The organism is Pseudoalteromonas sp. SR45-6, from assembly GCF_014163545.1.
Lineage (GTDB): Bacteria > Pseudomonadota > Gammaproteobacteria > Enterobacterales > Alteromonadaceae > Pseudoalteromonas > Pseudoalteromonas rhizosphaerae.
The window spans coordinates 1-56,765 of record NZ_JACJDM010000031.1 but is presented as its reverse complement, the minus strand read 5'-3'; the positions used below and the strand labels follow the sequence as shown (position 1 = coordinate 56,765).

Below are 56,765 nucleotides of genomic sequence, written 5' to 3'. Positions count from 1 at the left end.
ATTGTAAACTCGCACCGTGTTGCCTTAACCATTTTGTTGCTTGCTTATAATCAGGATAAAACTCACTGACGCGCTGCCAAAATGCGGCACTGTGATTTAAATATTTCAAGTGAGCTAGTTCATGCACAATTACATAATCAATAATACTCTGCGGCGCACTGGCTAATAACAAATTAAAGGTCAATTCTCGTCGTCGATTACAACTGCCCCAACGACGCTTATAAGTATGAATGCGAATACTGCTAGGTAAAGCCTCTGCCATTTTTAGGCAATAAGCATGTACACGCATTTCAATATAATTTTCTAATTGCTCATGTAAAAAACTTTCGAGCAAGGTTTGGTACATTGGCTGCTGATGCTTAACCCGTCCAGAAAGATTTAGCTGTAACACATTCCCCTGCTGATTTTTTACTAGCTGCCATGCGCTGCGCGAGCTGACACCATAAGTCAGTATCATAGGTTGTGAAAAAACCAGTACGCGATTATCTTGTAATGGGTATTGGCGAGTATCAAGCATTTGACTTTGCTTATTAATTTGCGCATTGATCCAGTCAGTTTTACTTAGCAGCCAGCTTTCAAGTTCCTTTTTAGCAACCCCAACAGGCGCATAAACTGTGACACTTTGTTGCTGGACTTTGATAGCGACAGTTTTGCGGCGGCGACTACGTTTTAATGTATATTCAAACAAACCTAACTCTTGTAATTGACCGACAGTCATTAAACTAATTAACAGGTCACTATAATACCTTGCAAAATAACTGCTAATCTATATCTAAGTAGAATTAAATAAAGCGATATCAAACATGCCTGATAAGCCTTGTTGTCGTTATACCTCTCCCGATGGCCATCATTGTCAAGAAACAGACATGGGCTCAGGTTTTTGTTTTTGGCATGATGCCAAATTTGATAAGTCAGGCTTAGATCTGACCCAAAAATTAGAGCGCTATGCAAAAAAGGGAGGATTATTACAGGGATTGCAATTAAAACGCGCTAACCTCAATGGGCTTAATTTGATAAAACAAGATGATGAGGATGGTTTTGATTTATCTTACAGTAATTTTTATCGTGCAACGCTCACCAACGCTCACCTGTTTAATAATAAAATAGCCCACAGTTCACTGATGAAAGCCAACTTGCACGAAGCAAGCCTGCATTACTGCAACCTACAAGATACAAATTTATTGGGTATAAAACTAAACAACACCCGTATTGATAACATTGAGCTAGGCGCTGAACTATTACAGGAAAAACAAGCTAAAGCAGCGCTTAAACATACAGATAAAAGCGCAGCCCTTGACTTATTTGAACAATCAGAAGAAATATTTCGCAATTTACGTAAAGCATCAGAACAACAAGGCTTATTTGAACTGGCGGGTAATTTCACGTACAAAGAACTGCGGATGCGTCACGCACAATATCCACGGGGTTCAAAAAAACGATTAGCCTCGAGCTGTATTGATATGTTGTGCGGGTATGGTGAAAAGCCTGAAAATGTGATCCGTTTTAGTTTGTCACTGATCATCTGCTGCGCCCTGTGTTATTTTATTTTTGGGGTGATGGATGCTGGTCGTATTATGCAGTTCAATCCGGCGGCAACATTAAGTGATAATTTATTAGCCCTACTTAATAGCTTTTATTTTAGCGTGGTTACTTTTACAACCTTAGGATATGGCGATATTACTCCGGTTGGTTTCTCCCGATTCGTTGCTGCAGTTGAAGCGTTTTGCGGGAGTTTCTCTCTGGCACTATTCGTAGTCGTATTTGTCAAACGTATGACCCGATAATTACCGATTACTTTATCTGCGAAAATAAATAGTTCAGCTAAATACCTGCTATAAAACTGGTTATAAATGATGCTATCATTACGCACAATGAAACTTAGCGAATTGATTTTAAAAAGTTTTTGATTTTGTTAAATTTTGCAGCTAAATATGTAAACAAATAACAGGCATTTGCGCAAAATTAATTAATTGTCTTAACATATATTTCAGGTGATATTAGTTATTACTGAAATAACAGTGTATTGAGTCGTTATGCTTACCGCTTTTTTTATTACCGATCACGATCCGAGCCTTCTTATTAATGGTGTTTATGACCCATTTTTAGTCGCTCTGTCTGTTTTAACGGCTATTTTCTCTGCATTTTTTGCAACTTACATGATCGATCTGGCCAAAGAAACACGCTTCAAAAGTTATCAAAAATTAGCCAACTCAACGGCTTCCTTGGTACTTTCTGGCGGTATTTGGAGTATGCATTTTATTGGTATGTTGGCATTTTCACTGTGTACAAATATCAGCTACGACCCAACACTCACCTTTTTATCTTTCATTCCAGCATTTTTAGCCTGCCTAACTGGCGTGTCATTATTAGTAAAAAATAACGCCACTATTTTCAGTTTAATACTGCCCTCGGTACTACTCGGCGCAGGTATCGGCACTATGCATTACAGTGGTATGGCAGCAATGGAATTGAGCCCGCTGCTACGCTACGATCCATTGATGTTTGGGTTGTCAATTATCGTTGCCGTTGTACTGGCGTTTATATCTTTATATGCTCGCTTTAATATTAAAAAGCACCTCCCAACACTAAATTCTTTGCAGACGCGGTTGATCAGCGCAATCATTTTGGGTTTTGCTGTTGCAGGTATGCATTACATGGGAATGGCGGCAACACGGTTTGTTGCAACCTCGCCATTAATTGGTAATGACAGCGCCAGCTCAGAACTTACATTTGTTGCTATTAGCGTAGTGTTCGCCACCATTATTCTAACCGCGATAGTTGCTATCATTAACGGTATGGTACGCTATCGCATGTTACTTGAAGAAAAAACAGGGAATGAATCTCGCTTAGAGGCTATTTTATCGACCGCTATAGATGGCATAGTAACAATTAACAATCGCGGTATTATCTTAAGCTTTAATAACGCTGCAGAGAATATTTTCGGCTGGCATAGCACTGATGTAAAGGGTAAAAACATAAAAATGCTGATGGCAGATGATATCGCAGCCGAGCATGATGAATATCTATTAAAGGCACATCACATCGATTTAGGTAAAGTTATTGGCGTCAATCGTGATGTTCTTGCTAAACATAAACAAGGTCACCTATTTCCTATTCGCTTAGGTATTGGTGAAGCAAACCAGCCAGGACAAGAGTCAATATTTGTTGGCTTTATTACTGACTTGACTGAGCAACGCAAACTACAACAAAACCTCATAGCGAAAGAACAACAATACCGCTCGCTGATGAATAATATGCCTGGCGTGGTATTTCGCTGCCAGTTGGATAAAAGCTGGAGCATGATTTTTATTAGCCCTAGCATTAATGAAGTAACTGGCTATGTCCCATCGGAATTTATCAATCAGCATATTCAGTTTAGTGATTTGATTTTTAAAGATGATAACAAACGCATCAATAAATCGGTCGAGCAAGCGATCGCTGCTAAATCGCAATACTCAATTGAATACCGACTACGTCATCGAAGTGGCAAGCTAATTTGGGTGCTTGAGAAAGGTAGCTTTGAGTTCAACAAGCAAGGTGAAGCGATTTGGATCGACGGCGTTATTATCGATATTAGTGAACGTCGTGAATACGAAGATAAATTAAAGTTGGCGAAAATAGCCGCCGAAGATGCAGCTCAAGCCAAACAGTCATTTATGGCGAATATGAGTCACGAAATTCGCACACCGATGAATTCGATTATTGGCTTTAGTGATTTATTGATGGATACCCCACTTGATCAAGACCAACAAAAGCACTTAATTATCGTAAATAATGCGGCTCGCTCGCTGTTACGGCTATTAAATGAAATATTGGATTCTGCAAAACTTGAAAAAGGTAAGCTGACCATTGAATTAGTGCATTTTAATCTTCAAGCGGTGCTTGATAGTATTATTTCTACATTTTGGTTAGAAGCAAAAAAGAAAGATCTAGAACTAACACTTACCATCAAAGAGTCTGTTCACCCTACTTATTACGGTGATCCAGACCGAATTCGCCAAGTTTTAACAAATTTAATTGGTAATGCAGTTAAGTTTACAGCTCAGGGCTCAGTGAATGTCACTGTCAGTACGACACAAAATAATTACTTATTTTTTGAAGTACAAGATACCGGTATTGGTATTGCTAAAGATCGTCTTAAAGCGGTATTTCAGCCTTTTGAACAAGCTGACGGGACTACTACACGTCGTTTTGGTGGCACTGGACTTGGTACTACTATCAGTAAGCAACTCGTTGAGCTGATGGGTGGCATAATTAACGTAGTCAGTGAAGAAGATAAAGGCAGCTGCTTTTATTTTTCATTGCCTTTAGAGGTCGGTGATGAAACCCAAGTCAATTACTTTGATAAGTTGCATACGCAATTACCTAAGCTGCGCATTTTAGTCGTTGATGACATAGCACAAAATGTTGAGCTACTACAGTTATTATTGTCGCGAGATCAGCATACGATTAGCTCTGCAAGCAACGGCTTAGAAGCGATCGCTATTTTTGAAAAACAAGATTTTGATGTCATTTTAATGGATATCCATATGCCTGAATGTGACGGTATTGCCGCGACCGAAAAAATTCGTGAAATTGAGCAACAACGACAGCTAAAAAAGACTCCGATCATTGCGCTCACCGCCAGTGTCTTACAGCAAGATAAATTAACGGCTAAAAAAGCGGGTATGAATGGCTTCGCCAATAAGCCTGTTGATATCAATCAATTGAATCAAGAGATTGCGCAAGTGCTTGGCTTTGGTTTAAATATAGAAACGCAAATTGCTCACATTGATCCCGCAGCACAGCATATTGATTTTAAAAAAGGACAGCAACTTTGGGGCAGTAAGTGTAAACAGCTGAGCGAAATACACCGTTTTTTTAAAGAGCAGCAGGCAACATGTGACATTATCTTTAATGATGGACTAAATGCCTTAAAAGATATTAATGGCACATTACATACCCTTAAAGGCTTATCTGGTAATTTAGGTTTACCGACTATGATGGCCCTACTTTCAACCTTAGAAAACAGCCAAGCCCCTGAGCAGCAGGCGCAAATAATTCAGCAATTGCAGATAGAGTTTAATGCGGTCAATGAGTTGTTAGCTAGAAAAACCAGCAGCTGTATAGCAGTGCAAAGCAGCGAAAAAAATACCCAAGTACTATCGCTCAGCGAATTTAAAATACTGTGTGAACAACTGCGTAAAGACGCAGAAAATGCAGAGCTCAATGATGAGTTGTTAGCAACATTAGCAGACAATGCCCCCGCTACTTATCAAAGTGATGTGGATGCATTAATCGAATATTTCGACCAGTTTGACTTTGACAATGCCCAGAGTACTCTTATTGCATTAATAGAGCTGCTCAATCAGGCAGCAAATTTGGAAACACACTGATGGACTTAATAACCGAACGCCCACGAATTCTTATTGTTGATGATGAACCCGCCAACCTTAAAGTCATGCGCGAAGTATTAGGGAATCAATATCGCCTCTCTTTTGCTAAATCGGGTGATGCCGCGCTCGCGTTAGTTGAAAAAGAGCCACCCAAACTCATTCTACTCGATATTATGATGCCAAATATGAGTGGTTTTGAAGTATGTCAGCTGCTTAAACAAAACCCTGCTACTGAGCATATTCCAGTCATTTTTGTGACTGCACTTGCGGATGAAAGTGATGAGTTTAAAGGTTTTGAAATTGGCGCGGTAGATTACATAACCAAGCCTATTAGTCCTGCAATCGTAAGAGCGCGTGTTAAAACTCATTTATCCCTAGTTCAGGCTGAGCAGCTAAAGTTGGCTCACGTTGATTTAGTCCATCGTTTAGGGTGCGCTGCCGAGTATAAAGACACCGATACTGGCGAGCATATTGTGCGCATGAGTAAATACAGTAAAATTTTAGCACTAGCCTATGGAATGACTGAACAACATGCTGAGCTTCTCAAACAAGCAGCACCGATGCATGACATTGGTAAAATCGGCATTCCCGATGCAATCTTGCTTAAACCAGGGAAATTAACAGCCGAAGAATTTGAACACATGAAACAGCATGCCAAAATCGGCGCTAAAATTTTAGCAAACTCGTCATCGCCGTTATTGCAGCTCGCCTATATACTTGCGATGGAGCATCATGAAAAATGGGATGGATCAGGTTATCCAAACGGTCTTAAAGGTGAGGAAATTTCGATTGAAGGACGTATTGTGGCAATCGCCGATGTATTCGATGCACTTACCTCTAAACGTCCCTATAAGCAAGCTTGGAGCGTTGATGAAGCCATAAGTCATATGCGCGAGCAAGCTGGTAAACACTTTGATCCTCAGCTTATCGCACTATTTGAAGGCCAGCTAGATGCTGTTTTAGCAGTGCACTCTGCCTACCAAGGCTAACCATATGCTAGATGTTGGCCGAGATATATGCATAGTCATGAGAGGTGATTTCATGACTATTACCACTTAAATCCTGAAAATAAACAGAGTATGTAACTTTGTGATCAGCAACCACGGTTTTAATATTTAAGTCAGCCAAATGCTTAAGCCAAGCGATAAACTGCTCTCCAGATGCGCCAAATGCAATCCCTTTACTACTGCCCTCTCGCTCAAATAACGCTAAGCGAATAGTTGCCGCAGGATCTTCTAGTGTTAAAGGCCCAGTACCCTCATCCCAAAAAGCAAGCTCTGGCACAATATTAAATCCAAGGACTGTTTTGTACCACGTGACGGCTTGCGCAAGGTTAGTCACATTTAAATGGCAATGATCGACACCAGATAAAGTAGGCATTGCCATTAGCCAATCTCCGACTTAAGTTGTTCAATAAATACCTGCATATATTCAGTACGACGCACCGCTTCTGCTTTTGCTGAAGGTGTATTCATACTCTGTGCAATATGTAATAGCTTGATGAAGAAGTGATCTAATGTATACAAGCTGTCATCCGGGCTGCGGTGGGCGCAAAATGGATCGTCAGGGTGATATAAATTGCGTCCGATTGAGCCCCCTACTTTCATACAGCGGCTGACACCAATTGCTCCTAAGGCATCCATACGATCAGCATCTTGAACGATTTGTGCTTCCACACTTTCAATTGCAATGTTAGCGCTAAAACTATGGGCTACAATAGCATGATGAATGGCATCAAAATATTGCGCGTCATACCCTATTGACGCTAAAAATGAAATTGCTTTATCTGCGGCCATTGTTGAAGCTTTAGCGCGATCCGGGTGGTTTTTAGCCACTGCAACACAGTCATGCAACCATGCTGCGGGTAACACCACGTCCATCGAAGCATCTTCAGCAAAGCAGAGCTGTTTTGCAACACGCACGACTCGTTCAATATGGGTAATATCGTGGGCGACATCAGCACTCACTAACGACAAAATAAAAGCACGGCAATGATTTTCTAGCTGTTGCAACGGCTCAGATAATACTAAAACGGGCAAACGTTGTTCCATAAATCCTGTAATTTCAAATTAATACATTGAATTACTGTTACTTTACCGCGGTTATAGGCTGTTGTGCAAAACATTCATTGTATGTTCGAGCCTGCTTCACTAAAATACGCTCTTAATTTATCCGTAATGAGAAGCCTAATGTCATCTGTCGTATACCTAGAAGCTGGTCGTGAAAAATCACTAAAAAGAAAACACCCATGGTTGTTTTCAAAAGCCATCAAAAAAATAAAAGGTAAGCCAGGTTTAGGTGACACAGTGACCATTCACGATAGTAATGGTAAATTTTTAGCTACAGCGGCTTACAGTCCGCACTCACAGATCCGCGCGCGTGTTTGGAGCTTTGATGAAACAGAAATCATCGACCAAGCTTTTTTTGAACGTCGCTTACGTCGTGCCTTTGCGGCACGCGAGCAAGTAATTACTGAAGGTGGCTTAACGGGATTTCGGTTATGTGCCGCCGAGTCTGATTTTTTACCAGGTGTAACCATTGATAAATTTGACAACTTTTTAGTGTGTCAGTTATTAAGTGCCGGTGCTGAGCGCCATAAAGGTGAAATAGTTGGCGCTTTAATCGCTATTTTCCCAGGCTGTAACGTGTATGAGCGCTCTGATGTCGATGTGCGCACCAAAGAAGGCTTAGAGCCGACTATGGGCGTGTTATGGGGTAATAAGCCTGAGCAGCCAGTATTAATTGAAGAAAATGGTTTTAAAATTGAAGTAGACATTCTCGAAGGCCATAAAACCGGTTTCTACCTTGATCAACGTGATAGCCGTGCTGCATTAGAGCGTTTTTCAAAAGATAAAAGAGTACTTAACTGTTTTAGCTACACAGGTACCTTTTCATTGTATGCACTGCGTGGCGGCTGCGAGCATGTTACTAACGTTGACGTATCGCAACCCGCGCTTGATACCGCAAAACGTAATGTCGAGCACAATAATCTTGATTTAGATAAAGTTGACTTCATAAAACAAGATGTATTTAAATTACTACGCCAATACCGTGAAGATGGGGTGTTATTCGATACTATCGTTATGGACCCACCTAAATTTGCTGATAACAAAGCACAACTAACGGGTGCGTGTCGTGGCTATAAAGATATCAATATGATTGCCATGCAAATTCTTAAACCAGGTGGTACGTTGCTTACGTTCTCATGTTCAGGTTTAATGGAGCAAAATTTATTTCAAAAAGTGGTTGCTGATGCAGCCCTTGATGCTGGTAAGGATTTGTTGATCATGGAGCGTTTAAACCAAGCTGCTGATCATCCAATCGCAGGCAGTTACCCTGAAGGTTTTTACCTAAAAGGCCTGATCTGTAAAGTTTACTAAACTGACTGCAACTAATTAACCTGAGTTCATCAGGTTAATTAAACTGCATTATTTCTAGCCCAGCGGTTACCGTGCCATCACTTTCTTTGCTGGCACGAACGACTTTTGCTGTTGCATCAAGTGGTGCAATGGCAGGGCTGGTCGAATCAATATTCACCTTCACAATGGTGCCCAGTTCAAGTAATTCATCCAACTGCAGTGACAACCCAGTTGCACTTAAATCGACACATACAGCATCAAAATGTTGATCAGCGACTGGCTCAAGTGTGGTTAATTTTGCCTGTGCATTTAATTGCATACGTCTAAAATTACGTTTATCTTCATTTAGCATAATAACTCCTAAACAACCGTATTGATTTTTTCTAATAACCCCACGACCGAAAAAGGCTTCACCACATAGGCATCGCAACCGGCATCAAAACCAGCTTGTTGTTCCTGTACGGATTCTAAGCCTGACACCATAACAACAGGAATATTACGAGTTTCAGGGGTGTTCTTCAACATTCGACACGTGTCGTAACCATCTAGGCCGGGCATACATACATCGAGTAAAATCGCATCCGGTGGATTTGCAATAGCCGACGATAAACAGCTCTTACCTGATTCAGCATAACTGAGCTCAAAATCCGCTGATAAAGCGACTTTGAGCATTTCAAAATTAAAGTACTCGTCATCTACAACTAGTAAACGCGGGTGTGTATTAGCGGATGAGCGCATGGTTAATATCAGTTCCTTCTCATCTAACAAATATTTCCTTCCAAGGTATTCGATGTTTACTAAATACCAAACTCAATCAATTTCTTTCAGAGCATTCAATACACGCTTAGCTGAAATCGGATACGGTGTCCCTAACGTTTGCGCAAACAAGGATACTCTAAGCTCTTGTTGCATCCAAAAAATATCCTGCAATTGTTGCGGAGCAGGCATTCCAGGCGGCACTTTTTTCAGCTGTTTTTGATACTCTTGAGCAACCTTTTCTAACTCAAGTACACATAATCTGTCACGATTTGGATCAACTGGCAACTTTTCTAAGCGTTTTTCTATTGCTTTTAAGTAACGAATTAAATCACTAAGTTTGTCTGCGCCATGATTTGAAACAAAGCCTTTGAATACCAAAGATCCCAGTTGGCTTTTTATATCTCCATGTGCAGTGATCATGGTTAAATCAACTCGCCCTTTCATTTTTTTATGTAACGCATGCGCAATACTCAACACTTGCTCAACTTGGGTTGCAATAGCAACAACCGCATCGCCGAGCTCACCGCGCACGTGCTCTTTTACTTGCTCAAACGCTTGTTCGGTGCGTACATCGCCTAATTTCACCAATAAACTGTCAACGCCTGCGGCAATACAGTCATCAATTAAATCAGCAACCTTACCAAACGGATTAAAATATAGACCTAATTTAGCCTTATTGGGTAAGTTTTGTTGCAAATATTTTATCGGCGAAGGTACATTCAGTAATACCAAACGGCGTAACCCCTGCTGATGGGCGGTTTGCGCTTTAACTTCGTTATCAAATAGCTCCACTGCCGCCGATGATTTTTTATCTACCAGCGCAGGATACGCTTTGATTTCATACTGGCCTTGTTTTTTCACATAGGATACCGGTAACTTGCCAAAATCCCATTGCAATAGGTCAGCTTTTTCAATGCCTTTATCTGCCACTTTAGACAGCGTTTGCGTCACTTTACCCTGCAATTGCGCTTTGAGTTTCGCTAAATCCATACCTCGGGCAAGTACATTATCTTTTTCATCACGAACTTCAAACTGCAGTCGTAAGTGAGTCGCAAGGGTGGTTAAATCCCAGGCCTCTGGATCAACTTTTACACCTGTCATACGTAATAAACGCGTACTGAGTGCCTCAATGAAGTTACCTTGCATAGGCTCGATTGCTGCAAGAACCGCATCTGCATAATTTGGCGCAGGCACAAAATTACGACGTAGTGATTTAGGTAAAGATTTAATTAAACCGGTGATCAACTCATGACGAAATGCAGGAATATGCCAGTCAAAGCCAGCTTCTTCTACTTGGTTTAGTAAGGCCACCGGAATTTGCACTGCAACCCCATCGACCGCTTGCCCTGGATCAAAATGATAGCTCAACGGCAACATTAAATTACCTTGTTGCCATACATCGGGGTAATCAAACTCAGTAACACTATCAGCACCGTGTTGCATTAAATCATCACGTGTCATTTGCAAGTAATGTTTATCCTGCTGCTTTTGCGTTTTATACCATTTATTAAATGCTGCACGACTGTTTATTTGAGCAGGAATTTTCTTATCGTAAAACTCATATAAGGTTTGCTCATCAACTAAAATATCACGACGGCGGCTTTTATTTTCTAGAGTTTGAATATCTTCAATCAGTTCGCGATTAAACTGCAAAAACCCTTCATTTTGACCTAAATCTTGCTCTACTAAGGCACTGCGAATAAACAACTGGCGGCTAACTTTCGGGTCAATGTTACTGTACACACAGCGACGCTTTGACACTATGATCAGCCCGTATAATACCTGCTGTTCGAAAGCGATCACTGCGCCGGGCTTTTTCTCCCAATGCGGCTCACTGTAACTGCGTTTTACTAAGTGTTGTGCTAATGGTTCAACCCAATCGATGTTAATTTTGGCATTAATACGTGCATATAATTTACTGGTTTCAACCAGCTCTGCCGACATCAACCATTTTGGGCTTTTCTTAAATAATCCAGAGCCTGGGAATACATGAAACTGACTGTTGCGAGCGCCTTTATATACTTGCTTTTCATCTTTAAAACCAATGTGACTGAGCATGCCACTCAATAGCGCTTGATGGATTTTATCGCCATCGGCAACATTGCTGGTCGCTTTCATGCCCATTTCATTGCACACAGTACTGAGCTGATAAACGATATCTTGCCACTCACGAATACGCATATAAGCGAGCATATCCTTTTGGCACAGCTTTCTGAATTGGCTGTTACTTAGCTCACTTTGCTGCTCTTCTAAGTAATTCCATAAATTTAAAAAGGCGATGAAATCTGAATCAGGATCGTCAAAACGGCCATGCTTTTCGTTTGCAGCAGCGCGTTTTTCTTGCGGGCGCTCGCGTGGATCTTGAATCGATAACGCCGCCACAATAATAATCACTTCACGCAGCGCACCCAGCTTTTGTGCTGTTAGTACCATTTTAGCTAAACGCGGGTCAACCGGTAAGCGGCTCAGTTCAATACCCGATTTAGTAAGCTGTGTATTGTTATTGTGACGACTAGGTTTTACCGCTTCAAGTTCCTCTAGTAACGTTAAGCCATCGTTGATATTACGGCTATCTGGTGCTTGTACAAATGGGAACTCGGCCATATCGCCCAACCCTAAGCCGAGCATTTTTAAAATAACTGAGGCTAAATTAGTACGTAGTATTTCTGGATCAGTAAACTCTGGGCGCGAATTAAAATCATCTTCAGCATATAAACGAATACAAATACCCGCTTCAACACGGCCACAGCGGCCTTTTCGCTGATTGGCACTGGCTTGTGATATTGGCTCAATCGGTAAACGCTGCACTTTAGTACGATAACTATAACGGCTAATGCGCGCGGTACCAGGATCAATAACGTATCGAATACCCGGCACAGTAAGTGAGGTTTCAGCAACGTTGGTCGATAAAATAATATGACGACGACTATGGGGAGCAAAAATACGGTTTTGTTCTGCGTTAGAAAGGCGCGAATACAAAGGTAAAACATCCGCTCCTTTTAAATTACGTTTACTAAGGGCATCAGCAGTATCGCGTATTTCCCGTTCACCATTTAAGAAGATTAAAATATCGCCTGGGCCTTCTTGGCACAGCTCATCAACGGCATCAAAAATACCTTGCAGCTGGTCGCCTTCAGCCTCCATATCATTTTTATCAATTTCAACCAAAGGACGATAACGCACATCCACCGGAAATGTTCGTCCTGACACTTCAATAATCGGTGCATCATTAAAATGCTTTGAGAATCGCTCTGGATCAATGGTCGCAGAGGTAATAATTATTTTTAAATCAGGACGCTTTGGTAATAGGTTTTTCAAATAACCTAAAATAAAATCAATGTTTAAACTACGTTCATGAGCTTCATCAATAATAATGGTGTCATACTGGTTTAAAAATCGGTCTTGTTGAATTTCCGCCAGTAAAATACCGTCAGTCATCAACTTTATATAGCTGTTATTTGATACTTGATCGCTAAAACGAATTTTAAAACCCACTTGCTGGCCAAGTTCACATTGCATTTCATGAGCAATCCGATCCGCGACACTGCGCGCAGCCAAACGTCTTGGTTGGGTGTGACCGATATAACCATCAACGCCACGGCCAAGTTCTAAACACATTTTAGGAATTTGCGTGGTTTTACCTGAGCCGGTTTCACCCGCGATAATAACCACTTGGTTATTGGCGATAGCCTCTTTAATGTCGTCTTTTTTCTGACTGACGGGGAGCTGCTCAGGGTAAGTTACTTTAGGTAACTGAGCTAAGCGCACCTCTCGCAATTGTTGGCTACGTGCTATATCTGCAGTGATTTTTTCAATCACGGCTGCTTGTTTTGTTTCATCGGTTATTTTTTTTATGCCGTGAAGGCGTTTTTTAAAGATGAATTGATCTTTTCTTAAACACGTTTTTAGTTCACCAAACAATTGACCTAGGTTAACCACCCGCGACTACCTTATAAAATTTGAGTAAAGACGAGCGATTGTAGCAAACTTCGCCGCAGGGGTTAACTTTGCTGCGATATAAAATGTAATAACCAAAGCTTAAAACAATAAAAAAGGCGCTAATTAAGCGCCTTTCATGTTCTTTGGGCAGAACAATTGCTGTGTTTTATTTATAGCGCAGCGAAAACTTCATCTGTTTTGGCAGCGCAAATAAAATCATTTTTGTGTAAGCCTTTAATTGAATGGCTCCACCACGTTACCGTTACTTTGCCCCACTCTGTTAGCAAGCCCGGGTGATGGCCTTCATCTTCAGCCATATCACCTACTTTATTAGTAAAAGCGATGGCTTGTTTAAAGTTTTTAAATTTATAAACACGCTCTAATTGCATAATACCGTCGCGTACTTCAGGCACCCAATCTGGGATCATTTTAATTAATTCAGCTAACTCGGTATCTGATACTTGTGGAGCGTCTACGTGACAGGCTTCACATTTTTGTGCGCTTAATGATGACATCTTAAATCCTTAACTTGCTAATTTTTCTTTAGGAGGAAATTTTGGGTCATGTAACCCTAATTCTTTTGCTTGCGCAACTAACGCCATAATATCCAGCTGTGAAATATCAAATAAATCATGGATAGAATTAATGGTGTAGTACAAAGGCTGCATAATATCAATTCGGTACGGCGTGCGTAATACATCCAATACATTCATCGGGTTGATCTCGGGCTTATCTGAATACACGTATTGTGTTTCACCTGGACTTGATAAAATACCGCCACCATAAATACGTAGACCATCATCTGTTTGCATTAGGCCAAACTCAACCGTAAACCAATACATACGGGCAAGGTAAACCCGATCTTTTTTCTCGGCAGCGTAACCTAACTGGCCATATTTATGCGTAAACTTGGCAAAATCAGGATTAGTAAGCATTGCACAATGACCAAATATTTCATGAAAAATATCAGGTTCTTGCAGGTAATCAAACTCTTCACGGCTGCGAATAAAGGTTGCGACTGGAAATTGCTTATTTGCTAATAAACGAAAGAATTCATCAAAGTCGATTAAAGCTGGCACAGGCGTAACTTGCCAGCCGGTAGTCGCTAGTAATACTTCATTAAGCTCACTTAACTGCGGAATACGGTCATGAGGCAGGTTTATTTTTTCAAGCCCTTCCATGTATTCATTGCAAGCTTTGCCTGCAATACATTTTAGTTGGCGTGCGACTAGTTCTGACCATATTTTATTTTCTGCTTCGCTCCAATGGATAACGCCATTTTCATCTGGTGTCTTGGAGGTGTATTTACTTGCTTTAGCCATAATAACCTTCTTAGTGTTAAACCGATATCGGTGTCAACCTGTTAAGGAGATACTAAGCAAATGTAAGGCAAAGTTTAATAGCTGAGACAACATCAGCTATTAGCACCAAACCGTCTTTTGTACACCAAACATTACACTTTAAGATCAAAAAGTTTACAGCGCTATTTTTAAAGGGCTAGAAGCAACACAAACCGTAAATATAAAATTACAGACTATGCAATAAAAGTAAAAGCGCGGTTAAGGTCGTTAATTATATCGTTAACATCTTCAAGGCCAACAGATAGTCTGATCAGACCATCGCTAATACCCGCAGCTGCTCTTTCTTCGGGTGAATACGGTGAATGAGTCATCGATGCCGGATGTTGAATGAGTGTTTCGGCGTCTCCTAAACTCACGGCGAGTGTGCACAATTGGGTATTATTAATAAACTGCTCGCCATCTTTTAGGCTGCCTTTTAATTCAAAGGCAATAACGCCACCAGAGGCTTTCATTTGCTTACCGATAAACTTAAACCCTGGGTGAGATGCAAGTCCGGGGTAATAAACGGTATTAACTTGGGGATGCTGCTCTAAAAATTCAGCAATAATTTGCGCACTTTCACAATGACGCTGCATTCGTATCGCTAAGGTTTTTAAACCACGATTAATAAGCCATGCATCGTGTGGACTAATTGTTGCACCAATATCTTTAAGTACGGTCATTTTAATTAATGTAATGTGCTCTTGACTGCCACACACCAAACCTGCCACAACATCACCGTGACCATTTAAATATTTAGTAGCACTGTGAACAATTAAATCAATGCCATAATCAATTGGCTTTTGCAGTAACGGCGTGAGAAAGGTGTTATCTATTACACTGATCAAATTGTGTTGTTTTGCCACTTGTCCTATTAACGCTAAATCAATTACCGCCATAGTTGGATTAACTGGGGTTTCGGCAAAAATCATTTTTGAATTCGGTTTAATTGCATCGCGTAATTGCTGCTCATCGGTCATATCTACAAACGTCACTTCAATCCCCCAACGCGGCAACATATGTGCGAAGAAAGCAAACGTACAGCCATACAAAGCGCTTGATGCGACTAAGTGATCGCCTTGCGATAAAAAACTTAATACCGATGCAGAAACCGCGCCCATTCCTGTGGCTGTTGCTGCAGCGGCTTCGCAACTTTCAAGTTGTGCGACTTTTTGTTCAAGCTCTGTCGTCGTCGGGTTACCTAAACGGGTATAAATATAGCCCGGTTCTTCACCAGCAAAACGTGCTGCACCTTGCGCGGCACTGCTAAAATGAAACGTTGAAGTTTGGTATAAAGGAGCAGTAAGTGCGCCATGCGGATCATTGGCTTTTTCTGGTCCATGGATACATTGGCTGTCGATGTGGAGTTTGTTCATTGTCTGATCTTTTTTGATTATTATTGATCCCATAATCAAAACGTATCGCAGGATAAAGCACAAGCATGCCAGATGCTCAGATGGCTATAAATTTGGATGTAGTTAGTACAGTGGCCGTTCACCACTGTACAGATTTATTGTCAGCTCGTTTCTTTCGTGCCTGCTCCTGACGGCGAAGCTTTGCGGCTCATAATTTTGCTGGCAATCAATTGCGCAGTACCTTTAAGCAAGCTGCGCTTATGCTCAAGTCGTGGTAAAGGACGGCTTAGTTCCATCGCTTTATAACCAATGCGTGCGGTAAATATACCCGCGCTTAAGCCTTGTGCTGCTCGTCCTGATAATTTACCTAGTAATTCAGCACTGAGCGCTGTAGCCGCTAAATCCGATACTAACTCAGCACTGCCAACAAACATCACTTGCTTGATCAACATACGATAGAGCTTGATCCGGCTAGCATAACCAAATCCGATACCGTAAATCTTACCTATTTGCTCAATCAGTTTTGTGCCCCGCCAAAGCACTGCCATCATATCCACCAGCGCTAATGGACTTAATGCCACTAACAAGCCTGATTCAGTGGCAAAACGGTTGATCAGCTTTTTAGCTTGAGTATCTTGTTTCACTAACAAACTATCGGCGTACAAGGTCATGATCTCTTTATCGCTATGATGGCTATCAATGCTTGCTTTAAACTCATCAAAGCCGGTTAACTGCTGATGTTTATTGAGTTTTTCAAGCCAAGGTAGTGCGCCACCAACCTGTTCGCTATTGAGCAATCGATCCGCTTCATGACGATGTAATTGATTGCGCTTTAAGCTGCGCAACATTCTATATTCGCGCCATAACAAGCGCCCCAATAACAACACGCCACTGAGCACTGCAATTAAATATACGCAGCCTAAGATGATGGATTGCTGAAATGTCACAACCATAGAAAATATAAATTCAGCTAACACTAAAGTTATAAAGCTAATCGCAAACACCCCTTTCAGAGTTTGCCATTTTGACTTTTTATAAACAGGGGTTAAATCAATCTCTTCATCTTGGGGCTCATCGATAACGTGCTCATATTCATACTCCCCTTGATCGATCACTTTAGCTGGGGTCAAGGTAAGTTCATTGTCTATTGGCTGTTCACTAGTATCAATACGTCTGCCGGCTTGAAAGCCTGAAGCGGTCTTGCTCATGTTAGTTTGTCTCCTAAAAGGTACTGCATGACATGATCTAAACGAATGTGTTTTAGTTGCTTGTCTGGACTTGGCATTGGTGCAAACGATAAAAACTCAAAACCATGGCTTGGCCACTCATCTTTATTGAGCATGCGCATTGGTGGCTGCGGTGGTAAGTAGGTCAACCATTGCGACTCTGATAACGGCTTACCATAAATACAATTGAGGGTTTTACCTTGCTCAACCACTTGTTTTGGCATGGTTGCCGTAATAGATGACATCGCCATAGTTTCTATTTTAACGCCATCAAATTTTAAGTGATTACTTTGCTCGTGCACTAATGAGTCCAACAACAGCGCTAAATCTTTATGGTGTGCACTACTAATATGATCTGACTTATTCGCAGCAAACAATAGTTTATCTATATTGGGTTTAAACAAGCGTTTTAAAAAGCCAGTTTCGCCATAGTTAAAATGCGCAAGTAATTGTTTGATCACATCTCCTTGCTCTTGCAACGTCTCAGGCCCTTCATTGAGCGCACTGAGCACATCAACAAGCACTATTTGCCGATCAAAGTTGCGAAAGTGTTGTGTATAAAATGGCTTAACCACTTCTTTCACATAAGCATTAAAGCGCTTTTGCAAGTGCGCCAAGTTAGACCCTGCAACCATCTCATCATTAGCCTGCGCAACTGGGAAAAACAGTAATAACGGTGCACCTTGTAATTCACCTGGCATCAGCATGCGTCCAGGTTGTAGCATCGCCAATTTAGTGTCTTTTTTAAGACTCACTAACAGTGTTTGATAGTGCGTAGCAATCGCGCTTAGCGCACTTTCATCTACTGGTGCTGTTAAATCAAGCTCGCTCAGTGCAGTTAAAAATGCCTGCGACTTTTCAACCCGAGGCGAGCGTTGTAGTAATGCATATTGCTGCTCACTCCACTGTTGATAGCTTTGCTCTAGCATGGGTAAATCAAGCAGCCACTCACCGGGGTAATCAATAATGTCTAAATACAAGGTTGATTGCGGTGCAAAGTGACCACGTAAGCCTGCGTCACTCCGGTATTTAATTGCTAGACGTAAAGTATTTATGCGCTCGGTTGATGCAGGCCAGTGTGGTTGCCCTTCAAGCGGCAATAAAGCACTCAGGGCTTTAGGGTAATCAAATGTAGGAATGGTCAGCGCTTGTTGTGGCACTATTTTTGTGGCGATATGGCGCTGTTGCTGCATAACATCAAAAAACGGTAAGTTTTTGTCTGTTGCTTGGCTGGTTAAATGCTTTACTAAAGCGGTAATAAAAGCGGTTTTACCACTGCCACTGAGGCCAGTTACCGCTAATTTTACGTGTTGATCTAAACTACGGTGAACAGCTTTTTCAGCCTTACCTTTGAGTTTATTAAAGGCGTTTTTTGCAGATGAAGTGTTTATCATAATGAGCTAGCACTTCAGCGCCATTATTAGTTAGGTGGCTAAAGTGCTATTAAGTCCTTTACAGCTTATTGATTTCACGGCTAACCGTAAACTCGGTTGAAGTAACATAACGTTCCATATCTTGTAAACGTATATCAACACGTCCCAAACGGTCTTTTAAATCTTGTAAAGCACGACGTGGTGGCTCACCTTTTTGCCATACTTTAAATTTTACTTCAAGAGGATCTTCGTGTTTTGCCGCATCAGTTTTGCTTTGTGCATTGGCAGGTTTTTTATCTAAAATAAACCACGCTGCGATGTAAGCCACAACAAACAACGGGCCACCAGCTAGTAACACTGCCGTTACTACGATAATACGTACTAACCACAATTCCATATTGAAATAATCACTGAGCCCTGCACATACACCGGCTATTTTACCACGTGCTGGATCTCTTAGCAGTTCACGTTTAGCACTCATACCTTACGCCTCCACTGTGGGGCCTCTTGATCAAGTAGTGCTTCTAAAGTTTCTACTCGGTCAGCCATTTTATCTGCTTTTTGAGCAAGCTCAAGTAACTGGCGGTGTTCGTGTTCGCTCAAGCCTTGGCTTACTTGCTTTTTACTTCGGTAATGTAAAATTAACCAAAGGGGTGCTACCACAACCATAAAAATGATAATTGGAGCAACAAACACTTCTGCATCAAACATAACCCTCTCCTACACATCCATTAATTTATCAAGCATAGGGGGATGACTCCCCCTTTATTTATTATCTTTATTTATCAGCAAGCTTCTTTTTAAGTGCTGCTAATTCATCATCGATTTTTTCGTTTTGCTGTAACTCAGCAATTTCATCAGCCAATGACTTTTTGCCTAAGTCGTACGATTCTACTTGTGATTCTAGTCCATCAATCTTAGTTTCGTAGCGCTCAAAGCGATTTAATGCATCTTCAACTTTAGAGCTGTCTAATGCTTTTTTCACCTCTAGGCGTGACTCAGCTGAGCGTTGACGTAAAATAATCGCTTTTTGACGTGCTTTTGCATCCGCTAACTTGTCTTGTAGCGTACTTACTTCCTGTTGCAGCTTATCAATGTGAGATTCTATGTGACTGAGTTCATCTTCAACAGCAGCAACCGCTTGTGCTGACTTTTGCTTTTCAAGCAATGCAGCACGGGCTAGATCATCACGGTCTTTGCTCAATGCCAGCTCGGCTTTATCTTGCCATTGAGCGACTTGCTCTTTTAATGTATCGACACGACGTACTAATTCTTTTTTCTCTGCTAATGTTTTCGCAGAGGTTGAACGTACTTCAACTAATGTGTCTTCCATCTCTTGGATGATCAGACGTACCATTTTTTCAGGATCTTCTGCTTTATCTAAAATGGCATTGATATTAGAATTAACAATATCTGCAAAACGCGAAAAAATTCCCATAACATTTACCTCTGTAGTGTTTAACTTAATTGGTCTGCTGTTACTGTTACAATATGCTTGCCAACTTTATAAAACATAAAATACAGTAATATTTTCATAATGTTAAACTAAAAATACAAATTCCTTTAGTTCTCCCTAATTATGAAATACACTAACTGTTAGTAAAAATGACTAAGAGTTAGGGAATATGAGCCAATTTCGCCAACAAGATAATTTACTCGGCCAATCAGACAGCTTTTTAGCGGTACTTGATCAAGTTTCACAGCTGGCAAGTTTAGATAAACCAGTACTGATTATTGGTGAACGTGGCACAGGTAAAGAACTGATCGCCGCCCGTTTACACTTTTTATCAAAGCGCTGGGAGCAAAGCTACATTAAGCTCAACTGTGCGGCACTTAACGAAAACTTGCTTGAAAGCGAATTGTTTGGCCATGAAAGTGGTGCCTTTACCGGCGCAAGTAAACGCCACGAAGGACGCTTTGAACGTGCCAATGCCGGTACGCTATTTTTAGACGAACTAGCAAATACCTCTGCCATGGTGCAAGAAAAACTATTACGGGTAATTGAATACGGTGAATTTGAGCGAGTCGGTGGCAAACAAACCGTCAAGGTCGATACTCGCTTAGTCTGCGCAACCAATGAAGACCTTCCTTATTTAGCCGAGCAAGGTGAATTTAGAAGCGATTTACTCGACAGGCTCGCATTTGATGTAATCACTTTACCGCCACTGCGCGAACGTCAGGAAGACATCATGTTACTCGCTGAGCAATTTGCGATGAATATGGCCCGTGATTTGGACTGGCAACTATTCAGTGGTTTCACCCGCAGTGCTGTGGAAATACTGCAAGGGCATGATTGGCCAGGTAATATACGTGAACTTAAAAATGTCGTGGAACGAAGCTTATATCGCCATGGCAGTGAACATATTCCCGTTCACCAGATTATTTTAGACCCATTTGAAAGCCGCTTTAGACCCAAGCAACGAATTAAAAAACTCCCCACTAAAGCCGTAGAAGCAGCTCCTGTTGCAGTTGTCGCCAATGAACCGATAGTTGCAACAAGTACCCCGCAATTTCAGTTTCCATGTAGCTTAAAAGACCTCTCAAATGAATTTGAAATTGATTTAATAAAAAAAGCGCTTGAATATAGTCAATTTAATCAAAAGAAAACTGCAGAAGTACTTGGTTTAACGTATCATCAACTACGAGGCTATTTGAAAAAATACAACTTGTTAGATCAACAATAATAGTCAGAGGCTAAACGAGTGTATAAATTATTACTTGGTATCTTAACGGTATGCCTAACGGGTTGCTTAGATACCAAAGAAAAAACACTAGAAGAAAAGAATCAGGGCTTAGTTTATTGCGCTGAGGCTAACCCTGTGTCGTTCAATCCCCAAGTGACGACCACAGGTTCGACGATCGATATTATTGCAAATCAATTGTATGACCGTTTGATCAGTATCGATCCCGTGACCGCTGAATTTAAAAGTGAACTGGCCACTGACTGGAAAATAAGTAAAGACGGCAAGTCAGTTACCTTTACCTTGCGCAAAGGAGTGAAGTTTCATACTACTGCATACTTTACCCCAAGCAGAGAGTTTAACGCTGATGATGTAATCTTTACCTTTAGCCGTTTATTCGATGTGTATAATCCTTATCACTTTGTTGGGGATGCCAATTACCCTTATTTTCAAAGTGTCGGCATTGACCAGCTAATTCGGCAAATTGTTCGCGTGTCCGACTACCAAGTGCGCTTTGAATTATTTAATGCCGAAAGCAGCTTTTTAGCCAATATGGCAACTGATTTTGCAGTGGTTTTGTCTCGCGAATATGCCATGCAATTAAAACAGCGCGACCAAGTTAATCTTTTTGATCAATACCCTGTTGGTACTGGCCCCTATGTTTATAAAGAGTATCGTCGCGATCACTTAGTACGCTATTATCGTAATCCTGACTATTGGAAACACCATGTAGTGCTGGAGCAGTTGGTTTACGACATCACCCCAAATGGCACCACCCGAATTGCAAAAATGCTCACTAAAGAGTGCGATGTAACCGCACACCCAAGTAGCGCACAGTTAAGTATTTTAGCCCAACGCGACGACATTAACGTACAAAAAGAAACCAATCTTAATGTAGGTTATTGGGCGTTTAATACCGAGCGCCCACCATTTGACGATTTAAGAGTACGTCAAGCACTGGCCCATGCCATTGACGTTGAAAAAATCATGCAAGCAGTTTATTACGGCAACGGTATTCGTGCGCAATCGTTATTACCGCCAACATCATGGGCATATCAACCACAAGCTAAACTACCCGGATTTAACCCTGAACTAGCTAAAAAACTGCTGATTGAGGCTGGCCTTCCTAATGGCTTTGATATGACCATTTGGGCTATGCCAGTGAGCCGAATTTATAATCCTAACGCACGTAAAATGGCCGAGCTAATGCAAAGCGATTTACGAAAAATTGGTGTAAACGTCAGTATCGTTGAGTATGAGTGGAACACCTTTATTCAACGCATAGGCGAACACCGCCATGACAGCGTGTTATTAGGTTGGGCTGCAGATACACCGGATCCAGATAACTTTTTTAGCCCGCTACTCAGTTGCACCGCGGCATTTAGTGGTAAAAACCCTGCGAATTGGTGTGATCCTGAGTTTGACTTACTCTTGACACAAGCGCTTGATACCACCGATTTAGCCAAACGAAAAGCCTATTATCAACAAGCACAAGCGATGATAGTGCGTGAACTACCTTTATTACCACTTGCCCACGGTATGCGTTTTCAAGCAAGTAGTGCCGATGTAGAAGGTATTCCACTTGGCCCATTTGGCGCAATTTCCTTAGCCAACGCGAGGAAAAAATAATGGTGTTAAATTATATTTTACGTCGTTTAGGCTTACTGTTATTTATGATGTTTACCTTGAGTGTATTTACATTTTCACTCAGTTATTTATTTCCCGGCGATCCGCTTAGTAATTTAAGTGGTATCAGTAATACCAGTTTTTCACAAACCAGTGAACTACAAGAAAAATATCACTTTAACGATAATTATTTAATGCAATATTTTGCTTTTATTGCGCGTATTGTGCAAGGCGACTGGGGCGTGTCGTTCGCTTCGGGCGACAGCGTATTTACTCATATTATCGAGCTATTCCCAGCCACGTTAGAGCTGAGTATTTATGCGTTAATTATTTCTGTTGTGGTTGGCGTTCCGGCAGGTATCTTGGCGGCGGCCTATCATCGGCGCTGGCCAGATAAACTGGTTAACTCCACGACATTAGTGGGCTACTCAATGCCGGTATTTTGGTTAGCTTTGCTGCTGATCATGGTGTTCTCATTACAACTAGGTTGGTTCCCGATGTCAGGGCGAATGGGCTTACTGTACGAGATCCCCTCCCAAACTGGCTTTATTTTGATTGATATTGTATTAGCAGACTTTCCTTATTCTGGTCTGGCAATGCTTGATGCTCTGCATCATTTAACCCTGCCGACCATTGTTCTGGCAATGTACCCTACCACTGTATTAGTGCGCTTTACACGAGAGTCAATGTTGCATGTGCTTGAGCAAAGTTTTATTAAAACTGCCCGAGCCAAAGGCTTAAACCGTGCCCAATTAATTATGCATCATGCCTTACGTAATGCCTTATTACCGGTTATAAAACAAATTGGTTTACAGTTTAGTACCTTGATCACTCTGGCAATGATCACCGAGGTGATTTTTTCATGGCCCGGTGTTGGCCGTTGGTTAATTGATAGTATTTATCAACGAGACTACCCTGCCATTCAAGGTGGCTTATTAGCGGTATCGATGTTTGTAATTCTGGCGACTATTATTGCAGAATTAACCTATACCTTGTTCGACCCGCTGTCACGGAATCAAGCGCATGGCAAAGTTTAATTTATTTTCAGAAGAGTCAAACAAATCGCCATTAGCGCGATTTTGGCGCAAATTTAAATCCAATCATCCTGCCTTAGTGGGGTTATGGATTTTTATCGCCTTTGCTATTTTAGCTGCGGCTGCACCACTGATTGCACCATATGGGGTAAACCAGCAACACAGTGATGCGTTACTTATTCCTCCATCGTGGCATGAAATGGGCGATGTACGTTTTATACTCGGTACTGACGACTTAGGTCGCGATGTACTCTCACGGCTTATGAATGGCGCAACTTATACCTTTGGCTTATCTGTCATTGCTGCGCTGATCACCACCATCATAGGTGTGTTAGTAGGCACATTTGCCGGCATTAGCCGAGGTATTCGCTCAAGCTTTTTAAATCATCTACTTGATATAACCTTATCAATACCGTCTTTATTATTAGCGATTATTATTATTGCGATATTAGGCCCAGGCCTGATGAATACCGTGTGGGCAATTATTTTAGCGCTATTACCGCAATTTATTCACTCGGTGCGCAACCTCATCGTCACTGAGCTTAATAAAGATTACATTACTGCATTTAAACTTGATGGCGCATCGAACTGGCATATTCTCTCCAGAGGGATTTTTCCAAATATTTATGAGCATATTGTGGTTATTTTTACTATGGCATTATCAACCGCTATTTTAGATATTTCCGCTTTGGGCTTTTTAAAACTAGGGGCACAACCACCAACCACAGAGTGGGGTGCAATTTTAGCTGAAAATCTGGGTTTAATTTATTTAGCACCTTGGACCGTTGGCTTGCCTGGGGTATTACTCTTTTTAGCGGTGCTGTCGACCAACTTAGTGGGCGACGGGCTACGCCAAGTGCTCAAAGCACGTAAGGCTGACTAAATGCAATTACTTGATATACGAAATCTGACCATAGAGCTGCGCACCTCTGATACCGTTATTCGCGCCGTAGATAGAGTGAACTTGAGCCTCAAAGAAGGTGAAGTACATGCATTAGTGGGCGAATCTGGCTCAGGTAAAAGCTTAATTGCTAAAGCCATTGTGGGTGTATTAAATAAACGCTGGCACATCACCGCCGACCGTATGCATTGGCGCGGCGTAGATTTAATGCGCTTATCAAGCGAACAACGGCGTAAAATTGTAGGCAGTGACATCGCAATGATTTATCAAGATCCTAGTCGTTGTCTTGATCCTACCGCAAAAATATTTGAGCAAATAGCCGAAACGCTCCCAGAAATAACAGGCTCCGGGTTTTTCTTAAAGCGAAACCGTGAACGTAAGGACCGAGTAAAAGCGCTGATCCACAAAGTGGGCATTAAAGATCACGAAAAAGTACTATCGAGCTATCCTCACGAGCTCTCAGAAGGCGTTTGTCAAAAGGTCATGATTGCTATGGCCATTGCTCGTACACCTAAGTTACTGATTGCCGATGAGCCAACTACAGCTCTTGAAAGTACCACACGAGCACAGGTATTCCGGTTATTAAAAAGTTTAAATCAACTTAAAAACATGTCAATTTTAATGATCTCCCATGAACTTGAAGAAATCATTAATTGGTCTCATTGCATGCATGTACTTTACTGCGGGCAAATGGTTGAAGCAGGTCCAACCCAGCGTATTTTTGCCCAGCCTCGCCACCCTTATACACAAGCATTATTAAAAAGCTTACCGGATTATGAGCAAGGGCTTGCCCATAAAGAACCTTTTTATGCACTAAAAGGGACAATCCCAACCTTACAGCATTTACCTATAGGCTGTCGCCTTGGTCCTCGCTGTCCGCAGGCACAAAAAGCTTGTGTGGTAACACCGCCTTTAACTAAACAACATGGTCATAGTTATGCGTGTCATTTCCCTCTCATTAAGGTGATGAAATAATGCAACCTCTGTTAAAAGTGCAAGCCTTGTCAAAAAGCTTTAACCTGCGTGCTGGGTTATTTTCACGTAAGCGTTTTGAGGTATTAAAAAACATCTCGTTTTGTTTAGAGCAAGGTGAAACACTGGCTATTATTGGCGAAACTGGCTCAGGTAAAAGTACCCTAGCAAAATTACTCGCTGGAGCAGACAGCGCAGATACTGGGCAAATCCTACTCGATGGCAACATCATCGAAAACAAAGGCGTTCGCGATCAGCAATGTCGCCATATTCGGATGATTTTCCAAGACTCTGAAGCCTCATTAAACCCAGGTCTCACCATTGGCGAAATGCTCAACGACTGCCTGCAATATAATACTTCTTTGGATAAAGTAACTCGCGCTGAAAAAATCACCGCAACACTGTCTAAAGTAGGTTTATTAAACGACCATCAGTATTACTACCCACATATGTTCAGTGGCGGTCAGCTGCAACGTGTCGCTCTAGCACGTGCATTAATACTCGACCCTAAGGTTGTAGTACTTGATGAAGCATTATCGTCTCTGGACCCTTCTGTACGTGCACAAACCGTCAACCTGCTACTCAAGCTTCAACAGGACACGGGTCTCAGTTATATCTTGATCACTCACCACTTAAGTTTAGTACGCCACATAAGCGATCAACTTGTAGTACTCGATCACGGTGAAATTGTTGAATACGGTAGAACAGAAGATGTATTCCAAAAGCCAAAATCAAAAGTCACTCAGAAGTTGTTGAGTTGCTAAAAAAAGGTTCTAGGTTCTAGGAAAAGCCAGAGCAGTTAAGGGATATATATCTATCGCTGTTTGTGGTTAAAAAACGAAAGCCAATAGTAAAGCGGATTTATCAACCGCTTTATGCGAAATGAGAACATCGTATTTGGGATAGTGCTTACGTTTAACTCAGAAATAGTAGGTTCTGGAAAAATAGAACCTTAATCAACTCCAAACAGTCTGAAAAATCATCTATTTGTTGGCTTGGTTGGAAACAGGTTCTTGGTGATTACTAAAATTACGCCGAACACTTCCGCTAATGTACTACCCATATATAAATTTAACGACCATTCATCAAAAGCCAGCCAACCAAATCCTACGCAAAAAAATACAATATTCATCACGATAAGTTGGCCTATAAGTATTTTAATAAACCAATTTGCATAGGATTTTTTTAATTCTCTGTCTGCTTTTGAATCTTCAACTTTCTCTGAAACTAAAGGATCTGTCGGGGTAGTTTTACTTTTATCTTGCAGGCTCGCTTTTATTAACGATGCTAAATTTCCCTTTTCTTGTACCGTCATTATAAAAGCCTCAATGCTTTTAATCTATGCTTAAGCGCCTCATGAGAAACCCCGAAATACATTGCTAAATTAAAATGATTTTTACCTGAACGCAATAATTTTTTTAAAATTGCTTCAGGCATTAATAAGTTAGCTGCGAACTGATTTGCAAATATTTCATCAGCATCAGTTCCGTTTGAAGCATTTGGGCCTCTTAAGTCAACATACTCATATTCAAGGCTTTCATCGTTAGACTCAATCCTGGAAACATAATGACCTAATTCATGTGCGCAGGTAAATCGTTTTCGGTTACTGTGATCAGCATAATGTAAAGCGATGATCGGATCAGCACCAGCCTCTTTAATCAAGGCGCCGGAAACACTAGGTGGGAGTTCTGTATCCAAAACTTGTAATCCCATTTTTTTAGCTATCGAGACAGGATCAACAGGAAAGTCCTGATTAAGCCAAAGTGTTTCAAGTACTTTGTTAGCTTCAGTTTGTGGATTCAAGTTCATATAATTTCCTCAACTAGAAATTTCTGTTGTGTTTATACAGATAAAAGCAAAAATACGTCAATTACACTGATAATATATACAGTAGTTAAGATTCAATTTTTTGCCAACATGCATTTTAACACTATCACATAATTCTTAGTGTGTTTTTCTGCCATTCTAATATCAATAATAATTGTCACAACTGCTATTTAAAACTTCACAGGTTCAAAGGCTTTCGTTGCACGCTACCCAATTTTGTAAACTAAACTCAAACCTAGCACCTTTAACCTAGCGCATGACCCCTTTAACTGCACCCACAAAAAAAGCGCCATTAGGCGCTTTTTTAGGTTTGCTTAATTAAACATTACTCTGTGGCGGCTTGCGCTTTAGGTAAGTTTAATTCTGCTTTTGCTTTTAAAGCTTCAATGAATACCATGTAGTTTTTGTTAACTTGGGCCATAGTAATATTTTGCTTAAGCTGAGCGTCAATCTCGCCTTCAACAGTAGCGTTAGTCACGGCTTTTAAGGCTACAATTGCGGCATCACCGTTATTTAATTCAACTTTTTCAACTACTGGCGTGTCAGTTGGGTGTGCCATTTTAAAGGCATGTTGAACGATTGCAGGCGAAACAGTGTAAGCTTGACGAGTTAGTGCCGCTTCTTGACGAAGTTCTAAGCTTTGCTCAGTTACTAGGTCATTTAAGCTCTTGCCAGCTTCAATTTCAGCATATAGTGTTGTTGCTTTTTCTTTCGCAAGCTCTGAAGCTTTTTCACTAACTAAACGTGCTTTAATTTGCTCTGATACATCAGCAAGTGCTTTTGTTGCAGCTGGTACATGCTCTTTAACACGCACTAACACAACATGCTCATCGCCCACTTCGATAACCTCAGAGTTCATTTTATCTTCAAGCACATCTGGTGAGAAGATTGCAGCTAATACCGCTGGTGTATTAAGCGGCGCAGGTAGAGAATTACGGTCAACTAATGCTGTTGTTTGTACTTCAACACCGGCAACTTCTGCAGCATCAACCAAGGTATCTGAAATTTCAAATGCAATAGCGCCCATTTCTGTTTGCTTTTCATAGAATGCATTTACTTTTTCAGTACGCTCAAGCTCAGCACGTAAATCAGCTTTAACAGTGTCATACGCTTTTACTTGTTGGCTCTGAATATCAGTTAACTGAATAATATGGTAACCAAACTCAGATTGTACAACGTCTGAAAAATCCCCTTTATTTGCTAATGCGAATGCCGCATCTTCAAAAGCAGGATCCATCATGTCACGTTCTATCCAATCTAAGTCACCACCCATTTCAGCACTAACGGTATCATCAGATGATGATTCTGCTAATGCCGCAAAGTCACCGCCTTGTTGTAATTGTGCTAACAAGTCTTCTGCTTTGGCTTTTGCTGCATCATCATCTTCACTGTTATCAATTAAGATATGCGATACACGGCGTTTTTCAGGTTCGACGTATTGTGCTTTGTTTTGATCATAATATGCTTTAACGTCTGCTTCGCTAACATGAGTTTCAAGTGTTAAGTTAGCTGCATTTAAATCAATGTAGTTTACTGATACTTGCTCTGGCGCTAAAAACTGCGACATATTTAGATCATAGTAATCGGCAATTTCTTGCTCTGTTACTGTCACGTTTTGCTGTAAAGACTCTTTGCTGATCACGACATAGTCAATATTGCGCGTTTGCTGTTGTAGCGCAACGGCATTAGTCAGTTCGCTATTTAGAGCAAAATCGGTACCTGCAACCGCTGAAATTAGCTGGCTACGAGTCATTTCTTCACGTAAATATTCACGAAATGCGTCAGGTTGAAAGTTCATTTGACGGATAACTTGTAAGTAACGATCGTTGTTAAATTGCCCACCAATTTGGAAGTATGGCAATTCTAAAATCGCTTTACGAACACTGTCGTCACTAACACGTAAGCCAAGTTCGGCCGCTAGTTGAGTTTGCAATTCTTGTTGTACTAGACGGTCAACGACGCCTTGACGAATTTGTGCCATGTAATTTGGATCAGCAGCAATTTGTGCAAAGTATTCGCCAAATTGTTGCTCTAAACGTGCACGTTCATTTTGGAACGCACGGCTAAACTCGGTTTGGCTAATTTTAACTCCATTTACTTCAGCTACGGGCTGCTCTGTGGTTTGACCTAAGTAACCACCGATCCCTGCTAAGGCAAAAGATAAAATCACCGCGCCTAAAATAATTTTAGCTACCGGTCCTTGTGAACCTTCTCTGATTTTCTCAAGCATTTATTTATCTCTATTCTATTCGAGGCAGAAATCGCCTTGCTTATGTAAAAAAAGCGTATCTTACCAGATACGCTTTTTTACTTGAAGCAGTTGGCGAGAAAGAACGTTAATTAAGCTGTAAAAGCGATTAACTTCTTACACTACCAAACTAACTCACTAAAGAGCAGTGATTAGCTGTTACATGCATCTTTAAGCGCTTTACCTGCTTTAAAAGCTGGGATAGTCGCTGCAGCGATTTGAATTGTTTCGCCAGTTTGTGGGTTACGGCCTGAACGTGCAGCACGTTCACGTACTGAGAAAGTACCGAAACCAACCAATGCTACTGAATCGCCATCTTTAAGAGCGCCAGAAACAGCCTCGATGAATGAATCAAGTGCACGACCCGCAGCCGCTTTAGAAATGTCAGCATCAGCTGCGATTTGATCGATTAATTGAGATTTATTCACAATATCATCCTCTTTCATTGTTATTATCAAGAGCGATTGTTTTTTAAACTAACATCACTATTTTGAAAATTTTAGAGCAAACTTTTTCATGCTCATACGATTGTAATTTTTCTTCAGCCTAGGCCACATAAGGCCTCGGCTTGAAAACCAGTGCTTAACTTATCATACCATCTAGATTTGAAAAGCCCTTTAAAGCACTTTTTTTCGCTTTTTTACTGGTTTTTTGATGTTTCGACTGAAAAACTCTCAACTGGGTGTACTAAAGCCAGTTTTAAAACCTCATCAATCCACGTAACTGGGTGAATATCAAGTCCTGCCAATACATTGTCAGGGATCTCTTTTAAGTCACGTTCGTTAATTTTTGGAATAATGACCGTTTTAATTCCACCACGATGAGCGGCTAATAGTTTCTCTTTTAAGCCACCAATTGGTAATACTTCACCACGTAAGGTGATTTCACCCGTCATCGCCACATCAGCACGTACCGGGTTACCTGTAAGACTTGATACCAAACCTGTTACCATCGCGGCGCCAGCACTTGGTCCATCTTTTGGAGTTGCCCCCTCAGGTACGTGAACGTGAATATCACGTTTTTCGTAAAAATCACTGTTAATACGAAATGCATCAGCGCGATTACGTACAACTGTCATAGCTGCTTGAATCGACTCTTGCATTACATCGCCTAGTGACCCGGTGTAGCTTAGTTTACCTTTGCCTGGTACTGCGGCACATTCGATGGTCAGCAAATCACCGCCCACTTCAGTCCACGCTAAACCTGTAACTTGGCCAATGCGATCGCCGTCTTCAGCTTTACCATAATCATAGCGCTGCACACCTAAGAAATCTTCAAGGTTGTCAGCGTTAATAGTGACTGTTTTAGTGCCTTTTTCAAGCAAGATATTCTTCACCGCTTTACGGCATAACTTAGATATTTCGCGTTCTAAGTTACGTACGCCCGCTTCACGGGTGTAATAACGAATAATGCCGATGATTGCACTGTCTTCGATGATTAATTCGCCATCTTTTAAGCCATTGCGTTTAACTTGTTTAACAATTAAATGCTCTTTGGCAATATTCAGCTTTTCATCTTCGGTATAACCCGATAACCGGATCACTTCCATCCGATCCAATAACGGACCAGGAATGTTAAAGCTGTTTGATGTAGCAACAAACATTACGTCAGATAAGTCATAATCGACTTCTAAGTAATGATCCGCAAAATGGCTATTTTGCTCAGGATCAAGTACTTCAAGCAGTGCCGATGCAGGATCGCCACGCATATCTGATGACATTTTGTCGATTTCATCTAACAAGAATAATGGATTTTTAACGCCCACTTTACTCATGTTTTGAATCAACTTACCTGGCATTGAACCTATGTAAGTACGACGGTGGCCACGAATTTCTGCTTCATCACGTACACCACCTAGTGCCATACGAATATACTTACGCCCTGTAGAGCGAGCAATCGATTGACCTAATGACGTTTTACCAACACCCGGTGGACCCACAAGGCACAAAATTGGCCCTTTGAGTTTATTGGTACGCTGTTGCACAGCGAGATATTCAATGATTCGTTCTTTGACTTTATCAAGACCGTGATGGTCGCTGTCTAAAATCTTTTGTGCGCCCGCTAAGTCTTTTTTCACTTTCGAACGTTTCTTCCATGGCACATTAATTAATGTGTCTATGTATGAACGCACAACCGTGGCTTCTGCCGACATCGGCGACATCATTTTAAGCTTAGCAAGTTCAGAGTTCGCTTTTTCTTGCGCGTCATTGCTCATACCTGATTCTTCAATGCGCTTTTTCAGTGCTTCGAATTCATCTGGTACGTCGTCAAGCTCGCCTAATTCTTTTTGAATGGCTTTCATTTGCTCATTAAGATAATACTCACGTTGCGACTTTTCCATCTGCTTTTTAACGCGGGTACGAATTTTTTTCTCAACTTGCAGTAAATCAATTTCACCTTCCATCAACGCCATTAAATATTCAAGACGTTCTGTAACATTGGTGATTTCGAGTACTTTTTGCTTTTCAGGCACTTTCAGCGGCATGTGCGCTGCCATAGTATCGGCAAGGCGCGGCGCTTCATCAATGCCACTGACCGAGGTTAACACCTCTGGTGGTATTTTTTTATTTAGCTTTACATAGCCTTCAAACTGACTGATGGCACTGCGAATAAATACATCTTGCTCTTGCTCATCGATTTCTTCTGAACCAATAAACTGCGCATTAGCAACAAAAAAGTCTTCATTATCAATAAAGCTTTCTAGTTTTGCTCGCTGTGTGCCTTCAACCAGTACTTTGACTGTGCCATCAGGAAGTTTAAGCAATTGTAATACCGTGGCTATGGTACCAACACGGTAAATATCATCTTGCTCAGGCTCATCTACGGTCGCGTCTTTTTGCGCAACAAGGAAAATTTGTTTGTCTTTATCCATTGCCGCTTCAAGGCATTTTATTGATTTTTCACGGCCTACAAAAAGCGGGATCACCATGTGCGGATATACCACGACATCGCGCAGTGCTAGCACCGGGATTTCGACTCGATCTGTTCTCTCAAGCGTCATTATTTTTCTCTTCGCTCTTCATTTATTTTAAAGATTACTCAAGTATATGGGGATAACCTAAGTAAAGTTCAACAATTTAACGCAACTGGATTAAATAAATTATAAAAAAAGGAGCACTAGGCTCCTTTTTATTATCAAAATGAGTAAATTTTACTCAGACGCTGCTTTATCTTGGCTAGCGCTTTGATAAATCAAAATAGGATCTGATTCACCTTTGATCACGGTTTCGTCAATCACGACTTTGCTGACGTTTTCCATTGAAGGAAGTTCGTACATAGTATCGAGTAACACCGCTTCAACGATTGAACGAAGACCACGGGCACCTGTTTTACGCTCCATCGCTTTATGAGCGATAGCACGCAGTGCGTCATCACGGAATTCAAGTTCAACGTCTTCCATACCAAATAATGCGCCGTACTGTTTCGTTAAGGCGTTTTTAGGCTCATTTAATATTTGCACTAAAGCCGACTCATCGAGTTCAGTTAAGGTTGCCACTACTGGTAGACGACCAATGAACTCAGGGATCAAACCATATTTCACTAAATCTTCTGGCTCAACATCTTTAAATGTATCACTTAAAGAACGACTCGCCGCAGATTCTTTTACGTTTACCCCAAAACCAATACCGGTATTTTTATGACTACGCTGCTCGATCACTTTATCAAGACCAGAGAATGCGCCACCACAGATGAATAAGATTTTAGAGGTGTCTACCTGTAAAAACTCTTGCTGTGGGTGTTTACGTCCGCCTTGTGGTGGCACAGATGCCACAGTACCTTCAATTAGTTTAAGCAGTGCTTGTTGCACGCCCTCACCAGATACATCACGAGTGATCGACGGGTTATCAGATTTACGTGAAATTTTGTCAATCTCATCAATGTAAACAATACCACGTTGCGCTTTTTCTACATCGTAATCACATTTTTGTAGCAACTTTTGAATGATGTTTTCAACATCTTCGCCCACATAACCAGCTTCAGTTAGTGTGGTTGCATCGGCCATTGTAAACGGCACATCTAATAAACGCGCTAACGTTTCAGCTAATAATGTTTTACCACTGCCGGTTGGGCCAATAAGTAAGATATTACTTTTACCTAACTCAATGTCGACCTTGGTGCTTTGATTACGTAATCGTTTGTAGTGGTTATAAACCGCTACTGACAATACTTTTTTAGCGTGATCTTGACCAATAACATAATCATCTAAATGATTACGAATTTCTTTTGGTGCAGGCAGTTTATCAGAGGTATTGTGCTTAGGCGCAATGTCTTTGATCTCTTCCCTGATAATGTCATTACACAGCTCAACACATTCATCACAAATGTATACTGAAGGCCCTGCAATGAGTTTACGAACTTCATGCTGGCTTTTGCCACAAAAAGAGCAGTATAACAATTTATTACTTTTGTCGCCGTCTGTAGGAGTGTCAGACATTCAGCTACCTCATCTTATACGTTGGCTGCCAAACTACTTAGCAGCTATTTTAATACGTTTTACTATACCAAAAATCTTTGGTTCTCACAGTGTAAACGACTTCAGCAAGTAGCGTTAACTACTCGCTGTTATATTTACTTACTTTCGCGATTAGTAAATACCGCATCAACTAAACCATAATCAACGGCTTGAGTTGCGCTCATAAAGTTATCACGGTCTGTATCTTTTGAAATCACATCTAATGGTTGGCCAGTATGCTCTGCCATTAAACGGTTTAATTTGTCTTTAATAGACAGGATTTCTTTAGCGTGTATTTCAAAGTCAGATGCTTGACCTTGGAAACCACCTAATGGTTGGTGAATCATCACGCGTGAATTAGGTAAACAATAACGTTTGCCTTTTGCACCAGCTGTTAATAAGAATGCACCCATGCTAGCCGCTTGACCAACACAAATTGTACTTACATCTGGTTTAATAAAATTCATGGTGTCGTAGATTGCCATACCCGCAGTCACTGAACCACCCGGTGAATTGATATATAAAAAGATATCTTTTTCTGGGTTTTCTGATTCTAAAAATAACATTTGCGCTAAAATTAGATTCGCCATGTTATCTTCAACCTGGCCCGTTAAAAATATGATTCGCTCTTTTAATAGTCTCGAATAAATATCATACGAGCGCTCGCCTTTTGCTGTCTGTTCAACAACCATTGGAACTAATGCATTTAGAGGATCTGTAATACCAGTGTTCATACTTATTTTATTCCTTATGCGCTTATACTTATCCTTATTATAAGAAAAGCATAGTTATCTTTTTGGCAAAATTGAAGGCCACAAACTAAAATGGCTCGGGCACGCTGCATAAAACAGAGTAACACGAGCCATTTAATCGTTAGCGAGGACTTAAGTCAATGACTTATTAAGCACCTTGCTGCGGATTCATGATGTCATCAAATGCTTTTTCAACGTCAGTTACATTTGCTTTAGCTAAAATAGCTTCAACAGCTTGCTCTTCCATTGCTACATTACGCATCTGTTGCATAAGTTGATCATTTGCTTTGTAGTATTCTACAACTTCAGTTGGATCTTCGTATGCTGAAGCCACTGTTGCAATTAACGCTTCAACTTTTGAATCATCAACTTTGATCTCGTTCGCTTTAATTACTTCACCTAATAATAGGCCAGTTTTAACGCGTGTTACAGCTTGCTCGTGGAACAATTCAGCTGGAAGCTCAGGCATGTTTTTAGCATCGCCACCAAAACGTTGTGCAGCTTGTTGACGTAGTGCATCAATTTCTTGATCTACTAGGGCTTTAGGCACGTCGATTTCGTTGTTAGCTAAAAGACCTTTAATTGCTTGGTCTTTCACGTTAGCTTTAACCGCTTGGTCAAGTTCACGTGTCATGTTCTTTTTAACTTCTTCTTTAAGAGCGTCAACACCGCCTTCAGTTACACCAAACTTAGTTGCGAATTCTTCGCTAAGTTCAGGTAGCTCTTGCGCTTCAACTTTCTTCACTGTGATAGTGAATTGAGCTGCTTTGCCTTTAAGATTTTCAGCATGGTAATCTTCAGGGAAAGTTACGTCAGAAACAACTTCTTCGCCTGCTTTTTTACCTACGATGTTATCTTCAAAACCTGGGATCATACGACCTTGACCAAGTTCTAATGGGAAGTCTTCAGCTTTTCCGCCTTCGAATACTTCACCGTCGATAGTACCTACGAAATCAACCGTTACACGGTCTTTTTCGCCAGCAGCTACATCAACTTCAGCCCATGATGCATGTTGCTTACGAAGTGTTTCTAGCATGTTTGCTAAATCTTCGTCAGTTACAGTTACAGCTGGTTTTTCTACAGTGATTTTATCTAAACCTTGAACTTCAACTTCAGGGTAAACTTCAAATGTTGCAGAAAATTCTAAATCTTTACCTGCTTCAAGTGCTTTAGGAGCAAATGTTGGTGCGCCAGCAGGGTTAATTTTTTCAGCTACGATAGCTTCATAAAAATTACGTTGCATTACTTCGCCAGCAACTTCCTGACGAACTGCGCCACCGTAACGTTTGTTGATTACAGACGTTGGTACTTTACCAGGACGGAAACCATCAATACGCTGGGTTTTAGACAGTTGTTGTAAGCGTTTTTTTACTTCGGTCTCAACGTTCTCTGCAGGAACGGTGATGGTCAGACGGCGCTCAAGGCCTTGAGTCGTCTCAACAGAAACTTGCATGATATACCTCAATCTTCAATTTTGGCGACTGTTCGCCTTCCTTACAAACACGGTAATCACTATGCGTTTTGGCACGTTTAAAGTCATTAAAGCGACTTATCAACCCCATCTTCACTATAAGATACCAATGCTGCTCTGCCCTTCGGGCACTATGTTAAACAATAGACGCGGCATTATAACCTAATATTTATGATAGTCGAGTCTAGGGGGCAATTATTTGGTCAGATAGCGGATTAAGCAAGCATAGCGGATAAAAAGTAGGCGTTTGAGTGGCAAGTTAGCAAGTTAGCAAGTTAGCAATATTTTAGCTTTAGAATTAAGCTGTGAAATATGAATTTTGAATTGTTTTTTATTAATTAAGAAAGTGGTCGGCGATGCAGGATTTGAACCTGCGACCCCTTGGACCCAAACCAAGTGCGCTACCAAACTGCGCTAATCGCCGATATTGAAGTATTAAACCTCGTTTTCATTGAACACTCAAACTGTGTATTTGAGACCACTTTTTGAGAAAGTGGTCGGCGATGCAGGATTTGAACCTGCGACCCCTTGGACCCAAACCAAGTGCGCTACCAAACTGCGCTAATCGCCGATATTCTTTTTTGTAAATGGGGTGACTGATGGGGCTCGAACCCACGACAACCGGAATCACAATCCGGGGCTCTACCAACTGAGCTACAACCACCGCTATATTTACGTGTTTTCAAATGGTGCACCCAGAAGGATTCGAACCTTCGACCGACGCCTTAGAAGGGCGTTGCTCTATCCAGCTGAGCTATGGGCGCATCGAAAACTTCATAGTTTACCAATAAGCCAATCTATTATAATAGAATAGTTACCTGCTTTTCAGCATTTAACCTGTGACTGCATGGGATATACCCAAACCAATCATTACCATTCTTTATAATTTAGAAAGTGGTCGGCGATGCAGGATTTGAACCTGCGACCCCTTGGACCCAAACCAAGTGCGCTACCAAACTGCGCTAATCGCCGATGCTTACTATTGTTAGCGAGTGACCTCGTTGACAACGGGGTGCATAATAGTGATTTGACGGTGTCAGGTCAAACCTTTTTTTAAGAAAATAAATCAATCGGTCATTTTTAGTTCATAATGGTTAAATATTGTGAGGATCAGCTAAAATTTCAACTGTTTTATATAATTAGCGGCTATATCAGAAAAGCAACTTGGCGCATTAGCGCTTTTCTGCGAAAATAGTAAGCATATTAAAAACGAGTAATAAAGAACGTGTTCTTTATTAGCATTATATTACCCCTATTTCTATATGCATTCGTTTTTTAAAGTATCGGTATTAAGTTAACTAACCCCAATTAAAGGTCACCCATGACGGCAAACATCATCGATGGTAAGGCAATAGCTAAACAAGTACGCAGTGCAGTAGCACAAAGAGTAAGTGAACGTGTTGCAAACGGTTTGCGCGCACCTGGACTTGCAGTTGTACTTGTAGGGCAAGATCCTGCAAGCCAAGTTTATGTAGGTTCAAAACGTAAAGCCTGTGAAGAAGTTGGCTTTATTTCTAAATCATTTGATTTACCAGCAGATACAAACGAGCAAGCATTATTAGATTTAATTGATGAACTCAATAACGATGCACAAGTTGATGGTATTTTAGTACAACTTCCTCTTCCTGCTGGTCTTGATGTTGAAAGAATCCTTGAGCATATCACTCCACTCAAAGATGTTGACGGCTTTCATCCTTATAACATTGGCCGTTTAGCACAGCGTATGCCTGCTCTTCGCCCATGTACGCCAAAAGGTATTATTACACTGCTTGATTCGACCGGTGTAAAATACAAAGGCATGCATGCAGTTGTTGTTGGCGCTTCAAATATTGTTGGTCGTCCTATGGCATTGGAACTATTACTTGCAGGTTGTACAACCACTGTGTGTCATAAATTTACGCAAGATTTAGAAACTCATGTACGCCGTGCTGATCTGTTAGTTGTGGCAGTTGGTAAACCTGAGTTTATTCCTGGGGATTGGGTTAAAGAAGGTGCAATTGTGATCGATGTAGGCATTAATCGTTTAGATAGCGGCAAATTAGTCGGTGACGTACAGTATGAGATCGCTGAACAAAAAGCACATTTCATCACGCCAGTACCTGGCGGCGTAGGCCCAATGACAGTAGCAAGCTTGATTGAAAATACCCTTGAAGCCTGTGAAAAATACCATAGCTAATTAGCCTATAACGTCGCATCAAGAATTAACAAGGGTTGCTGTTTAGCAACCCTTTGTTGTTATTTATGAGGCTATTTTAGCTGAGCGCTGGCGCCGTGTTAGCTTTAACAATTGCGGCAGCACAGAGAAGAAAATCATTAAAACCATAATCGTATATTGCCAAACTTGATAGTGCTCACTTAGTAATACCACGGCGCAAATAATACCTGCGATCGGATTAGCAATCGTACCGAAAGTAAACTCAACCACCGTCATCCGGCCAAGTAACCAAACATACAAGATATACGCAAGCGCTGTATTTGGCACAATTAACCAAAATAATGCAAGCCACTGTATTGAACTGACACCATTAGCAAGTACTTGATATTGTTGTGGATCAAAGTAAATAGCTTGAGTCATTGCGACTAATGATAACAATGATCCGCCAATGATCAGCTGCCATGTTAATACCGTCCACCAATGAGTGTGGCTAGACATTTTTTGCACTAAAGTACTACCAACAACAATTGTTAACAACGCACCAATTAAAGCGAATACTCCTAAGGCATTAATCGTGACATGCTGGGGATCAAATAATCGCCAAGCCAAAATCACTAATACAAGTGCGCACACCGATTGCAAAAACGCTGGACGCTGCTTTTTAAAAACCCACGCATAAATCAACGCAACCACAGGCACAGAGACCATACCAACACCGGCAATTGCCGCTGGTAAATTAACCGCCATAATAAAAATAAAACTAAAAAACAGGGCAATATTAACCACAGCTAATAATACTAAACCGCGCCACTGTTTTGCTTTAGGCCATGATGGTTTAAGCACAAATAACAGTAAACCCGCAGGTAATGCTCGCAACGCGCCAAGTAATATTGGCGGCCAATCTGGGGTGGCATATTTAGTGACCGCATAGGTGGTGCCCCATAAAAAAGCAGGGATCATGGCAAGAAAAATATTCATTTCATTCCTTTCAAAATAACTAAGAAACGCAAAGGTAAAACCTAAGGTTAAGTTGAGGTCAAGCTAGAAAAAATAAAAAGGCCGCCAAATTGGCAACCCTTTGTAATACTTACTAATACAATACTTACTAAAATATGTCTTATTCAGCAATGCCTATTTGACTGGCACTAGTAAGGTAATTAATTACGCTTTACGCCATGTAGTTTTACCTGCAGAGTCTTCCAGTATTACTCCAAGTGCATTTAAAGCATCACGCGCTTCATCGGCCGCAGCCCAATCTTTACCCGCGCGCGCTTCATTACGCTTAACTATTAACGCTTCTATTTGGGCAACTTCGTCATCTGCTTGGCCACCTTGTAAAAATGCCTCTGGTGCTTGTTGAGCAACCCCTAACACTTCCCCAAGACTACGCAGTACAAATGCTAACTTACCCGCTTGCTCAGCATCAACGTCTTTTACACGGTTTAGCTCTTTGGCTAATTCAAATAACACCGGTAATGCTTCTGGTGTATTAAAGTCGTCATCCATTGCTTTTCTAAATTTAGCCACATGTTCATTTGTTGCTAAATCACAACTGATAGGCTCAACACCACGAAGTGCCGTATAAATACGCTCAAGCGACGAACGTGCTTGATCTAAGTTCTCTTGCGAGTAATTTAACTGGCTGCGGTAATGACCAGAAATTAAAAAATAACGAACCGATTCAGCATCATATTCTTTAAGTACATCACGAACAGTAAAGAAGTTGTCTAATGATTTTGACATCTTCTCTTTATTTACTTGTACCATCCCCGTATGGATCCAGGTATTGACGTACTTGCCGTTATTTGCACAGCATGATTGCGCAATCTCATTTTCATGGTGTGGAAACTGTAAATCTGAACCACCGCCATGAATATCAAAATGCTCACCTAAATGCTTTGAGCTCATTGCCGAACATTCAATATGCCAACCTGGACGACCTTCGCCCCACGGTGATGTCCATGATGGTTCACCCGCTTTGGCTTTTTTCCATAACACAAAATCAAGTGGATCATCTTTATCTTGTGCTACTTCAACACGCGAACCGGCTTGTAGCATAGTTAAATCTTGCTGTGACAATGCACCGTATTGCTCAAACGTTGAGACGTCAAATAAAACATCGCCGTCGGCTGCAACATAGGCGTGGCCTTTAGTAACTAGTCGTTCAACCATTTCGATAATTTCGTCCATATGACCTGTGACTGTAGGTTCAATGTCTGGACGTAACATGTTTAGACTATCAAAATCTTCATGCATTGCTTTTGTCATACGCACAGTTAAGTCGTTAATCGCTTCGCCATTTTCATTCGCACGCTTAATGATTTTGTCATCAACATCGGTGATATTGCGCACATACTTTAAATCATAACCAATGTGACGAAGATAACGTACGATCACGTCAAAGCTAACAAATGTGCGGGCATGACCAATATGACAATAATCATAAATGGTGATACCACACACATACATGTCGATCTTGCCGTCGACCATAGGTTTAAATTGCTCTTTTTGACGCGTGAGTGTGTTGTATATATTTACCATTTATTTTAAGTCCTTGACTATTTACTTGAATCGCTATGTTAACACTTGAAAAGCCCCTGCTCTAGCGCTTTATCAATTGAATAAGCACTTTGTTAATCTTAGCTAACTAAGATAAAATAGCGGCAAATAAATCAGCTAATAGGAAACCACATGGTTGTTCTACACACAAATTTTGGTGATATCACCATTAACATGCACAAAGAAGATGCGCCAAACACAGTTAAAAACTTTTTACAGTATGCTAACGCAGGCTTTTACGACGGCACTATTTTTCACCGTGTGATTGATGGTTTCATGGTACAAGGCGGTGGTTTTGAACCAGGTATGACACAAAAAGAAGTGCATGATCCTATTCAAAATGAAGCAAACAATGGCCTTGCAAATAAAAAAGGCACTCTTGCCATGGCACGTACGCCGGATCCACATTCAGCAACAGCACAGTTTTTCATTAACGTGAATAACAATGACTTCTTAAACTTCAGCAGCGAAACATCTCAAGGCTGGGGTTACTGTGTATTTGCTGAAGTTGTTGAAGGCATGGACGTAGTAGAAAAAATTAAAGCCGTTGCTACAGGTAGCACAGGCTTTCATCAAGACGTACCTCTTGATGACGTTATCATCACAAGCGTAACTGTAAACTAATAGTACGCTTACCCACGTAACGTGGCGTTTTAGCGGGTATCTATGCTATACGTATATGCCCGCTTTATTTATTTTTAAAAGACTTACCTATGACTCGCCAAACCTACTTTATTGCCGACCTCCATTTAAGTGAAAATCGCCCAGATATCAGTGCAGCTTTTTATCAGTTTTTAGATACGCATATTATTAATAAGGATGTAGACGCGCTATATATACTCGGTGACTTTTTTGAAGTATGGGTTGGTGATGACTATGTAACCGCACTCTCAACTGAAGTTGCAAAGCATTTAAAAGTAGTGAGTGATAACGGCACCCCAGTATATTTTGTGCATGGCAATCGTGATTTCATTATGCGCGATAAATACGCCAAACAAGCAGGAATGACTTTATTACCCGAACAGCTGGTAATTGACTTATATGGCACTCCCACTGTCATTTTGCATGGCGATGAAATGTGCACACAAGATATTGAATATCAAAAGTTTCGTAAAAAAGGCCGCAGTTGGTGGTGGCCAAGATTAATGCTTGCTATGCCACTTTGGTATCGTCGTAAAGTTGCGCAAAATGCCAGAGAAAAATCAAAGCAAAATCAAACCGGTAAAGCGCTTGAAATATTAGATGTTACTGAACAAGCGGTACTAGCAACATTTGCAAAACACCAAGTAAAACATATGATCCATGGCCATACCCATCGCCCTAATGTGCATCATTATGAAGTAGATAAGCAAACACTCACTCGCACAGTGCTGGGTGATTGGTATACTCAAGGCTCTTATTTAGTTGTTACCGCACAGACACAAGAACTAGTAAGTGAACCATTCGCACAAATATAAAATATTGTCTACGCTTACTATATTGATCGTTTTTAGTACTGGTCGTAATGCTTAAATTATTTTTCATACTTATTTGTTTATTTTACGCAGGCCATACATACAGCCAAGATAAATGGCTTTTTGTTACCGAGCCTTTTCCCCCGTATTTTTCAGAGCAACTGCCGCAACAAGGTTGGTTAGCTGATATTATTATTACTGCATTAGCAAGCCAAGATATTGAAGCTAGCATTGAGTTTACAACTTGGGCTCGTGCACTAAGATTACTTGAAAAAAATAAGCGAACAGCTCTTTTAGGGGCTTATTATAGCGCCGAGCGAGAAAAAACATTCCACTATTCACGACCATTAGCAAAGTCATTTACTGGATTATTTAAACGAAAAAGTAGCAAAATAAATTACGATGGCAGTTTAACGTCATTACAGCCATACAGCATAAGTAAAGGTAGTAATTATATAGTTAGCGAGGGTTTTAGTAGTGAACATAATTTAGCCATTACAGCGACTAATGACTTGATCAGCAGCTTACGCGTGTTACAGCTTGGCCGCGTTGATTTAGTAGCTGGTACCAAAGAAGTCGGTGAGTACTGGTTAAACAATCATCCACAATTACAAACAGGACAGTCAATCGTATATATCCCTCCTCATTTAGCGTCCCACTACCTATATATTATTTTTTCCAAATCTGCTGTGCAAAGTAAGCAACAATTAATACAATTAGAAAACGGTTTCAACACCATTGTAAATAATGGTGAGGCCGCACAAGTTCTCCTACGCCATGGCTTTTCAGAAGCTAAGACTGAGCAATACCTACAATTTTTAAAACGTTAAAACACAAATGCTTATATGACTATCACTCCAAGCAACGAATTCTGCATCTTAAGATAGTTTGGGTATAGTAATAGTAAACTCAGTTTTAAAGCGCTCTGTAGAGTGTGGATTGGACTGTAATTTAATTTCCCCCTGCAAAATGTGTGTAACCCATTGGTGCACCATATATAAGCCAAGCCCAGTATTGCCAATACCACGAGCTGAGGTGTAAAAAGGCTCAAAGATGTACTGTTGAGACTCTGCTTTAATCCCAACACCGCTATCTGAAATGGTTAATTTAATGGATTGACTAGCAGCTTGTGCTATTTTTATCTCAATTTCACCGACTTGATTTTTGGCAAACCCGTGGGTTAGTGCGTTCATTATCAGGTTTTCTAGCACTTGGGAAATAATTCCTGGTCGGCTTTTTATATCTTGGTCAGTATCAACTAAGGTTTTCACTTTTACGTTTGAGTTTTTTAATCTTGAATTAAGGGAGATCAGTAAATCTTCAGTTATTTTTCTTATATTACATGTGATGACATCATCATTATGACGGTCTATCGCCATTTTTTTAAAACTTTTAACTAATACCGCTGCCTTATTTAAATTAATTTTAGCTAACCCTAAATTTTCCTCAATGCTCTGTGTGCTTTTATCTAATTGCGATTTAGTTAATCCGGTTTTTATCGCGTCACTCAACTTATTAATAACCACATTCGCGTTAGATACTGAGATAATAGCACCGCCAATGGGTGTATTCATCTCATGAGCAACCCCCGCCACCAACAACCCTAAAGACGATAGTTTTCGAGCTTCGAGTAAGCTTGTTTGTAATTGCTGCTGCTGCCTTATAGTTAAATCGAGCTGTTTGTTGACGCTATCTAACTCTACTTTTTCACGCTGTAGTTTATAAGATAAAGTAATTAGTTGCTGTTGGAATAAATATTCACGGTAACTAAAACCAAAACCGCAAATACATAAAACAACACTACACAGAGCAGCATATTGAAAAGCAGTCATTTTTGCATTATACAGCAGCTCTTTAGGGCTACCGATAAGTATAATAATCTCTTTATCTGAATCTGCGGTTCTTTGTGTTGATTCACGTAGTGAAACAATAGAGAATCGCCTGAAAGTATATAAACTGTCATGAAAAATACGTGAGGTGCTTTGTACGTCATGTTCAATGATGTGTTGCCAAAGCGCTGGAGAGTTATTTGCTAGCGAGTTATTAACTTGATTATACATAAACCCAAACTGTAATGCGGGATCCTTATTATACAACCAATAACCATCATGATTTAGAATATTTACTTGGGTGTTTTTTTCATCATATTGTCGAATATTACTAAATAAATAATCCAGATTAAAATTCACTACTAACAAGCCATCTATTAAATAATCACCACCTTGCGTTCTGTAAGTCACCCTAATTGTTGGCTCATGCGGGACAACAACTTTTCCACGCTCAATATTTAAATCAATTTCTGAAATAAATGTATTCGGTGGTGCAACTAACATCCCTTCTTTAAAGTAATAACGATTTTGCTTATTTTGTAATTGTGATACCTCAACAATTTCGCTTTTTTTATTGCTGAAATTAATTCTATAACGTTCTTTACCACTGCGTTCAAGCCAACGTATTTGTGAGATATTGGTTGATACAGAAGCAAAATTTAAAAAATAATCATTTATGAGCTTGTCGCTTTGTTGAGCGCTCAATGTATTTAAACCTGTATTACTTTTTAATACTTGGCCATTTGCTAACAGCTGAGTGAGTTTTTTAATACTGCTTAGCTCTTTAGATAAATCAGTACTCACAAGCACTAGTTTTTCATCTTGGCGCTCTTTTATTATGGTTACTTTTGACTGATAAACTTGCTCGTATACCAGCCAGCCAATTAATATCGCAACAAATAAAATAAACAGCGACTTTATGAGTACGCCTTTTTTGTCGCTATAAAATGAGTTACTTTTTTTAGTCATTTACATTATCAAACTGTGCTAACCAGATCAGTAAATCATCATAAAATAGCGGTTTTGAAAAAAAGTAACCTTGGGCCATTTCACAACCAGCTTGTTTTAACCATTGCACCTCAAATTCGTTTTCAACACCCTCAGCAATAACTTTAAAATCAAATTGCTTTGCGAGACTGATGATCATTTTTATCATGTATTGATTATTTATATTATGCTCAAGGTTGCTGACAAAGTAGCGATCAATTTTTATCGCATTCGACGGTATTTCATTAATGTGTGCTAATGATGAATAACCCGTACCAAAGTCATCAATACTCACTTTAATACCCAATGCCATAAATCGTGATAAAGCCTCTTTAATAAAGTTGTAATTACTGATCGCTTGGGTTTCTGTCACTTCAAGTTCCAGCATCGAGGGAGATACTTTATATTCCTCAATCCGACTTTTGATAGACTCAAAGTAAGAAGGATCGATCAAGTCATAAGATGATGCGTTAAACGCAATAGGTAAATTTATACCACATTTTTTAAGTTGATTAATTATTTGTAGTATTTTTTCAAAAATAACATTATCTAGCTCATTAATTAAACCAGCTGTTTCAGCAAGTTCTATAAACTCTTCAGGATTTACAAAGCTGCCATCAGCTAACTGCCATCTAGCTAGCGCTTCAAAACCAATTGGTTTTAATGTTTTCAAGCACATTTTTGGTTGCAAAGCGACACGCAATTCTTTGGTACTAATAGCCGTTCTCAAGCGCGCCATTAACTCATAGCGCCTTGTTATTGCCACTGTTTTCTCATCGGTATGCAAAATAAACTTCGCTTGAGTTACTTGCATGTAATTTAAACTCGACTCTGCCAGGCTAATTACTTTTTCGGGAGTAATATTTGATGCGCAACTTAGCTTTAACTCCAACACTCTTACGTCAATAAATTGCTTAACATTTTCAATTTCGTACTTTTGTTTATTATGAAAACGCGCAATATCATCTGTAATATCAAAATCAACATTAATGAGCATGCCAAAGCTACTATTACTAATAATCGCAATTCTGGGGTCATATATTGAAAAAACATCTACAATACTTTTATGTACCAGTTTTATGATTTTTCTACAAAAATCATAACCAAAGGTAAATGCTTTTTCATCAAACTGATAAATATCAAAAATAATTAAACGCATTTTGGATTTTTCATATACGTTCATATTTTTAATTTCGCGAGTTAACCAGTTTCTATTCTGTAAGTTTAATGAAACATCGGTATAGGCAAGCTCGGTTAATCTATTTAATAATGAAATATTAGCAAATCCGCTACTGACGTTTTCACTAAATACTTTCAATAAATATTCGTTTTCTTCACTAATGGGATTATCTGATTTTACCAGGGTAATATAGTGTGTGCCTTCAGCAATGGTTGCTTCAAAGAAAAATATACTATGCTGATTTGAAAACACATGACGTTTCTCTTGAATCGCTAGCTGGAAGTCATCGTACATATCGGCCAGTAAATTGCTATCTACTTTTTGTCCTTTCATACCATTAAAGCAGCCGTTTGTAGTGAGGATCATTGCATTGTCGCCTTTATCAAGGTTGCTTGAACAAAGGATGCCGCCTCCCTCGGATATTTTTAAAATATTGCTTAGTTCTTGCAGCACGGCAGCTGAGTATGAGCCCATATCATGTTTGCTATTAATGCTCCTTGATGCATCAAGCACAAGTTGCAAACCTTGTTTAGCGGCTGTTATTTGCGAAATATATTGCCAAGTTCGCATATTACTATTAACGATTGATTCAAGCTTTTGCGCAGAAATATCAGACTTATTCCAGTACTCATCAATATCGAGCATTTTCATTACATCGGTTTCAGGGGCGAAGCCGGGCTGCCCTGTTAGTAACACGATACGCATTTCAGCGTTGCCAATCACTTCTCTGATGGTATTTACCAAACGCAGCCCAGAATCATCTTCTTCCATAACCACATCGATAAAAACAAGTGCTATATCTGGGTGCATACTTAAAGCAAGCGCAGCTTCTGGTACTGAGTTGGCCGCTAATAACTCATATTTGTAGCCTTCTTTGGCCTTTAATTCTTTTAAGCTATTAATTAATGCGTGTTGATAATCGAGATCATCCTCAACAGTTAAAATTTTCCATACTTTAAGGTCGGTATTTACTAACTCTTCCTCAGCAGAAAATACAAATAATCCCTCTTTTTCATCCATATATACCCACCAAAATAATAATAGCAATGGCCTTTCATTTACAATGCATTGCAAAGCAATAAAATAACTGATAAATAAAAAAATTAACTTGCTTTAAATATTAGGTGAGAGTTTTTGATGTGTCTAATTTAAAAACACTTTTGATAATAAAGTATGTGCTACAGCATGGTTTGAAAGCTGCAGCACATGTTAGTGTTGGTTAAGCGCTTTTATTTACCGGCGTACCACTGTGAAACTTAAAATCGTCATCAAAAGATGTAATTAACTGCGCTTCAATTTCACCAAACTCTTTAACCCGCTCGGTAATATCAAAACCAGCAATTTCTTGGGCAAGAGTTAAATAGTCTTGATAGTGGCGTGCCTCAGAGCGCAATAACGAAATATAAAAATCACCTAAACGCTTATCTACATGGGGTGCAAGCGCGGCAAAACGCTCGCACGAACGAGCTTCGATGTAAGCACCGACTATGAGCTTATCGACCAGTGCATCTGGCTCAAAGGTTTTTACATGTCTTAGCATACCCTTAGCATAACGACACGGCGTAATACTTTGATACTCAATACCGTACTCATCCATGATCTCTAATACTTGATAAAAGTGGTGCAGCTCTTCTTTGATCAACATCACCATTTTATCAACCAAATCTTGCCCATAAGCTGAATCAGATTTTGGGATCACTGCTTTAGTCAGTTTGTTTTTAGCCGCAAGATCGCGCCAATTCCCTTCACGTTTGTATATCAGCGTTTCAAACGGCTTCAGCCACTCAAGCAAGGCATCGCTGCTTTGTTTATCCACGGCGTATTTACGAATTAAAAACATCGCAGATTGCGCGGCTTTAAGCTCACAGATGAGATGATCAATTAAAATAACCGCTAGGTTTTCTTTTTTAGTGGCTTCATCAATCCACCCTAAAGGGGTTTCACAACGTAAAAATTGCTTAATCGGTTCTAAAAGTTTGCTATGTGGCACGAAGGGAGTTGCTCATTAGTATCTGTCATTAAGAAAATGATTTTATCATGAAAAATGACTGATAATAAAACAAAGCTGGGGGTTTGATTAATTAAATAACCCGAACTCTAGTTAAATATATCCCCGCTGATTTTTTTGCTTTCGTCTCTCATTGGTGTTTCTTGACAAGACCCCATTACTGAACCATAACTTAATACAAGCTGTATAAAAATAAAACAGCGAACTAATACCAATCGACTTAAATATTTAACCATTCTAGCGAGCTAAATGGTCAGTAACTTAACACGATTGGTATAATTCCTTTTCATGGGGCACACAATTATGATACTAAACCATCTTTGGGGCATATATGCCCATCCACTCGAAGAGTGGCAAACAATAGATAACCGCCACGAGAGCTTAACATATAGCCTATCACATATATTACTGATAGCGTTGTTTCCATCTGCAATGGGTTATTACTCATCAGTTTATTTGGGCTGGAGTATCGGGGCTGGTAATCCGGTATTTTTAACCCACGATAGTGCAATACTGATTGCTGCAGCTATGTATGGCGCTTTAATTGTAGGTGTGTTTGCGCTGGCTTATTTAGCACATTGGATGGCTGTTACTTTTGGTGCAGAACCAACCTTTACCCAAACCTTAGAACTTGCAGCGTATACTTCAACACCAGTATTTATGTCTGCACTAGCGGCATTTTGGCCAGAACTATGGTTTGTTGTATGTGTGGGTTTGGTCGCTTTAGGCTATTCGGTCTACTTGCTGTATACCGGTGTGCCCATTTTGATGCATATACCGCAAGAGCGTGGCTTTATTTACGCAAGCTCTGTGGTAACTTGCGGACTAATTTTACTGGTGATTATTTTAGCTGTCACCGCCATATTGTGGACCAACGGTATCGTAAGTCCAACCTTTACATGATACCTAGTTCAACGTTAGAAGCTGTAAAATGTAGTATATAGTAGTGTTATTATTTTCTTTCCTTCGCAAAAAAGGAGCTAAATTTAGCTCCTTTTTTATTTCGCTAGGCAGAGATTAATCTGAGCCGTTTTCTTCTTGATTATGTAACTCTAAACCAGAAGACATGGCACTTTCACGACTACTTTTTGCCGAATCATTACGCAGCTGTTCAATACGATTCAAATAATTCTGATCGATACCACCGGTAATATATTGGCCATCAAATACTGATGTTTCAAATCGTGTAATTTCTGGGTTTTCCTGCGCTACGGCAGCAATCAAATCAGGTAACGATTGGAAAATCAAACCATCAGAGCCAATGCTTGCATTGATATCTTCAACTTCACGTCCATGGGCAATCAACTCAGCCGCAGATGGCATATCAATACCATACACGTTCGGAAAGCGAATTTCAGGTGCAGCAGAAGCAAAGTAAACGTTTTTAGCACCAGACTCACGCGCCATTTCAACAATTTGTGCTGAAGTAGTGCCACGTACAATCGAGTCATCAACTAGTAATACGTTTTTACCTTTAAACTCACGGTCAATTGCATTGAGCTTTTGACGTACTGACTTTTTACGCATTTCCTGACCAGGCATGATAAACGTACGGCCAATGTAACGGTTTTTAACAAACCCTTGGCGATATGGCAGATTAAGTACGCGGGCGATTTCCAATGCCACATCACATGATGTTTCTGGGATTGGAATAACAACATCAATATCTTTATCAGCCCATTCGCGAGCAATTTTTTCGCCAAGCTTAGTGCCCATATTTACACGTGTAGCGTAAACAGACATGCGATCGATATTTGAGTCTGGACGTGCAAAGTAAACAAATTCAAAGATACATGGCGAGTAAGATACTTTATCTGCGCATGTTTGAGAGTAAAACTCACCGCCTTCAGTAACATATATCGCTTCACCAGGAGCGACATCACGCACAAATTCAAAACCATCGGTTTTTAACGCAACGCTTTCAGAGGCAAACATATACTCGGTGCCATTTGCAGTTTCACGTTTACCAAACACTAATGGACGAATACCATTTGGGTCACGAAACGCGATAATACCATGGCCAATTACCATAGCGATGGTGGCATAACCGCCTTGAACTTTATTTATAACTTCGGTGATACCGTTAAAAATATCTTCAGGGTCAAGATGTAGTTTATTTGGTTTACTTAATTCATGAGCCATGATGTTAAGTAAAATTTCAGAATCTGAGGTTGTGTTAACGTGGCGACGTGCTTCACAGAACAATTGCTCTTTAAGCTGCTCTGCATTGGTTAAGTTACCGTTGTGTGCTAAAGCAATACCGAACGGTGAGTTAACATAGAACGGCTGCGCTTCAGACGAGCTAGAAGAACCTGCTGTCGGATAGCGTACATGGCCGATACCAATAGTGCCTTGTAAACGCTTCATATGACGGGTGTGAAATACATCTTTCACTAAGCCATTTGCTTTGCGTAAACTAAAGGTGTTGTTTTCAATGGTAATGATGCCCGCGGCATCTTGACCACGGTGTTGCAAAACAGTTAAGCCATCATAAATCGCCTGATTTACAGGAGATGTTCCGACTATTCCAACGATACCACACATGAAATTTTTCCTCGCCGATTAACGGTTGACCGAATTTAAAAAGCTAGAGTTATTTTCGAGGTATGAAAAAAACCACTCAACAACAAAGCCAAATTCTGGGATCAAAATAGAGTTACCCCACCAGTGCGTATTGGGTGCACCAGTAAAAGCATCAAGAAAGAAGAGTAACGCGCTCACGACCAACACGCCACGAAGTGCACCAAAGACAATGCCGAAGACACGGTCTGTGCCAGACAAACCAGTACGTTGTACAAGTTCACCTAGAAGGTAGTTTAACAATCCGCCTAACAATAGCGTCGCAAAGAATAATATGGCAATGGCCGCTGCATTTCTTAAAAGGGGTTCAGAAATACTTGTTAGGAATGATGCTAAATATTGGTAAAACAAGCTAGATATGATAAATGCGCCAGCCCACACAGCCAAAGACATTGCTTCTTTTATAAAGCCACGAATTAAACCGATAATAGTAGACAGTGCAATAATGCCAAAGATGGCGTAATCAACCCAGATCATATGAACCAACTAGTCGTTAATTTGGGGCGCATTCTATAAGAGGTCAGCACTAAATGCCAGATCATTTTGCTACTTCAAATTGGGTAACTTTTCCGTTAAGTTTAGTAAGTGCTTTTAATTCAGGGAGTTTGCTCTCAAGCTGGGCTTTATCAAGCGACGGACCCACAAAAACTTTGGTTAAAGTACCATTTGGTGTTTTAACTGGACGGGTAAAGGTTTTAAACCCTTTGTCACTTAGTTTAGCTTGTAGCGATTTTACATTCGCACTATGCGAAAAGCTCCCCAACTGAATTACATATGCCATTTTCGATAAATTTTCTTCAGGCTTACGTGATGGCTCAGACTTTTTTTCAACAGGTTGTGCTGTAGTCGTTGCTACAGTAGTTTGCTCAGTCGATGCTTCAACCATTTTTTTCGCTACTAGCGTCGTCTCTTCAACCGCATCAGAGGAACTTGAGATTAGGTCATCATCTGGCAATATATCTTCCTCAGGCTCTTCGTTTGGCTGTTGTGCGTTAGCCACTTGATCATCTATTGAATCTTGCAAGTCAATAGTTGTGAACTCAGGACGTTCCGGAATGGCTTTAAAGCCTTCTTTGTAATGTACTTTTTCGCCATCAAGAATATTAGGAATAAACACGATAGCTGCAATCACCACAATAGTTGTGCCGACTAAACGATTTATAAAGCCTGAGTTCACCTGATTCCTCTCTATTTTTTCCAATAATTGATAGCAGCTGCAACAGTTAAGAAGGAGCCAAATATGATTAACACCGTCTTCTCATCAAGCTGTGGCAACACACCATCCAGTGCGTCTGCAACTGTTTGATATTTTTCAATTGGCGCGCTTGTATGCACATTATCCATGGATTTAGCTAAATTCTCTACTTTATCGCCACGAAAGCAATTAAGTCCGGCTAAACACCACGCATCAACTACCGGGCTAACTTCATTTAATACAGCGACTTTGTCTTTATCAGCCAGCATAGCGACTAACGCATGAACTTTAAAGCCTTGATCTTGCAGGTTAGCTAACTTTTTAGCTAAATAGCGTGCAGATTCAGCATTATGTGCCACATCAGTATAGACCATAGGTTTGCTGCTTAGTTGCTGAAAACGCCCTTCAACAACTAAATTAGCTAAACAATCACGGATCACTGCCTCACTAGGTAATAAATCTAACACAGCTAATGTGGTTAGTGCCGTTGCCGCGTTTTGGCATGGGATTGATGGTTTAGCAAACTCAAAGTGATGGGCTTGATATTGCCAACTAAAACTTTGCGCATGCTCTTTAAATATAAAGTCACGCCCTGATAAATGCATCACCGCGTTAATTTCATGACCGTAGTCGGTGACTGTGTGCGGTATATTTAAATCGCCGACAATGGCAGGTGTGCCAGTACGGAAGATCCCTGCTTTATCATAACCCACAAGCTCTCGCGTATCACCAAGGTACTCTTTATGATCTAGATCTATGGTGGTGATCACACTGGCAAATGGAGTAACAATATTGGTAGCATCGAAACGCCCACCTAAACCCACTTCTAACAGCACATAATCAACGCTATGGAGTTTAAAAATAGCCAGTGCGCCTAAGGTGCCATACTCAAAATAAGTCAGTGGCGTGTCACCGCGGCCTTGCTCGAGCAAGTCAAACGCATCAACATGAAATTGATCATCAAGCTCAGCGCCATTAATGCGCACTCGCTCGTTATAATGAATTAAATGAGGAGAGGCATAGGTACCAACCGAATAACCTTGGGCAAGCAGCAGTGATTCTAAACATCGGGCAGTGGTGCCTTTGCCATTGGTGCCGGCTATTAGAATAATTTTACTTGGGCTATCTAGTAAACCAATGGTATTGGCAACTTTGGCAACGCGTTCTAAACCCATGGCAATATTTGCTGGGTGAACACTTTCTAAATAACAAAGCCAATCATCAAGGCTTGATGATTGGCTAGGAAGATTTTTTGTCATAGCGTGTAATCAGTAAAGCTGAAATTTACGCTACTCTATGCTCTTGTTCCGTAGAAGGCAAGTTCATAAATTTAGCTAGTATGCGGGCAAGTGTGTCACGCATTTCACGGCGATCAATAATCATATCGATGGCACCATGCTCGAGTAGAAATTCACTGCGTTGGAAGCCTTCAGGTAAGGTTTCGCGCACAGTTTGTTCAATTACACGAGGACCCGCAAAGCCGATTAATGCTTTTGGCTCCGCCACGTTGATATCACCTAGCATAGCTAATGATGCTGATACACCGCCCATAGTTGGGTCAGTCATTACTGAGATAAACGGTAAGCCTTGTTCGCTCATCTTAGCAAGTGCAGCACTGGTTTTAGCCATTTGCATAAGCGACATTAGTGCCTCTTGCATACGTGCGCCACCTGAAGCGGAGAAGCAAATTAGCGGCATGTTATGCTCTAAACACTGATCAACAGCATCCACAAAACGTGCGCCAACAACCGATGCCATTGACCCACCCATAAATGAGAATTCAAATGCGACGGCGGCCACTGGAATGCCTTTTAAGCGTCCCTTCATCGCGACTAATGCGTCTTTTTCGCCACTTGATTTTTGTGCGGCGGCAATACGATCTGAATATTTTTTCGAGTCTTTAAACTTTAAAATATCTTTTGGTTCGTGCTGTGTGCCAAGTTCCTGGCGGTCGCCATCATCCAAAAAGTGCTCAAGGCGTTTACGGCCACTCACACGCATGTGGTGATTGCATTTAGGACATACATTGAGTGATTTTTCTAATTCAGCTTTATATAAAATCGAATCACAATCTGTACACTTTGCCCAAACACCTTCAGGGATCTCTTTACGAGCCGAAGACTTTGTTGTTTTAGGTAGGATTTTTTCTAACCAACTCATTTGCAACTCTCTTAATACTATTCTGTGCTTTGCTGCGTTCCTGCCAAATCATTATTGACAGACAAATTTTTTCAATTAAAACATGAATTCCACACAGGCGGTATAAAAAACTGGTCTTAGTAGTGAAATGCCTGCAAGGTTATGTTTAATTTATCACCAATTAACCATTCACATCCGTTAAGAATAAAGGGCCAAGTGGTGTCGACGGAATTTCAAACCGCGCCGGATAGTCAACATCAACTAAGTATAAACCTGCCGCCTTTGCCGTCGCACTGGCTTTGGCTCGCTCTTTTAAATCAAGTAACTCTTTTAGCCACACAGGTTGCTGCTTATGAATACCAATATCGGTTAAGCAACCGGTAATGTTACGCACCATGTGGTGTAAAAATGCATTAGCCTTAATATCAATAATCACATAACTGCCTTGACGCTCAACTGACAAGTGATGAATAGTACGTGTAGCAGTATTCGCTTGACAATGCAAAGCTCTGAATGACGTAAAATCATGCTCACCTAATAGATATTGACACGCTTCTTGCATTTTAGTTTCATCAAGTGGATGATGAAAATGCGTAACGCCTTCATTTAATATTGCTCCTCGAAAGGCGTTATTGTAAATAACATAACGATAACGACGAGCTGTAGCACTAAAACGTGCATGAAAATCATCACTCACCGGTTTTGCATAGCGAATAGCAATATCTTTTGGTAGCAAGGTATTCATACCCATAGTAAATGCAACCATATCGCGTTCTGCATCGGTATCAAAATGCACCACTTGCCCAGTGCCATGCACGCCGGCATCAGTGCGCCCAGCACAGACTATTTCAACTGGATGATTACAAATACGCGAAAGCGCAGTTTCTACTTCTTGTTGTACGCTATTTACATGCGATTGACGTTGCCAACCACTATAACGGGCGCCGTTGTACTCAACTCCAAGTGCTACTCGCATAATTACTGCTTTACCTACTGTGCTAATGAACGGGGCATTTTATGCTATCTGACGCTGCAATAAAAGTGACTCTATACAAATTAAGCGCACAGTAGCCAAGCGACCTTTTTTCTATTGCTAAAAAAACGGGGAGTAAACTAAATTTACTCCCCGTTTTAACTATAAATGCAGAAACAACTTACAGTAATTTTGCTTTTAAGCTTTGTGCTTCTTCTTGTACTTCTTCGGGACCATTTGCTATCACTTCGTCAATAGCGTCAAGGGCTGCATCCATATCCCCTATTTCAATATAAGCACGTGCTAAATCAAGTTTTGCAGAATAACCGCCACTTTCAGCATCCACATCAGTTGGGTTATCTCCAGCAAGTAAGGCATCAAACTCACTTAATCCGACATCCATATTTACATCATCATAAGGTTCATAATCTAAGCTTGTATCATCACTTTGTTCAATCAAAGCATCAATATCGACAAATTCATCCGCAACGATGTCCTCATTTGTTGATGTATTCACGTCTTCACTTAATTGCTCCGCCGACGGCACATCATCAGGTACTGAAAGCTCTTCAAGTGCAGCAAGATCTTCACTGAGTAACGCATTGAAATCAACTTCAAACTCGCTGCTATCATCTATTTCTAAAGACTCAGGTTCAGCCAACTCACTAAGCAATGCATCAAAATCTGTTTGAGTGAGATCAGCCATAAAATCATCATCAAGCTGATCATCTGACAACGATTGTTCCAGTGGATCTTCAAGTTCAGTCGCGAAATCACCATGATATTCATCTTCTAACGCATCTGTAAGTTCATCTTCAAGAACAGGCTCGTCTTCAGCAACCGGTTCGTTTTCAACTGCTGGCTCGTCTTCAACAACTGGCTCATCTTCAATAACCAGCTCGTTTTCAACAACTGGCTCGTCTTCAGCAACTTGCTCGTCTTCTGCAACCAGCTCTTCTTCAACAACTGCCTCGTCTTCAGCAACTTCCTCGCCTTCTGCACCCAGCTCTTCTTC

Annotated in this window: 49 protein-coding genes and 5 tRNA genes; 15 read left to right on the top strand and 39 right to left on the bottom strand. The window is 40.6% G+C overall.

Features of this window, described 5'->3' with window-relative positions; translation table 11 throughout:
- Positions 1-718 (bottom strand): M48 family metallopeptidase (locus H5158_RS13930; protein WP_182740258.1); only part of this gene is annotated, 718 nt, incomplete at its 3' end.
- A gap of 85 nt (positions 719-803) precedes the next feature.
- Between H5158_RS13930 and H5158_RS13925 the strand changes: the two genes are divergently transcribed.
- From H5158_RS13925 to H5158_RS13915, 3 genes are all read left to right on the top strand, one after another.
- Positions 804-1,784, top strand: a complete 981-nt coding sequence (locus H5158_RS13925) for an ion channel (protein ID WP_145241414.1) — start codon at positions 804-806, stop codon at positions 1,782-1,784.
- Positions 1,785-2,033: 249 nt separating this feature from the next.
- On the top strand, positions 2,034-5,375 hold the full coding sequence (locus H5158_RS13920; RefSeq protein WP_182735741.1) for an MHYT domain-containing protein: 3,342 nt from the start codon (positions 2,034-2,036) through the stop codon (positions 5,373-5,375).
- A complete protein-coding gene (locus tag H5158_RS13915; protein ID WP_145241418.1) occupies positions 5,375-6,364 on the top strand; it encodes a two-component system response regulator in 990 nt (329 codons plus the stop codon). Before H5158_RS13920 ends, H5158_RS13915 begins: the two co-directional genes overlap by 1 nt.
- A 7-nt stretch (positions 6,365-6,371) precedes the next feature.
- Here the strand turns inward: H5158_RS13915 and H5158_RS13910 are convergent, their stop codons facing one another.
- Entirely contained in the window at positions 6,372-6,761 is a 390-nt protein-coding gene (locus H5158_RS13910) for a VOC family protein (RefSeq protein WP_145241420.1), read from the bottom strand.
- Positions 6,761-7,426 carry an HD domain-containing protein gene (locus H5158_RS13905; RefSeq protein WP_145241422.1) on the bottom strand — a complete coding sequence of 222 codons (666 nt, stop codon included), beginning with the start codon at positions 7,424-7,426 and terminating at the stop codon, positions 6,761-6,763. Before H5158_RS13905 ends, H5158_RS13910 begins: the two co-directional genes overlap by 1 nt.
- 138 nt (positions 7,427-7,564) lie before the next feature.
- Here H5158_RS13905 and H5158_RS13900 point away from each other — a divergent pair, with 138 nt between their 5' ends.
- Positions 7,565-8,755 (top strand): class I SAM-dependent methyltransferase, encoded by a 1,191-nt coding sequence (locus H5158_RS13900; RefSeq protein WP_145241424.1) that lies wholly within the window; start codon positions 7,565-7,567, stop codon positions 8,753-8,755.
- Positions 8,756-8,789: 34 nt separating this feature from the next.
- Here the strand turns inward: H5158_RS13900 and H5158_RS13895 are convergent, their stop codons facing one another.
- The 11 genes from H5158_RS13895 to pspA all read right to left on the bottom strand — a co-directional run bounded on the left by H5158_RS13895 (position 8,790) and on the right by pspA (position 20,164).
- Positions 8,790-9,086 carry a PilZ domain-containing protein gene (locus tag H5158_RS13895; RefSeq protein ID WP_145241426.1) on the bottom strand — a complete coding sequence of 99 codons (297 nt, stop codon included), beginning with the start codon at positions 9,084-9,086 and terminating at the stop codon, positions 8,790-8,792.
- Positions 9,087-9,094: 8 nt separating this feature from the next.
- On the bottom strand, positions 9,095-9,472 hold the full coding sequence (locus H5158_RS13890) for a PleD family two-component system response regulator (protein ID WP_145241521.1): 378 nt from the start codon (positions 9,470-9,472) through the stop codon (positions 9,095-9,097).
- A gap of 72 nt (positions 9,473-9,544) precedes the next feature.
- Entirely contained in the window at positions 9,545-13,432 is a 3,888-nt protein-coding gene (gene hrpA / locus H5158_RS13885; RefSeq protein WP_182718138.1) for an ATP-dependent RNA helicase HrpA, read from the bottom strand.
- Positions 13,433-13,602: 170 nt separating this feature from the next.
- Positions 13,603-13,947, bottom strand: coding sequence for a 4a-hydroxytetrahydrobiopterin dehydratase (locus tag H5158_RS13880; protein WP_149980747.1), 345 nt, complete (start codon positions 13,945-13,947; stop codon positions 13,603-13,605).
- Between the two features lie 9 nt (positions 13,948-13,956).
- Positions 13,957-14,754 carry a phenylalanine 4-monooxygenase gene (gene phhA, locus H5158_RS13875; protein ID WP_145241432.1) on the bottom strand — a complete coding sequence of 266 codons (798 nt, stop codon included), beginning with the start codon at positions 14,752-14,754 and terminating at the stop codon, positions 13,957-13,959.
- A 212-nt stretch (positions 14,755-14,966) separates the two neighbouring features.
- Positions 14,967-16,148, bottom strand: coding sequence for a methionine gamma-lyase (megL, locus tag H5158_RS13870; protein WP_182718139.1), 1,182 nt, complete (start codon positions 16,146-16,148; stop codon positions 14,967-14,969).
- Positions 16,149-16,288: 140 nt separating this feature from the next.
- Complete coding sequence (locus H5158_RS13865; RefSeq protein ID WP_182740257.1) at positions 16,289-17,335, bottom strand: TIGR01620 family protein; 1,047 nt, start codon at positions 17,333-17,335, stop codon at positions 16,289-16,291.
- Entirely contained in the window at positions 17,332-18,747 is a 1,416-nt protein-coding gene (locus H5158_RS13860) for a YcjX family protein (RefSeq protein WP_220491307.1), read from the bottom strand. The genes H5158_RS13865 and H5158_RS13860 overlap by 4 nt, the downstream gene beginning before the upstream one ends.
- 58 nt (positions 18,748-18,805) lie before the next feature.
- Entirely contained in the window at positions 18,806-19,207 is a 402-nt protein-coding gene (gene pspC / locus H5158_RS13855; protein WP_145241438.1) for an envelope stress response membrane protein PspC, read from the bottom strand.
- Positions 19,204-19,437 (bottom strand): envelope stress response membrane protein PspB, encoded by a 234-nt coding sequence (gene pspB, locus H5158_RS13850; protein ID WP_145241440.1) that lies wholly within the window; start codon positions 19,435-19,437, stop codon positions 19,204-19,206. Before pspB ends, pspC begins: the two co-directional genes overlap by 4 nt.
- A gap of 67 nt (positions 19,438-19,504) precedes the next feature.
- The gene (pspA, locus tag H5158_RS13845) at positions 19,505-20,164 is read right to left on the bottom strand and encodes a phage shock protein PspA (RefSeq protein ID WP_145241442.1); all 660 of its coding nucleotides are present in this window, start codon (positions 20,162-20,164) and stop codon (positions 19,505-19,507) included.
- 187 nt (positions 20,165-20,351) lie between these two features.
- Between pspA and pspF the strand changes: the two genes are divergently transcribed.
- The 6 genes from pspF to H5158_RS13815 are packed head-to-tail and all read left to right on the top strand — an operon-like array spanning position 20,352 to position 26,704.
- Complete coding sequence (gene pspF / locus H5158_RS13840; RefSeq protein ID WP_145241444.1) at positions 20,352-21,410, top strand: phage shock protein operon transcriptional activator; 1,059 nt, start codon at positions 20,352-20,354, stop codon at positions 21,408-21,410.
- A gap of 18 nt (positions 21,411-21,428) precedes the next feature.
- Positions 21,429-23,036 (top strand): ABC transporter substrate-binding protein, encoded by a 1,608-nt coding sequence (locus H5158_RS13835; protein WP_182740256.1) that lies wholly within the window; start codon positions 21,429-21,431, stop codon positions 23,034-23,036.
- Positions 23,036-24,070, top strand: coding sequence for an ABC transporter permease subunit (locus H5158_RS13830; RefSeq protein ID WP_145241448.1), 1,035 nt, complete (start codon positions 23,036-23,038; stop codon positions 24,068-24,070). The genes H5158_RS13835 and H5158_RS13830 overlap by 1 nt, the downstream gene beginning before the upstream one ends.
- Positions 24,057-24,950 carry an ABC transporter permease subunit gene (locus tag H5158_RS13825; protein ID WP_145241450.1) on the top strand — a complete coding sequence of 298 codons (894 nt, stop codon included), beginning with the start codon at positions 24,057-24,059 and terminating at the stop codon, positions 24,948-24,950. Before H5158_RS13830 ends, H5158_RS13825 begins: the two co-directional genes overlap by 14 nt.
- Complete coding sequence (locus tag H5158_RS13820; RefSeq protein ID WP_145241453.1) at positions 24,951-25,943, top strand: oligopeptide/dipeptide ABC transporter ATP-binding protein; 993 nt, start codon at positions 24,951-24,953, stop codon at positions 25,941-25,943.
- Positions 25,943-26,704, top strand: a complete 762-nt coding sequence (locus H5158_RS13815) for an ATP-binding cassette domain-containing protein (protein WP_182740255.1) — start codon at positions 25,943-25,945, stop codon at positions 26,702-26,704. Before H5158_RS13820 ends, H5158_RS13815 begins: the two co-directional genes overlap by 1 nt.
- Positions 26,705-26,919: 215 nt before the next feature.
- Here H5158_RS13815 and H5158_RS13810 read toward each other — a convergent pair whose 3' ends face one another.
- The 13 genes from H5158_RS13810 to H5158_RS13750 form a co-directional block, all read right to left on the bottom strand.
- Complete coding sequence (locus H5158_RS13810) at positions 26,920-27,255, bottom strand: hypothetical protein (protein WP_182740254.1); 336 nt, start codon at positions 27,253-27,255, stop codon at positions 26,920-26,922.
- Complete coding sequence (locus H5158_RS13805; RefSeq protein WP_182718143.1) at positions 27,255-27,749, bottom strand: ImmA/IrrE family metallo-endopeptidase; 495 nt, start codon at positions 27,747-27,749, stop codon at positions 27,255-27,257. Before H5158_RS13805 ends, H5158_RS13810 begins: the two co-directional genes overlap by 1 nt.
- Before the next feature lie 343 nt (positions 27,750-28,092).
- Entirely contained in the window at positions 28,093-29,997 is a 1,905-nt protein-coding gene (gene ppiD / locus H5158_RS13800) for a peptidylprolyl isomerase (RefSeq protein WP_182740253.1), read from the bottom strand.
- A gap of 170 nt (positions 29,998-30,167) precedes the next feature.
- Positions 30,168-30,470 (bottom strand): HU family DNA-binding protein, encoded by a 303-nt coding sequence (locus H5158_RS13795; RefSeq protein WP_301562686.1) that lies wholly within the window; start codon positions 30,468-30,470, stop codon positions 30,168-30,170.
- Between the two features lie 185 nt (positions 30,471-30,655).
- Entirely contained in the window at positions 30,656-33,016 is a 2,361-nt protein-coding gene (gene lon / locus H5158_RS13790; protein ID WP_145241462.1) for an endopeptidase La, read from the bottom strand.
- 150 nt (positions 33,017-33,166) lie between these two features.
- Positions 33,167-34,450, bottom strand: coding sequence for an ATP-dependent protease ATP-binding subunit ClpX (clpX, locus tag H5158_RS13785; protein WP_064668126.1), 1,284 nt, complete (start codon positions 34,448-34,450; stop codon positions 33,167-33,169).
- Positions 34,451-34,584: 134 nt separating this feature from the next.
- Entirely contained in the window at positions 34,585-35,202 is a 618-nt protein-coding gene (gene clpP, locus H5158_RS13780; RefSeq protein WP_064668127.1) for an ATP-dependent Clp endopeptidase proteolytic subunit ClpP, read from the bottom strand.
- 166 nt (positions 35,203-35,368) lie between these two features.
- Positions 35,369-36,673, bottom strand: coding sequence for a trigger factor (gene tig, locus H5158_RS13775; RefSeq protein ID WP_149980757.1), 1,305 nt, complete (start codon positions 36,671-36,673; stop codon positions 35,369-35,371).
- 365 nt (positions 36,674-37,038) lie between these two features.
- Positions 37,039-37,115, bottom strand: a tRNA-Pro gene (locus tag H5158_RS13770).
- Positions 37,116-37,185: 70 nt separating this feature from the next.
- Positions 37,186-37,262 (bottom strand) — tRNA-Pro (locus H5158_RS13765).
- Between the two features lie 17 nt (positions 37,263-37,279).
- A tRNA-His gene (locus tag H5158_RS13760) sits at positions 37,280-37,355 on the bottom strand.
- A gap of 23 nt (positions 37,356-37,378) precedes the next feature.
- A tRNA-Arg gene (locus tag H5158_RS13755) sits at positions 37,379-37,455 on the bottom strand.
- Positions 37,456-37,586: 131 nt separating this feature from the next.
- Positions 37,587-37,663: transfer RNA gene (locus tag H5158_RS13750), tRNA-Pro, on the bottom strand.
- Between the two features lie 349 nt (positions 37,664-38,012).
- Between H5158_RS13750 and folD the strand changes: the two genes are divergently transcribed.
- Positions 38,013-38,867: a bifunctional methylenetetrahydrofolate dehydrogenase/methenyltetrahydrofolate cyclohydrolase FolD gene (gene folD / locus H5158_RS13745; RefSeq protein ID WP_149980758.1), complete on the top strand. Its 855-nt coding sequence runs from the start codon at positions 38,013-38,015 to the stop codon at positions 38,865-38,867.
- A gap of 63 nt (positions 38,868-38,930) precedes the next feature.
- Here folD and H5158_RS13740 read toward each other — a convergent pair whose 3' ends face one another.
- Together H5158_RS13740 and cysS are read right to left on the bottom strand one after the other, a co-directional pair.
- Positions 38,931-39,824, bottom strand: a complete 894-nt coding sequence (locus tag H5158_RS13740) for a DMT family transporter (protein WP_182740252.1) — start codon at positions 39,822-39,824, stop codon at positions 38,931-38,933.
- Positions 39,825-40,007: 183 nt separating this feature from the next.
- Entirely contained in the window at positions 40,008-41,387 is a 1,380-nt protein-coding gene (gene cysS, locus H5158_RS13735) for a cysteine--tRNA ligase (protein ID WP_182718148.1), read from the bottom strand.
- A 150-nt stretch (positions 41,388-41,537) separates the two neighbouring features.
- Between cysS and H5158_RS13730 the strand changes: the two genes are divergently transcribed.
- The 3 genes from H5158_RS13730 (at position 41,538) to H5158_RS13720 (ending at position 43,689) form a co-directional block, all read left to right on the top strand.
- The gene (locus H5158_RS13730; RefSeq protein ID WP_182740251.1) at positions 41,538-42,029 is read left to right on the top strand and encodes a peptidylprolyl isomerase; all 492 of its coding nucleotides are present in this window, start codon (positions 41,538-41,540) and stop codon (positions 42,027-42,029) included.
- An 89-nt stretch (positions 42,030-42,118) separates the two neighbouring features.
- The gene (locus tag H5158_RS13725) at positions 42,119-42,862 is read left to right on the top strand and encodes a UDP-2,3-diacylglucosamine diphosphatase (protein WP_182718149.1); all 744 of its coding nucleotides are present in this window, start codon (positions 42,119-42,121) and stop codon (positions 42,860-42,862) included.
- A 47-nt stretch (positions 42,863-42,909) separates the two neighbouring features.
- Positions 42,910-43,689: an ABC transporter substrate-binding protein gene (locus tag H5158_RS13720; RefSeq protein WP_182718150.1), complete on the top strand. Its 780-nt coding sequence runs from the start codon at positions 42,910-42,912 to the stop codon at positions 43,687-43,689.
- Positions 43,690-43,737: 48 nt separating this feature from the next.
- Here the strand turns inward: H5158_RS13720 and H5158_RS13715 are convergent, their stop codons facing one another.
- From H5158_RS13715 to miaE, 3 genes are all read right to left on the bottom strand, one after another.
- Positions 43,738-45,657: a sensor histidine kinase gene (locus H5158_RS13715; protein WP_182718151.1), complete on the bottom strand. Its 1,920-nt coding sequence runs from the start codon at positions 45,655-45,657 to the stop codon at positions 43,738-43,740.
- Complete coding sequence (locus H5158_RS13710) at positions 45,650-47,875, bottom strand: EAL domain-containing protein (RefSeq protein WP_182740250.1); 2,226 nt, start codon at positions 47,873-47,875, stop codon at positions 45,650-45,652. Before H5158_RS13710 ends, H5158_RS13715 begins: the two co-directional genes overlap by 8 nt.
- Before the next feature lie 199 nt (positions 47,876-48,074).
- Entirely contained in the window at positions 48,075-48,845 is a 771-nt protein-coding gene (miaE, locus tag H5158_RS13705) for a tRNA isopentenyl-2-thiomethyl-A-37 hydroxylase MiaE (RefSeq protein ID WP_182718153.1), read from the bottom strand.
- A gap of 321 nt (positions 48,846-49,166) precedes the next feature.
- Here miaE and H5158_RS13700 point away from each other — a divergent pair, with 321 nt between their 5' ends.
- Positions 49,167-49,766: a Yip1 family protein gene (locus H5158_RS13700; protein WP_145241488.1), complete on the top strand. Its 600-nt coding sequence runs from the start codon at positions 49,167-49,169 to the stop codon at positions 49,764-49,766.
- Between the two features lie 114 nt (positions 49,767-49,880).
- Here H5158_RS13700 and purF read toward each other — a convergent pair whose 3' ends face one another.
- The 7 genes from purF to H5158_RS13665 all read right to left on the bottom strand — a co-directional run.
- A complete protein-coding gene (purF, locus tag H5158_RS13695; RefSeq protein WP_145241490.1) occupies positions 49,881-51,407 on the bottom strand; it encodes an amidophosphoribosyltransferase in 1,527 nt (508 codons plus the stop codon).
- Between the two features lie 18 nt (positions 51,408-51,425).
- Entirely contained in the window at positions 51,426-51,920 is a 495-nt protein-coding gene (locus tag H5158_RS13690) for a CvpA family protein (RefSeq protein WP_054206292.1), read from the bottom strand.
- A gap of 61 nt (positions 51,921-51,981) precedes the next feature.
- The gene (locus H5158_RS13685; RefSeq protein WP_182718156.1) at positions 51,982-52,620 is read right to left on the bottom strand and encodes an SPOR domain-containing protein; all 639 of its coding nucleotides are present in this window, start codon (positions 52,618-52,620) and stop codon (positions 51,982-51,984) included.
- An 11-nt stretch (positions 52,621-52,631) separates the two neighbouring features.
- Positions 52,632-53,897 (bottom strand): bifunctional tetrahydrofolate synthase/dihydrofolate synthase, encoded by a 1,266-nt coding sequence (gene folC / locus H5158_RS13680; protein WP_182740249.1) that lies wholly within the window; start codon positions 53,895-53,897, stop codon positions 52,632-52,634.
- A gap of 25 nt (positions 53,898-53,922) precedes the next feature.
- Entirely contained in the window at positions 53,923-54,798 is an 876-nt protein-coding gene (gene accD, locus H5158_RS13675) for an acetyl-CoA carboxylase, carboxyltransferase subunit beta (RefSeq protein WP_145241496.1), read from the bottom strand.
- 160 nt (positions 54,799-54,958) lie between these two features.
- On the bottom strand, positions 54,959-55,753 hold the full coding sequence (gene truA, locus H5158_RS13670; protein WP_145241498.1) for a tRNA pseudouridine(38-40) synthase TruA: 795 nt from the start codon (positions 55,751-55,753) through the stop codon (positions 54,959-54,961).
- A gap of 178 nt (positions 55,754-55,931) precedes the next feature.
- A partial coding sequence (locus tag H5158_RS13665) for a FimV/HubP family polar landmark protein (protein WP_310736704.1) occupies positions 55,932-56,765 on the bottom strand: 834 nt, incomplete at its 5' end.

Coding starts and splice junctions, on each gene's coding strand:
- H5158_RS13925 (WP_145241414.1), top strand. CDS start 804: ATGCCTGATAAGCCTTGTTGTCGTTATACCTCTCCCGATGGCCATCAT.
- H5158_RS13920 (WP_182735741.1), top strand. CDS start 2,034: ATGCTTACCGCTTTTTTTATTACCGATCACGATCCGAGCCTTCTTATT.
- H5158_RS13915 (WP_145241418.1), top strand. CDS start 5,375: ATGGACTTAATAACCGAACGCCCACGAATTCTTATTGTTGATGATGAA.
- H5158_RS13910 (WP_145241420.1), bottom strand. CDS start 6,761: ATGGCAATGCCTACTTTATCTGGTGTCGATCATTGCCATTTAAATGTG.
- H5158_RS13905 (WP_145241422.1), bottom strand. CDS start 7,426: ATGGAACAACGTTTGCCCGTTTTAGTATTATCTGAGCCGTTGCAACAG.
- H5158_RS13900 (WP_145241424.1), top strand. CDS start 7,565: ATGTCATCTGTCGTATACCTAGAAGCTGGTCGTGAAAAATCACTAAAA.
- H5158_RS13895 (WP_145241426.1), bottom strand. CDS start 9,086: ATGCTAAATGAAGATAAACGTAATTTTAGACGTATGCAATTAAATGCA.
- H5158_RS13890 (WP_145241521.1), bottom strand. CDS start 9,472: ATGCGCTCATCCGCTAATACACACCCGCGTTTACTAGTTGTAGATGAC.
- H5158_RS13880 (WP_149980747.1), bottom strand. CDS start 13,947: ATGTCATCATTAAGCGCACAAAAATGTGAAGCCTGTCACGTAGACGCT.
- phhA (WP_145241432.1), bottom strand. CDS start 14,754: ATGGCTAAAGCAAGTAAATACACCTCCAAGACACCAGATGAAAATGGC.
- megL (WP_182718139.1), bottom strand. CDS start 16,148: ATGAACAAACTCCACATCGACAGCCAATGTATCCATGGACCAGAAAAA.
- H5158_RS13865 (WP_182740257.1), bottom strand. CDS start 17,335: ATGAGCAAGACCGCTTCAGGCTTTCAAGCCGGCAGACGTATTGATACT.
- H5158_RS13860 (WP_220491307.1), bottom strand. CDS start 18,747: ATGATAAACACTTCATCTGCAAAAAACGCCTTTAATAAACTCAAAGGT.
- pspC (WP_145241438.1), bottom strand. CDS start 19,207: ATGAGTGCTAAACGTGAACTGCTAAGAGATCCAGCACGTGGTAAAATA.
- pspB (WP_145241440.1), bottom strand. CDS start 19,437: ATGTTTGATGCAGAAGTGTTTGTTGCTCCAATTATCATTTTTATGGTT.
- pspA (WP_145241442.1), bottom strand. CDS start 20,164: ATGGGAATTTTTTCGCGTTTTGCAGATATTGTTAATTCTAATATCAAT.
- pspF (WP_145241444.1), top strand. CDS start 20,352: ATGAGCCAATTTCGCCAACAAGATAATTTACTCGGCCAATCAGACAGC.
- H5158_RS13830 (WP_145241448.1), top strand. CDS start 23,036: ATGGTGTTAAATTATATTTTACGTCGTTTAGGCTTACTGTTATTTATG.
- H5158_RS13825 (WP_145241450.1), top strand. CDS start 24,057: ATGGCAAAGTTTAATTTATTTTCAGAAGAGTCAAACAAATCGCCATTA.
- H5158_RS13820 (WP_145241453.1), top strand. CDS start 24,951: ATGCAATTACTTGATATACGAAATCTGACCATAGAGCTGCGCACCTCT.
- H5158_RS13815 (WP_182740255.1), top strand. CDS start 25,943: ATGCAACCTCTGTTAAAAGTGCAAGCCTTGTCAAAAAGCTTTAACCTG.
- H5158_RS13810 (WP_182740254.1), bottom strand. CDS start 27,255: ATGACGGTACAAGAAAAGGGAAATTTAGCATCGTTAATAAAAGCGAGC.
- H5158_RS13805 (WP_182718143.1), bottom strand. CDS start 27,749: ATGAACTTGAATCCACAAACTGAAGCTAACAAAGTACTTGAAACACTT.
- ppiD (WP_182740253.1), bottom strand. CDS start 29,997: ATGCTTGAGAAAATCAGAGAAGGTTCACAAGGACCGGTAGCTAAAATT.
- lon (WP_145241462.1), bottom strand. CDS start 33,016: ATGACGCTTGAGAGAACAGATCGAGTCGAAATCCCGGTGCTAGCACTG.
- clpX (WP_064668126.1), bottom strand. CDS start 34,450: ATGTCTGACACTCCTACAGACGGCGACAAAAGTAATAAATTGTTATAC.
- clpP (WP_064668127.1), bottom strand. CDS start 35,202: ATGAACACTGGTATTACAGATCCTCTAAATGCATTAGTTCCAATGGTT.
- tig (WP_149980757.1), bottom strand. CDS start 36,673: ATGCAAGTTTCTGTTGAGACGACTCAAGGCCTTGAGCGCCGTCTGACC.
- folD (WP_149980758.1), top strand. CDS start 38,013: ATGACGGCAAACATCATCGATGGTAAGGCAATAGCTAAACAAGTACGC.
- H5158_RS13740 (WP_182740252.1), bottom strand. CDS start 39,824: ATGAATATTTTTCTTGCCATGATCCCTGCTTTTTTATGGGGCACCACC.
- cysS (WP_182718148.1), bottom strand. CDS start 41,387: ATGGTAAATATATACAACACACTCACGCGTCAAAAAGAGCAATTTAAA.
- H5158_RS13730 (WP_182740251.1), top strand. CDS start 41,538: ATGGTTGTTCTACACACAAATTTTGGTGATATCACCATTAACATGCAC.
- H5158_RS13725 (WP_182718149.1), top strand. CDS start 42,119: ATGACTCGCCAAACCTACTTTATTGCCGACCTCCATTTAAGTGAAAAT.
- H5158_RS13720 (WP_182718150.1), top strand. CDS start 42,910: ATGCTTAAATTATTTTTCATACTTATTTGTTTATTTTACGCAGGCCAT.
- H5158_RS13715 (WP_182718151.1), bottom strand. CDS start 45,657: ATGACTAAAAAAAGTAACTCATTTTATAGCGACAAAAAAGGCGTACTC.
- H5158_RS13710 (WP_182740250.1), bottom strand. CDS start 47,875: ATGGATGAAAAAGAGGGATTATTTGTATTTTCTGCTGAGGAAGAGTTA.
- H5158_RS13700 (WP_145241488.1), top strand. CDS start 49,167: ATGATACTAAACCATCTTTGGGGCATATATGCCCATCCACTCGAAGAG.
- purF (WP_145241490.1), bottom strand. CDS start 51,407: ATGTGTGGTATCGTTGGAATAGTCGGAACATCTCCTGTAAATCAGGCG.
- H5158_RS13690 (WP_054206292.1), bottom strand. CDS start 51,920: ATGATCTGGGTTGATTACGCCATCTTTGGCATTATTGCACTGTCTACT.
- folC (WP_182740249.1), bottom strand. CDS start 53,897: ATGACAAAAAATCTTCCTAGCCAATCATCAAGCCTTGATGATTGGCTT.
- accD (WP_145241496.1), bottom strand. CDS start 54,798: ATGAGTTGGTTAGAAAAAATCCTACCTAAAACAACAAAGTCTTCGGCT.
- truA (WP_145241498.1), bottom strand. CDS start 55,753: ATGCGAGTAGCACTTGGAGTTGAGTACAACGGCGCCCGTTATAGTGGT.